At 60.1% G+C, this 55762-nt stretch carries 56 protein-coding genes and 1 pseudogene (2 of these 57 cut by a window edge); 36 read left to right on the top strand and 21 right to left on the bottom strand.

Features of this window, described 5'->3' with window-relative positions; all coding sequences use genetic code 11:
• Nucleotides 1-702 carry the 3' portion of a phosphotransferase enzyme family protein gene (locus ACWGZX_RS23845; protein WP_452625689.1) on the top strand. 315 nt of this gene lie to the left of the window's left edge, so the window shows 702 of its 1017 coding nt (coding positions 316-1017); its start codon lies off the left edge, out of view; its stop codon occupies nucleotides 700-702.
• Between the two features lie 120 nt (nucleotides 703-822).
• Here the strand turns inward: ACWGZX_RS23845 and hpaC are convergent, their stop codons facing one another.
• Complete coding sequence (gene hpaC / locus ACWGZX_RS23840; protein ID WP_452625688.1) at nucleotides 823-1335, bottom strand: 4-hydroxyphenylacetate 3-monooxygenase, reductase component; 513 nt, start codon at nucleotides 1333-1335, stop codon at nucleotides 823-825.
• Nucleotides 1336-1593: 258 nt separating this feature from the next.
• On the opposite strand from hpaC, the gene ACWGZX_RS23835 reads away from it, so the two are divergent.
• Entirely contained in the window at nucleotides 1594-2223 is a 630-nt protein-coding gene (locus ACWGZX_RS23835; RefSeq protein WP_007945336.1) for a response regulator transcription factor, read from the top strand.
• 181 nt (nucleotides 2224-2404) lie between these two features.
• On the opposite strand, the gene feaR (ACWGZX_RS23830) is transcribed toward ACWGZX_RS23835, so the two are convergent.
• The 9 genes from feaR (ACWGZX_RS23830) to ACWGZX_RS23790 form a co-directional block, all read right to left on the bottom strand.
• On the bottom strand, nucleotides 2405-3322 hold the full coding sequence (gene feaR, locus ACWGZX_RS23830) for a transcriptional regulator FeaR (protein ID WP_452625687.1): 918 nt from the start codon (nucleotides 3320-3322) through the stop codon (nucleotides 2405-2407).
• A gap of 153 nt (nucleotides 3323-3475) precedes the next feature.
• Nucleotides 3476-4426 carry a PDR/VanB family oxidoreductase gene (locus ACWGZX_RS23825; protein WP_452625686.1) on the bottom strand — a complete coding sequence of 317 codons (951 nt, stop codon included), beginning with the start codon at nucleotides 4424-4426 and terminating at the stop codon, nucleotides 3476-3478.
• 188 nt (nucleotides 4427-4614) lie between these two features.
• The gene (locus ACWGZX_RS23820; protein WP_452625685.1) at nucleotides 4615-5355 is read right to left on the bottom strand and encodes an SDR family NAD(P)-dependent oxidoreductase; all 741 of its coding nucleotides are present in this window, start codon (nucleotides 5353-5355) and stop codon (nucleotides 4615-4617) included.
• Nucleotides 5356-5366: 11 nt separating this feature from the next.
• Nucleotides 5367-5867 (bottom strand): aromatic-ring-hydroxylating dioxygenase subunit beta, encoded by a 501-nt coding sequence (locus ACWGZX_RS23815; protein WP_452625684.1) that lies wholly within the window; start codon nucleotides 5865-5867, stop codon nucleotides 5367-5369.
• Entirely contained in the window at nucleotides 5864-7147 is a 1284-nt protein-coding gene (locus tag ACWGZX_RS23810; RefSeq protein ID WP_452625683.1) for an aromatic ring-hydroxylating oxygenase subunit alpha, read from the bottom strand. The genes ACWGZX_RS23815 and ACWGZX_RS23810 overlap by 4 nt, the downstream gene beginning before the upstream one ends.
• 23 nt (nucleotides 7148-7170) lie before the next feature.
• Nucleotides 7171-8319, bottom strand: a complete 1149-nt coding sequence (locus ACWGZX_RS23805) for an amidase (RefSeq protein WP_452625682.1) — start codon at nucleotides 8317-8319, stop codon at nucleotides 7171-7173.
• Nucleotides 8316-8786 (bottom strand): nuclear transport factor 2 family protein, encoded by a 471-nt coding sequence (locus ACWGZX_RS23800; RefSeq protein WP_452625681.1) that lies wholly within the window; start codon nucleotides 8784-8786, stop codon nucleotides 8316-8318. Before ACWGZX_RS23800 ends, ACWGZX_RS23805 begins: the two co-directional genes overlap by 4 nt.
• Nucleotides 8787-8789: 3 nt before the next feature.
• The gene (locus ACWGZX_RS23795; RefSeq protein WP_007945348.1) at nucleotides 8790-9161 is read right to left on the bottom strand and encodes a hypothetical protein; all 372 of its coding nucleotides are present in this window, start codon (nucleotides 9159-9161) and stop codon (nucleotides 8790-8792) included.
• Nucleotides 9162-9189: 28 nt separating this feature from the next.
• On the bottom strand, nucleotides 9190-10353 hold the full coding sequence (locus ACWGZX_RS23790) for an acyl-CoA dehydrogenase family protein (RefSeq protein ID WP_452625680.1): 1164 nt from the start codon (nucleotides 10351-10353) through the stop codon (nucleotides 9190-9192).
• Between the two features lie 241 nt (nucleotides 10354-10594).
• Here ACWGZX_RS23790 and ACWGZX_RS23785 point away from each other — a divergent pair, with 241 nt between their 5' ends.
• A complete protein-coding gene (locus tag ACWGZX_RS23785) occupies nucleotides 10595-12076 on the top strand; it encodes a PAS domain S-box protein (protein WP_452625679.1) in 1482 nt (493 codons plus the stop codon).
• A gap of 83 nt (nucleotides 12077-12159) precedes the next feature.
• Here the strand turns inward: ACWGZX_RS23785 and ACWGZX_RS23780 are convergent, their stop codons facing one another.
• Both ACWGZX_RS23780 and relB read right to left on the bottom strand, forming a co-directional pair.
• Complete coding sequence (locus ACWGZX_RS23780) at nucleotides 12160-12429, bottom strand: type II toxin-antitoxin system RelE/ParE family toxin (protein ID WP_083376335.1); 270 nt, start codon at nucleotides 12427-12429, stop codon at nucleotides 12160-12162.
• Nucleotides 12419-12610 (bottom strand): type II toxin-antitoxin system RelB family antitoxin, encoded by a 192-nt coding sequence (relB, locus tag ACWGZX_RS23775; protein ID WP_452625678.1) that lies wholly within the window; start codon nucleotides 12608-12610, stop codon nucleotides 12419-12421. Before relB ends, ACWGZX_RS23780 begins: the two co-directional genes overlap by 11 nt.
• A 555-nt stretch (nucleotides 12611-13165) precedes the next feature.
• Between relB and ACWGZX_RS23770 the strand changes: the two genes are divergently transcribed.
• The 9 genes and pseudogenes from ACWGZX_RS23770 to ACWGZX_RS23730 all read left to right on the top strand — a co-directional run bounded on the left by ACWGZX_RS23770 (nucleotide 13166) and on the right by ACWGZX_RS23730 (nucleotide 20286).
• Nucleotides 13166-13558: a DUF6124 family protein gene (locus ACWGZX_RS23770; RefSeq protein WP_452625677.1), complete on the top strand. Its 393-nt coding sequence runs from the start codon at nucleotides 13166-13168 to the stop codon at nucleotides 13556-13558.
• A 49-nt stretch (nucleotides 13559-13607) separates the two neighbouring features.
• A pseudogene (locus ACWGZX_RS23765) lies at nucleotides 13608-13763 on the top strand (ATP-binding protein); the annotation flags it as partial.
• 339 nt (nucleotides 13764-14102) lie between these two features.
• Entirely contained in the window at nucleotides 14103-15251 is a 1149-nt protein-coding gene (locus ACWGZX_RS23760; RefSeq protein ID WP_452625676.1) for an amine dehydrogenase large subunit, read from the top strand.
• 13 nt (nucleotides 15252-15264) lie between these two features.
• Nucleotides 15265-15804, top strand: a complete 540-nt coding sequence (locus tag ACWGZX_RS23755; protein WP_452625675.1) for a MauE/DoxX family redox-associated membrane protein — start codon at nucleotides 15265-15267, stop codon at nucleotides 15802-15804.
• A gap of 3 nt (nucleotides 15805-15807) precedes the next feature.
• Nucleotides 15808-16428 (top strand): methylamine dehydrogenase accessory protein MauD, encoded by a 621-nt coding sequence (gene mauD, locus ACWGZX_RS23750; protein WP_452625674.1) that lies wholly within the window; start codon nucleotides 15808-15810, stop codon nucleotides 16426-16428.
• A 19-nt stretch (nucleotides 16429-16447) separates the two neighbouring features.
• Complete coding sequence (locus ACWGZX_RS23745; RefSeq protein WP_452625673.1) at nucleotides 16448-16969, top strand: methylamine dehydrogenase light chain; 522 nt, start codon at nucleotides 16448-16450, stop codon at nucleotides 16967-16969.
• Nucleotides 16970-17045: 76 nt separating this feature from the next.
• Nucleotides 17046-17567 carry a cytochrome C gene (locus tag ACWGZX_RS23740; RefSeq protein WP_452625672.1) on the top strand — a complete coding sequence of 174 codons (522 nt, stop codon included), beginning with the start codon at nucleotides 17046-17048 and terminating at the stop codon, nucleotides 17565-17567.
• Nucleotides 17568-17743: 176 nt separating this feature from the next.
• Complete coding sequence (locus ACWGZX_RS23735) at nucleotides 17744-18325, top strand: hypothetical protein (RefSeq protein ID WP_452625671.1); 582 nt, start codon at nucleotides 17744-17746, stop codon at nucleotides 18323-18325.
• A 284-nt stretch (nucleotides 18326-18609) separates the two neighbouring features.
• Nucleotides 18610-20286, top strand: coding sequence for an MFS transporter (locus tag ACWGZX_RS23730; protein WP_452625670.1), 1677 nt, complete (start codon nucleotides 18610-18612; stop codon nucleotides 20284-20286).
• A 45-nt stretch (nucleotides 20287-20331) separates the two neighbouring features.
• Here the strand turns inward: ACWGZX_RS23730 and ACWGZX_RS23725 are convergent, their stop codons facing one another.
• Nucleotides 20332-21345, bottom strand: a complete 1014-nt coding sequence (locus ACWGZX_RS23725) for a GlxA family transcriptional regulator (protein ID WP_452625669.1) — start codon at nucleotides 21343-21345, stop codon at nucleotides 20332-20334.
• 234 nt (nucleotides 21346-21579) lie between these two features.
• On the opposite strand from ACWGZX_RS23725, the gene tynA reads away from it, so the two are divergent.
• Nucleotides 21580-23868 carry a primary-amine oxidase gene (gene tynA / locus ACWGZX_RS23720; RefSeq protein ID WP_452625668.1) on the top strand — a complete coding sequence of 763 codons (2289 nt, stop codon included), beginning with the start codon at nucleotides 21580-21582 and terminating at the stop codon, nucleotides 23866-23868.
• 156 nt (nucleotides 23869-24024) lie between these two features.
• Here tynA and ACWGZX_RS23715 read toward each other — a convergent pair whose 3' ends face one another.
• Both ACWGZX_RS23715 and ACWGZX_RS23710 read right to left on the bottom strand, forming a co-directional pair.
• A complete protein-coding gene (locus ACWGZX_RS23715) occupies nucleotides 24025-24333 on the bottom strand; it encodes a cupredoxin domain-containing protein (RefSeq protein ID WP_452625667.1) in 309 nt (102 codons plus the stop codon).
• Nucleotides 24334-24347: 14 nt separating this feature from the next.
• The gene (locus tag ACWGZX_RS23710) at nucleotides 24348-25316 is read right to left on the bottom strand and encodes a metallophosphoesterase family protein (RefSeq protein WP_452625666.1); all 969 of its coding nucleotides are present in this window, start codon (nucleotides 25314-25316) and stop codon (nucleotides 24348-24350) included.
• 287 nt (nucleotides 25317-25603) lie between these two features.
• Here ACWGZX_RS23710 and ACWGZX_RS23705 point away from each other — a divergent pair, with 287 nt between their 5' ends.
• Together ACWGZX_RS23705 and ACWGZX_RS23700 are read left to right on the top strand one after the other, a co-directional pair.
• Nucleotides 25604-26116 (top strand): sigma-70 family RNA polymerase sigma factor, encoded by a 513-nt coding sequence (locus ACWGZX_RS23705; protein WP_452625665.1) that lies wholly within the window; start codon nucleotides 25604-25606, stop codon nucleotides 26114-26116.
• Nucleotides 26109-26846, top strand: a complete 738-nt coding sequence (locus tag ACWGZX_RS23700; protein WP_452625664.1) for an anti-sigma factor family protein — start codon at nucleotides 26109-26111, stop codon at nucleotides 26844-26846. Before ACWGZX_RS23705 ends, ACWGZX_RS23700 begins: the two co-directional genes overlap by 8 nt.
• Nucleotides 26847-26924: 78 nt before the next feature.
• Here ACWGZX_RS23700 and feaR (ACWGZX_RS23695) read toward each other — a convergent pair whose 3' ends face one another.
• From feaR (ACWGZX_RS23695) to paaY, 3 genes are all read right to left on the bottom strand, one after another.
• A complete protein-coding gene (gene feaR, locus ACWGZX_RS23695) occupies nucleotides 26925-27839 on the bottom strand; it encodes a transcriptional regulator FeaR (protein ID WP_452625663.1) in 915 nt (304 codons plus the stop codon).
• Between the two features lie 85 nt (nucleotides 27840-27924).
• The gene (gene paaX, locus ACWGZX_RS23690; RefSeq protein WP_150778157.1) at nucleotides 27925-28848 is read right to left on the bottom strand and encodes a phenylacetic acid degradation operon negative regulatory protein PaaX; all 924 of its coding nucleotides are present in this window, start codon (nucleotides 28846-28848) and stop codon (nucleotides 27925-27927) included.
• 205 nt (nucleotides 28849-29053) lie between these two features.
• The gene (paaY, locus tag ACWGZX_RS23685; protein WP_452625662.1) at nucleotides 29054-29650 is read right to left on the bottom strand and encodes a phenylacetic acid degradation protein PaaY; all 597 of its coding nucleotides are present in this window, start codon (nucleotides 29648-29650) and stop codon (nucleotides 29054-29056) included.
• Between the two features lie 372 nt (nucleotides 29651-30022).
• Here paaY and paaF point away from each other — a divergent pair, with 372 nt between their 5' ends.
• The 17 genes from paaF (at nucleotide 30023) to ACWGZX_RS23600 (ending at nucleotide 47844) form a co-directional block, all read left to right on the top strand.
• Entirely contained in the window at nucleotides 30023-30796 is a 774-nt protein-coding gene (paaF, locus tag ACWGZX_RS23680) for a 2,3-dehydroadipyl-CoA hydratase PaaF (protein WP_452625661.1), read from the top strand.
• Nucleotides 30797-30849: 53 nt separating this feature from the next.
• Nucleotides 30850-31641, top strand: coding sequence for a 2-(1,2-epoxy-1,2-dihydrophenyl)acetyl-CoA isomerase PaaG (gene paaG, locus ACWGZX_RS23675; protein WP_452629058.1), 792 nt, complete (start codon nucleotides 30850-30852; stop codon nucleotides 31639-31641).
• Between the two features lie 3 nt (nucleotides 31642-31644).
• On the top strand, nucleotides 31645-33162 hold the full coding sequence (gene paaH, locus ACWGZX_RS23670; RefSeq protein WP_452625660.1) for a 3-hydroxyacyl-CoA dehydrogenase PaaH: 1518 nt from the start codon (nucleotides 31645-31647) through the stop codon (nucleotides 33160-33162).
• Nucleotides 33155-33604, top strand: coding sequence for a hydroxyphenylacetyl-CoA thioesterase PaaI (gene paaI, locus ACWGZX_RS23665; protein ID WP_452625659.1), 450 nt, complete (start codon nucleotides 33155-33157; stop codon nucleotides 33602-33604). The genes paaH and paaI overlap by 8 nt, the downstream gene beginning before the upstream one ends.
• Nucleotides 33597-34808 carry a 3-oxoadipyl-CoA thiolase gene (pcaF, locus tag ACWGZX_RS23660; RefSeq protein WP_452625658.1) on the top strand — a complete coding sequence of 404 codons (1212 nt, stop codon included), beginning with the start codon at nucleotides 33597-33599 and terminating at the stop codon, nucleotides 34806-34808. Before paaI ends, pcaF begins: the two co-directional genes overlap by 8 nt.
• Nucleotides 34809-34907: 99 nt before the next feature.
• Nucleotides 34908-36233 carry a phenylacetate--CoA ligase PaaK gene (gene paaK / locus ACWGZX_RS23655; RefSeq protein WP_452625657.1) on the top strand — a complete coding sequence of 442 codons (1326 nt, stop codon included), beginning with the start codon at nucleotides 34908-34910 and terminating at the stop codon, nucleotides 36231-36233.
• Nucleotides 36234-37336: 1103 nt separating this feature from the next.
• Nucleotides 37337-38326: a 1,2-phenylacetyl-CoA epoxidase subunit PaaA gene (gene paaA / locus ACWGZX_RS23650; RefSeq protein ID WP_452625656.1), complete on the top strand. Its 990-nt coding sequence runs from the start codon at nucleotides 37337-37339 to the stop codon at nucleotides 38324-38326.
• 27 nt (nucleotides 38327-38353) lie between these two features.
• Nucleotides 38354-38635 carry a 1,2-phenylacetyl-CoA epoxidase subunit PaaB gene (paaB, locus tag ACWGZX_RS23645; protein WP_007943393.1) on the top strand — a complete coding sequence of 94 codons (282 nt, stop codon included), beginning with the start codon at nucleotides 38354-38356 and terminating at the stop codon, nucleotides 38633-38635.
• 8 nt (nucleotides 38636-38643) lie between these two features.
• On the top strand, nucleotides 38644-39405 hold the full coding sequence (gene paaC / locus ACWGZX_RS23640) for a 1,2-phenylacetyl-CoA epoxidase subunit PaaC (RefSeq protein ID WP_452625655.1): 762 nt from the start codon (nucleotides 38644-38646) through the stop codon (nucleotides 39403-39405).
• On the top strand, nucleotides 39392-39925 hold the full coding sequence (paaD, locus tag ACWGZX_RS23635; protein ID WP_223514449.1) for a 1,2-phenylacetyl-CoA epoxidase subunit PaaD: 534 nt from the start codon (nucleotides 39392-39394) through the stop codon (nucleotides 39923-39925). Before paaC ends, paaD begins: the two co-directional genes overlap by 14 nt.
• Before the next feature lie 33 nt (nucleotides 39926-39958).
• Nucleotides 39959-41035, top strand: a complete 1077-nt coding sequence (gene paaE, locus ACWGZX_RS23630) for a 1,2-phenylacetyl-CoA epoxidase subunit PaaE (RefSeq protein ID WP_452625654.1) — start codon at nucleotides 39959-39961, stop codon at nucleotides 41033-41035.
• Between the two features lie 148 nt (nucleotides 41036-41183).
• Nucleotides 41184-41492, top strand: coding sequence for a DUF485 domain-containing protein (locus ACWGZX_RS23625; RefSeq protein WP_452625653.1), 309 nt, complete (start codon nucleotides 41184-41186; stop codon nucleotides 41490-41492).
• Nucleotides 41489-43135 carry a cation acetate symporter gene (locus ACWGZX_RS23620; protein ID WP_452625652.1) on the top strand — a complete coding sequence of 549 codons (1647 nt, stop codon included), beginning with the start codon at nucleotides 41489-41491 and terminating at the stop codon, nucleotides 43133-43135. Before ACWGZX_RS23625 ends, ACWGZX_RS23620 begins: the two co-directional genes overlap by 4 nt.
• Before the next feature lie 34 nt (nucleotides 43136-43169).
• Nucleotides 43170-44423 (top strand): OprD family porin, encoded by a 1254-nt coding sequence (locus ACWGZX_RS23615; protein ID WP_452625651.1) that lies wholly within the window; start codon nucleotides 43170-43172, stop codon nucleotides 44421-44423.
• Between the two features lie 73 nt (nucleotides 44424-44496).
• Complete coding sequence (gene paaZ / locus ACWGZX_RS23610; RefSeq protein WP_452625650.1) at nucleotides 44497-46551, top strand: phenylacetic acid degradation bifunctional protein PaaZ; 2055 nt, start codon at nucleotides 44497-44499, stop codon at nucleotides 46549-46551.
• A 166-nt stretch (nucleotides 46552-46717) separates the two neighbouring features.
• Complete coding sequence (locus ACWGZX_RS23605; protein WP_452624858.1) at nucleotides 46718-47014, top strand: transposase; 297 nt, start codon at nucleotides 46718-46720, stop codon at nucleotides 47012-47014.
• Nucleotides 47011-47844 (top strand): IS3 family transposase, encoded by an 834-nt coding sequence (locus ACWGZX_RS23600; protein ID WP_452624859.1) that lies wholly within the window; start codon nucleotides 47011-47013, stop codon nucleotides 47842-47844. The genes ACWGZX_RS23605 and ACWGZX_RS23600 overlap by 4 nt, the downstream gene beginning before the upstream one ends.
• 83 nt (nucleotides 47845-47927) lie before the next feature.
• On the opposite strand, the gene ACWGZX_RS23595 is transcribed toward ACWGZX_RS23600, so the two are convergent.
• From ACWGZX_RS23595 to ACWGZX_RS23585, 3 genes are read right to left on the bottom strand one after another with little or no spacing between them, the layout of a single operon-like run.
• On the bottom strand, nucleotides 47928-48815 hold the full coding sequence (locus ACWGZX_RS23595; protein ID WP_452625649.1) for a helix-turn-helix transcriptional regulator: 888 nt from the start codon (nucleotides 48813-48815) through the stop codon (nucleotides 47928-47930).
• Nucleotides 48812-50230 (bottom strand): aminotransferase, encoded by a 1419-nt coding sequence (locus ACWGZX_RS23590; protein ID WP_452625648.1) that lies wholly within the window; start codon nucleotides 50228-50230, stop codon nucleotides 48812-48814. Before ACWGZX_RS23590 ends, ACWGZX_RS23595 begins: the two co-directional genes overlap by 4 nt.
• 30 nt (nucleotides 50231-50260) lie before the next feature.
• Entirely contained in the window at nucleotides 50261-51367 is a 1107-nt protein-coding gene (locus ACWGZX_RS23585; protein ID WP_452625647.1) for a polyamine ABC transporter substrate-binding protein, read from the bottom strand.
• A 228-nt stretch (nucleotides 51368-51595) separates the two neighbouring features.
• Between ACWGZX_RS23585 and ACWGZX_RS23580 the strand changes: the two genes are divergently transcribed.
• The 4 genes from ACWGZX_RS23580 to ACWGZX_RS23565 all read left to right on the top strand — a co-directional run.
• A complete protein-coding gene (locus ACWGZX_RS23580) occupies nucleotides 51596-52375 on the top strand; it encodes an enoyl-CoA hydratase-related protein (protein ID WP_452625646.1) in 780 nt (259 codons plus the stop codon).
• The gene (locus ACWGZX_RS23575; RefSeq protein ID WP_452625645.1) at nucleotides 52375-53556 is read left to right on the top strand and encodes an acetyl-CoA C-acyltransferase family protein; all 1182 of its coding nucleotides are present in this window, start codon (nucleotides 52375-52377) and stop codon (nucleotides 53554-53556) included. Before ACWGZX_RS23580 ends, ACWGZX_RS23575 begins: the two co-directional genes overlap by 1 nt.
• A gap of 162 nt (nucleotides 53557-53718) precedes the next feature.
• Entirely contained in the window at nucleotides 53719-54888 is a 1170-nt protein-coding gene (locus tag ACWGZX_RS23570; protein WP_452625644.1) for an aromatic ring-hydroxylating oxygenase subunit alpha, read from the top strand.
• A 150-nt stretch (nucleotides 54889-55038) separates the two neighbouring features.
• Nucleotides 55039-55762: the 5' portion of a choline dehydrogenase gene (locus ACWGZX_RS23565; RefSeq protein WP_452625643.1), read on the top strand. Its footprint extends 938 nt past the window's final position; only the first 724 of its 1662 coding nucleotides appear in the window; the start codon lies at nucleotides 55039-55041; its stop codon lies off the right edge, out of view.

Raw genomic sequence — 55762 nt, 5'->3', positions numbered from 1 at the left:
GACATCGGCGAACCGCGCCATGTCGACATGCTCGCCTGGCTGCCGGGCGCGACGGCGGGCACCTCCGAAGCCGGGGTGCAGGCGGATACTGAAATCGATTTTCTGTTTGCCGAAGCGGGGGCGATTGCCGCACGTATTCACTTGCACGCGGCGGATTGGCAGCAGCCGGACGAGTTTGTACGGCATGCCTGGGATGAGGACGATTTGATCGGCGCCAATCCGTTCTGGGGGCGGTTCTGGGACCTGGAACAACTCAGCGACGATCAACGCGAACTGTTGCAAACGGCCCGTCGTCGTGCGCGCAGTGACTTGCGTCGATACGGTCGACACCTGGGCAACTTCGGCATGATCCACGCTGATTTGGTGCCAGAAAACCTGCTGATCGAAGGCGCGAACCTGCGCTTGATCGACTTCGATGACGCCGGGTTCGGCTGGCACATGTTCGAACTGGCGACCGCGCTGTACTTCTGCCTGGACGACCCGCGTTATGAGCAGATCAAAGCGGCGCTGCTGGACGGGTACAACGCGGTCAAACCGCTAACCAACGCGGACCGGCAGATGCTGGCGCTGTTTCTGATGCTGCGTGGCACCACGTACCTGGGCTGGATTCATACCCGAAAAGGCACACCGACCGCGATTGAAATGGCACCGATGTTGATTGAGCGGGCTTGCCAGTTGGCGAGGGAATATCTGCAAGAGTAATGTTGTCTGTTACACCGCCATCGCGGACAAGCCTCGCTCCTACAGTTGACCGCGTCCATCTGGACAACTCGGTCAACTGTGGGAGCGCGGCTTGCCCGCGATGAACGATAACGCGGTGCTTCAGCAATGCGCGCCCGCATGCTCAAGCCGATGAAACAACCGGTTGAAATACACCAGACTATCCCTCTCCGCTCGCACACCGACATTCGACAACTCAACAAACATCACCGAATGCGACCCGACTTCCTTGCACTCGGTGATCCGCCCTTCCAGTTGCACCAGTGCATCGCGCAGCAACGGCACGCCGGTGTCGCCTTCGTCCCACAGATCCCAGGCAAAACGTTCGGCCATCGACACTTTGGTCATGCCGGCGAAGTGGCGGGCCAGCTCTTCCTGTTCGCCGCACAGCACGTTGACGCACAAATGGCCGTTGGTGCGGAATACATCGTGGGTGGCGCTGTTGCGATTCACACAGACCAGCACGGTGGGTGGCGAGTCAGTGACCGAGCACACGGCGCTGGCAGTGATGCCGCATTGTCCGCCGGGGCCGTTGGTGGTGATGATGTTCACCGCAGCAGGCAGCTGCGCCATGGCGTTGCGAAAGTCGATTTGCTGCTGGCTCAGGTCGGCCATGTCGGTGCCCCTTCCTTCAGGAGGACCGTCGTTGTGCGGCCCTTGGTTATGGAACAAGACTAAGGCCCGGCGCTGCCCACAACCATTCTGACGATCCCCATGATGAGGTGGGCTTTCCGCTAGTCGACTAGGTGGTTTCTTTATCGTCAGGGCGCTTCGCAGTGGGTATCCTGCTTTGAGGCGCCAACATAGGCGCAAGTCCGCCGCAACGTGCACGCGTGCGATAACAATAAATAGAATTTCTCGTGGCAGTCCCTGATGGAAACCCGCAAACCGATTGTTTATATCGTTGATGACGACAAAGACCTGCGAACCTCGCTCGCCTGGCTTCTGGAGTCGGTCAGTGTGCAGGCGCAATGCTTTGCCGGCGCTGAAGAGTTCCTGAGCCAATACGACCCCAAGCAGCCGGCGTGTCTGGTGCTGGACGTGCGCATGCCGGAAACCAGCGGTTTTCAGTTGCAGGAAATCCTCAACCAGCGCGGCAGCACCCTGCCGACGATTTTTGTCTCGGCCCATGGCGACATTCCGATGTCGGTCACGGCGATGAAGAACGGTGCGCTGGATTTCGTCGAGAAGCCCTACAACCCGCAGCAGATGATCGACCGCATTCAGGCGGCGCTGAAGACCGCCGTGCATGCCCAGGCCGATCAGCAGCAACGTCAGAACCTGCAAGGCAAGCTCGCGCTGCTGACCAGCCGGGAACGGGAAGTGTTGATGCTGGTGATCGATGGCAAGGCCAGCAAGGTCATCGCCCGCGAGCTGAACATCAGCGTGAAAACCGTTGATGTGCACCGGACCAAGATCAAGGAAAAGATGGGCGTGAGCAGCATTGCCATGCTGGTGCGCGAGGTGTTGCATTTGCCGGTGGATGAGCCTGCTCGGCACTGAGTCTTAATCTTCGGCGGTCTTCAGGCCGCCTTCGCGGGCAAGCCCGCTCCTACAGGGTACCGCGTCCGTCCGGACAACTCGGTCAACTGTAGGAGCGGGCTTGCCCGCGAAGGGGCCATCACATTCAACATCGAGGCGCCTGACACTCCGTCTTCGCGAGCAGGCTCGCTCCCACACGCGGTCAGTGGCTATAACGCTTGCGATATTCACCCGGCGACACGCCGAAGCGTGATTTGAACGCCGAGGAAAAGTAGCTGGAGTCCGAGAAGCCCCAGGCGTAGCACAGGGCCGAGAGCTTCTGCTCGACATCGGAGCGGCGCAGGTTTTCGGCGCAGAAATCCAGGCGACGATGCTTGATGTATTGCGCCACCACCAGGCCGCGCTTGGAAAATATCCGGTACAGACCGCGCACCGACATTCCCACTTCCCGGGCAATCAGCTCAGGGCACAGTTCTTCGGCACTGATGTGCTCGTCGATGTAGGCGATGGTTTTGCGAAATTGTCGCTCGTGGGCATCTACGCTGGCGTCGCGCGCGCTGATCCCCGGCAATAACAGACTGACCAAGGCGTCGAGCACGGCTTCGCTTTCCTGCATGTCCAGCCCTTCCTGGCGCTGGGTCTCCAGCACCATGCGGTTGGCCAGCGCGGCCAGCGGTGTGCTGGCCGAAATGCGCGTGGCGCAGTTGACGGCGTTGAAATGCGAACCGCGCTCCACCACCTGGCGTGGCACGATCAGCGACAGCTGCCGGGAATCATCGTTATAGGTCATGTCGCTGGGACGGCTGGCGTCGATCAGGGCGATGTCGCCACAGCCCAACAGGGCGCGGTTGTCGCCCTGTTCGAGTTGCGAGCTGCCGCGCAGCTGGAACACCGCGTAGTAATGGCCGGCGCTGCTGGTGCTGACGTCTTTGCTGGTGCGATACAAATGCACATGGGCCATGTCGACCACGCTGAGGTTGATCGCGCCGCTGCGAAACTCCGCCAGCCCACCGTAAAAATTCGCGTCCAGTGCGCGGGCGTCGAAACGCCCACAGGCCTGATTGACCTGGCTTAACCAACTTTCGAATGCATCGTTGCGCACCGCCGAAGTAGTACTCATGACCGCAGGGCCTCACATCAGTTTTATTGTTATTTTTCGACCGCTTCGCCGAGCAGTTCGATTAATTCCGGGTACGTGACCGTCGCCTCCTTAGACGGTCGTGGGGCGCCGATTTAATCGACTACCACGCAATGTTTCCAGGGGTTTTGCCGGTTAAAGGTCCAATACCAGACGAGCGGAAAGCGCCCGCGAAACGCAGGCGCAAATTTGCTTGTTGCCGGCCTTCTCTTTGCTCGACAAACAGTTGTCGCGGTGTTCCGGAACCCCGTCCAGCACCTCGACGATGCAGGTGCCGCAGATACCTTCGCGGCACTCGGTGTCGATGTCGCAGCCGTGGGCCTGTAGCACGTCGACCAGGCTGGTATTGGCCGGCACCTGAAGCACCACACCGGAGCTGGACAGTTGCACTTCAAAACCACCGCTAGGGCCGGCATTCGCGGCGGGATCGGCCTGAAAATGCTCCAGGTGAATCGCATCTTCACTACGGCTGCGGGCGGCCACTTCCACCACTTTGTTCATAAACGGCGCGGGGCCGCAGGTGTAGACGTGGGCGGCGCTGCCGGCCTGGTTCAGGCTTTGGGTCAATGCCGCATCCATGTCACCCGGCTCGACGCCGTAATGGAACTGCACATGATCGGCAAAGGTGGTGGCCAACAGCTCGGAAAATGCCGCGTATTCCGGCGAGCGGGCAAAGTAATGCAAGCGATACGGCTGGCCACTTTCCTCCAGTCGATAGGCCATGCTCAGCAGCGGCGTGACGCCAATGCCGGCGGCGAACAGCACATGTTCGGTGGCGGTCGGGTCGAGGCGGAACAGGTTGCGCGGAGCCCCCATTTCCAGCTCCATGCCCTCTTCCACCTGCTCGTGCAGCGCCAGCGAGCCACCGCGCGACTGCGCTTCTTTCTTCACCGCCACCAGATAGGCGCGGCGGTCCTGCGGCGGACTGCACAGCGAATATTGTCGGGTCACCCCGGTCGGCCCGGTCAGGTCGACATGCGCCCCCGGTTCATAACTGTCGAGCGGCTGACCGTCACTGCGCACGAGGCGAAAGGAACGGATATCCAGCGCTTCGTCGACGATCCTTTCGATCCTCATCTTCATCATTGCATCACCTGAAATACGGTTGATTTTTTGTTATCACGGCACCCGTGGGCGCCCTGTTCTTAACGTGGCGAACAACACCCTGTAGGAGCTGGCTTGCCAGCGAAGGCGACCTTGAGACTTGCATCGCCAAAGAGGACGCCTTCGCTGGCAAGCCAGCTCCTACAGGGTGTCGTTCGCCATGAACTTGCTTAGCGCATGAACAAGCCGCCGTTGATGTCCCAGCACGCGCCGGTAACCGAAGCAGCGTGTTCGGCGATCAGCAGCAACACGCTGTCGGCGATGTACTCCGGGGCGCCGAGGGTGCCGGCCGGGATCATCTTCAGAATCTGCTCCAGTCGCTCCGGGGCCACGGTTTCGCGCACGATCGGCAAGTCCAGCGGACCCGGCGAGATGCTGTTGACCGTCACACCTTGTGGCGCCAGTTCACGGGCGAAGACCTTGGTCAGCGTCGCCACTCCACCCTTGGCCGCCGCGTAATGCGCGCCAGTGGCGGTGCCGCCGTTCTGGCCGGCGAGCGAGGCGATGTTGACGATGCGACCAAAGCCGCGCTCGGCAAAGTGCGCGCCGAACACCTGACACGCAACAAAAGTGCCGCGCAGGTTGATCGCCATCGACTCGTCGAATTCTTCCGGGGTGATGTCCATCAGCGCGGCCACTTTCGATTGACCGGCGTTGTTCACCAGAATGTCAGTACCGCCCCAACGCTCGATGAGCAGGTCGCGGGCACGGACAAAATCGGCCTTGTTACGCACATCCAGCTCGATGGCGACGGCAGTCGCGCCGCTGCCATCGAGTTCCGCCGTCAACTGTTGCACGCCGTCGAGGCGCACATCGGCCAGGGCCACGCGATAGCCCGCCGCGTGCAAGCGACGGGCGATGCATTCGCCGAGACCGCGTGAAGCGCCGGTCACCAGGGCTACTCGATTCATGGTGTTGGCCCTCACAACAGGAAGCCGAGCGCGCTCAGGCTGTCGGTGGAGTTGATCAGGCGCACAACTTTGCGTTCCAGTTTCGCCACACCGTCGACAAAGCGAATGCGATGGTTGAGGTCGGCCACGAACGGCGTGTGCACGCCGCGTTTGTAGGCATACAGCACCTGCGCGGAATTGACTTCAACGGAGTCGCCGGCAGCTTCCACCAGACGGAAACGCGAGACCGTGCGGATGGTTTTTGCCGCGTCCACCGCCGACGGCGAATAGCCGGCGGTCAGGCGCTCGATGCGCAAGTCACGCATGCGCGCATCGTCGTAGGCGTAGTTGAGCGTGGCTTCAAAGTCTTCGGTGTCCGGGTCGATCGGCACGATGTACTTGCCGCTCTCGCTCCACAAGGTCGCCCATTCGGCGTAGTTCTTGTGGTCGAGCAGTTCGGCTTCGCGCCAGATGAATTCGATGGCCTGGGCCAACGGGCCGGAAAAACCGTTCAGGGTGTCGTGATTGCTCATTGGCTCATCATCCTTTTCCACATGTCATAAGCACCGCGCATGCCGCCTTCGTCGGTGGCGTGGGACACCTTGTCGCCGTTCTCGGCGGTGATTTCGCGATTGAGGCCGCGGTTGACCAGGATTGGCGCGTCGACGCCGGCGTACGAGCCACGCTGCACACGGTCCCAGGCCTCGGCATCATCCGGGCTGCCGAAACCGAACGGGCCCTGGAAGTGTTCGTGAATGCGCATGCGTTCGCGGTTGGCGATTTCCGGGCCGCCGTCCATGCCGAGGGCGACATGGCGGATCTCGGTTTCGGTGACCGAGACCGGGCGCAACACGCGGAAGAACGACATCGACATCGCCACGTTCGGGAACAGGTTCAGGTTGAAACCGGCGCCGTGCAGCGAACGCACGATGCGGCGCACTTGATCCGCCGGCATGGTTTTCGACAGTTCTTCGGTGACGTGGGCGAAGCGCTCTTGCAGCTGTTCAGTGCCGTCGTCGTGATCGAGATCGACGTGCTCCGGCACCATCACCATCACGCTGTGGCCGTTGCCCAGCGAGTGGGTGACCGCTTGTTCGTCGGTCATGAACGAGAGCATTTCCGAGGTTTCTTCATCCACCGACGACATGAACGACTTGTGCACGATCGGGAAGTGATAACCGTCGGTGGTGTTTTCCAGCTGGATCTTCCAGTTGCCCTTGAAGCTGAACTTGTGTTCGCCCTGGGTCTTGATCGGGTAGCCGGCGCCCTGTTTCATGAACAGGTCCATCCAGTGCTTGGCGCCACCGAGGAAATCTTCCAGCGGTTCGATCTCATCGTTGTAGCTGGCGAACACCATGCCGGCGTAGCTCTCGACGCGCAGGCTGGTCAGTGGCAGCTCAGACTTTTCCAGAATGCCTTCGTAACCGTCCGGGTATGGCAGCGCACGCAGTTTGCCGTCCAGGCCATACGACCAGCTGTGGTACGGGCAGGTGAAACCGGTGGCGTTGCCTTTGTGCTTCTCGCACACGGTGGCGCCACGGTGGCGGCAGCGGTTTTCCAGGACGTTGATGTTGTTCTTCTTGTCGCGAACAACAATCACCGGGCGACGGCCGATGGTGGCGGTCTTGAAATCGCCGGAATTGCGCACTTCGCTTTCGTGGGCAACCCACACCCAGGTGCGGTAGAAAATCTTGTCCAGTTCGGCTTCAAAGAGGGCCGGATCATTGTACAGCGAGACGTCGACACGGTCGTGACTGACCAGTTCGTCGGGGCTTTTCGATGATGCGATCAGCCGGTATTCATGAGTGCTCATGCGGTTCTCCTCATGGCGTGTTCTTATGATTTCGATTTAGAGCCAGACCGTTCACCGGCCATGCTCTGTTGCAGCTGCGCACCGAAGGCGCAAACCAATTCGTCCTGTCCTTTACGGCCGACAATCTGCAGGCCGACCTTCAGCCCGCCGCAATCCAGTTCCACCGGTACCGTCAGTGCCGGATGGCCGCTGAGGTTGAAAGGCCGTACCAGCGGGGTCATGCCGGCCACGGCTTTGCTCGCGCTGCGGGCTTCGACCAGCGTCGGCGGCAGGCTCGGCATCGTCGGCAACAGCAGCACTGCGAACTGTTCGAGCGCGGCGTCCACTTGCTGACTGAAACGCGCGCGGACTTTCTCCGCTTGCGCCAGATCAGCAGCGCTGGTGCGGCTGGCGGCCAGCAGACGTTGCTCGACATCCGCACCGATCAAGCCTTTGCCGGTGAGGTGGCCGAACGCAGTCCAGTTTTCAAAATTGATCACGGTCAAACCGGCGGCGAACGCCGCTTCGAATTCGCTCAGGTGCAGATTGCTACGGCGCCAACCGGCGCGGTCGGCGGCAGCGCCGAGGCTCGCTTGCAAATGCGGATCGCAGTCGACTTCGAGGAAGCCGACAGAGGCATTGCTCGACGGCAAACCTTGAACCTGAAAACCAGGGCAGATCACTTGCATCGCGGCGATCAGGTCCGCCATGTCGGCGGCAAACGGCCCGACGCAATCGAGGCTGGACTCAGCCGGATGCGCGCCGACCCGACTGACGCGACCGTAAGTTGGTTTCAACCCGGCAATGCCGCAGCATGCTGCAGGCACCCGCACCGAGCCACCGGTGTCGGTGCCGATGGCAATGTCCGTCAAGCCGGCCGCAACAGCTGCCGCCGAGCCGCTGGAGGAACCACCCGGTACGCGATCCGGCGCTTGCGGGTTGATCGGTGTGCCGGTCCAGTCGTTGATGCCGGTGACGCCAAACGCCAACTCGTGCATGTTGGTCTTGCCAACTATCTGCCAGCCAGCGTCGAGAATCGCGTCGACTACGTCGGCGTTGCGGGTCGCCGGCGCGGCATCGGCAAACGCACGGCTGCCCGAACGGGTCGCATGCCCGGCAATGTCGATGGAGTCTTTGATCGCGACCCGTTTGCCGCTGCCACCGATCAAGAATTCGCTGATAAACGTGCTCATGCGCCCAATCCCGTGTTGAACAAGCGTTGCGTGCGGAAATGCGCAATCAGCCAGACGCCGTCGACACAGCGGAAATCGATGTTCAGGCGCGTGCCGAACAATTCGCTGCGGCCATCGGCGTAGGTGGAAATCTGCTGCATGATCCAATGCCCTTGGGCCGTGCTGCCATCGACCGTGATCGACTCGCTGGTGAGGTAATGCAGGTTCAGGCGAAAGTGCTCCGAGGGTGGCAAATAACCGCCGACGAACGCCGCCACCGCATCACGTCCGTGATGCTGGCCGAAGGTCTGCGCGGTCTGGCTGCCGACGCCTTCCCAGATCGCATCGACGCAGAACAGCTCCGCCAGTTCGCGGACATAGGTCGGCGCCCTCGGCACATCGCACAGGTCCATGTAGCGCGCCATCAAGCGGCGCACCCGGCTCTCCCCTTCCAGCGTTGCAAGCCGCTGCAGCAAGGCCTCGTTCATGGTTTAAACCTTGGCTGCGTCAGGAATGGTCAGCGGGCGACCGATGCGCGCTTCGACCTTGGCGTAGCGCCACAGGCTGTACTCGTTCACCGGCGTGGTGCGGAACAGGTTGCAGGCATCGATCACCGATTGGTGGCAGTCGACGTCGGCCATGATGTAGACAGTCCACGGCGAAGTGGTGGAAGGGCCGACCATCAAGCGGTCATCGTCCATCGCGCCGAGTACGGTGATGCCGGGCATGGCGCCCAGCGAGCCCATCATCTGGCTGAAGCCTTTCCACACGCTCAGGCCTTCGCCGGTCGGCAGGTCGAAAAAGTTCTGGGTGATGCCGATGCAAAAAACGACGCGCAGTGGCTCTTGAGTGGTCTGGGTCATGGGGTTTGATCCTTGAAAAATAGTGGGTTCAGATGTAACCAGGGAATGGCGGTACGCCGAGGAACACCGAACCGGCGCCGTCGTACAGGCCTTCGCTGAGGAATGCGTGCTGGGTGACCACCATCGAATCGCGCAGGTAACGCTGCAGCGGGTGGCGCAGGTAAATCGCGGTGGTGCCAGCGAGGCTGTAAGCGCTCTGCACCACGGCCGCACCGGCCTGGGACACGTGAATCGCGGACAGGCGCAACAGGCTGGTTTGCTCAGGCGTGACCGGGTTGCCAGCGAGAATCGAGTTCCACACCTGCTCGGTTGCGTTGTAGAAGAAGCCACGGGCGGCGGCCAGTTGCGCTTCGGCCTTGGCGATTTCAATGCGCACGTAAGCGCGATCGGCCATTTTCGGCGCGCCGGTGATGCCGCTGCCGGCGGCCATGCGCCTCACTTCATCAAGGGCAGCGCGGGCCAGACCGAGGTTGACCACGGCCAGCACTTGCGCGGCGTAGGCAATCGACGGGTAGCGGAACAGCGGCTCATCGATGGTCGCGGCACCGCCACGAATGAAGGTCCAGCGCTCTTCGACGTGTTTGTCGGTGACGCGCAGGTCGTGGCTGCCAGTGCCTTTGAGGCCGACCACGTCCCAGTTTTCGACAATGTCGACCTGATCCGCGCGGAACACGGCGGTGCGCGGTTTGCCACCGGCCGCGCCGATACCAACACCGAGCAGGTCGGCGCCCTTGCAGCCGCTGGCGAATTTCCAGGTGCCGTTGACCTGCCAGCCGCCATCGACTGCCTCAGCAGGCTGCAACGGGAACAGGCCGCCGGCGAACACCAGATCCGGGCTGTCGGCGTAGATTTCAGCCAGGGTTTCTGGCGGCAATGCAGCGAGATAAACGCCGGCGCTGCCGAAGCTGGCGACCCAGCCGGCGGAACCGTCGGCTTCGGAGATGCGTTCGATCATTTGCAGGAAAAGCGCTGGCGCCAGCGCATCACCGCCGAAGCATTTCGGCGTGGCGGCGCGATAGATGCCCACCTGTTTGAAGCGTTCGATCATGTCCCGTGGTACGTGGGAACCGTCGTCGAATTCATCGCGACGTTGGCGCACTTCATCCAGCACCCGCTGAAATTCCTGGCGGTGGACGCTGGTGTCGTCGACGCCTGGCAGAGGGTCTTTCTGCGCGGTAGCTGAACGCAGCATGGGCTTGATCTCCGTTGACTTGTTATTAGACGGAGCCTGCCTCGGGGCGTGGCGACCGTTGATGGGTTCAGTGTAAAAACCGCATCCGCTCGCCACTATTGGGGCGTGTAGCCCCCCGACTAAAGAAAACCCCTAGCCCGCCCCCGGTTACCTCTGAGCGCATCGCCAGGCGCAAGCCGGTATAAAACGCCATACTTCGACTTCATCTGTAGTCGACCCCTCTGCCGCCAAGGGCTGCGCGATGTATCTGCCAAAACCGAACGACTTCTACGCCCTGATCGAAGCCATGCCGTTGTGCATCATTCTTCACGACGCCCACAGCAAGGAGATTCTGTGGGCCAACGCCGCCGCCCTGACAGCGCTGGGTTTTACCCTGGAAGAACTCACGCCGCTCAAAGCCCCGGACATGACCCGCAATGCGCCGCAGTACCGGCGCTCGGTCGGCCTGCGGTGGCTGGAAGGCGCGGCGCGCACCGGTCAGCGCGCCATCGAGTGGTGTTATCGCTCCAAGCAAGGCGTGGAAATCCTCTCGGAAGCAGTGGCGACACTGGTGCACCTGGACGGTCGCGATGTGTTGATGGTGCAGTTCCGCGACATCTCCAAGGAAGACAAGGTCAAGCGTGACCTCAAGCGCTTCGAAAGCCGCCTCAAAGCCTTTATGCAGGACCTGGCCGAAGGCGTTGCGGTGCTTGGGCCGCAAGGCGACATCCGCTTTATAAGTGAGTCCGCCGCGCAACTGCTCAACAGCGAAGATCAGCCTTTGATTGGCGAAAACTTCCTCCACTGGTGCGACGAGACGTCACGCCAGCGCCTGCTGCAACAGTTGTCCTGCGAGCAGCCGGAACACGCGCCGTTCAGCGTTCACTATCACTTGCAGCGGCGAGACGGTGAATGGCGCTGGCACCACGCGACGTGTCGCTACATCGAAATTGAAGACGACCTGGTCGGCTACTTGCTGCTGTTTCGCGATGTCACCGAACAGGTGCGCGCCGAAGAAGCCCGACGGGTCAGCGAACAAAAACTGGAATACCTGGCGCGCTACAACGCCATGGGCGAAATGGCCGTGGCGATTGCCCATGAACTGAGTCAGCCGCTGGCAGCCACACGCAATTTCATCGAAGGCGCGGTGATTCGCCTGGGCAAGGATCAAAACAACGAGCAAGGCGTGGCCTGGGGTTTGCAGAACGCCGTGCGGCAAATCGAGCACGCGTCACTGATCATCAAAAGCGTGCGCGAATACGTGGTCAAGCTGGAGCAATCCGAAGAGCTGATCGACCTCAATGAACTGCTGCGCGAAACCCGATACTTCATCAGCCTGCGTGCCGATCCGAGCCTTATAAAAGTCGAAATCGTCACCAGCCCTGAACCGCTGCTGATCAGTTGCGAGAAGGTACTGATCGGCCAGGTCATCCTTAACCTGGCCTTTAATGCCATCGAAGAGATGAGTGATTTGCCGACGGATCGACGCGTTCTGCGTATTCACGCGAGCCGTGATGATCAGGTTGCCTTGGTGCGGGTTGAAGATCGCGGGCGCGGGATTCAGGCGCTGGAGCAGGACAAGCTGTTTGACGGGTTTTTCTCCTCCAAGGTCAGCGGCAACGGCATTGGCCTGGCGCTGTGCAAAAACATCATCGGTCGCCATCGCGGGGATATCTGGGCGCAAAACCTGGAGCCTTGTGGTGCTGTGTTCAGCTTCTCACTTCCCCTCGCAAATCCACAGTAAACAACCCTTTCGCCAAGTAATGACCTGTGGCGAGGGGGTTGGAAAACTTGCGCAGGGACCCAGCAATCAGACCTGATTGGGAGTCAGGGGTATTCCTGCCTGGCATGCAAAACGGTCACGATCTCGATTCGATCTGTCACCCGGTAGACCACCAAGTAATTGGGGTGCACAACAATTTCCCGCGTGCCGGGCACACGACCAAATCGATAGAGGTAGGGATGTTGCGGCAAGGCCGTAGTAGCAGCCTCAATGGCTTGGTACAGCTCGCTGGCCGCTACAACGTGGCGATCGCCAATATAATCAAGGATTTGCCAGAGTTCAGCCCGCGCTTCGGGCCGCCACTCAACCAGCATCGCGCTTATTGCGCTTGGATTCGATCAGGGCTCGCATATCAGCCATTACCTGATCGTGAGGGACATTCGGGCGTGGATCATCGAGTGAAGCCTGCACTTTGGCACGGAACCAACGGTCGTAGCTGGCGGCCTGTTCTTCGGTTTCGAACTCGGAAACGATGGGGGAAAGTTCGGCGCTCATAGTGACCTCCGTGATCAATAGATAGCAGTCTAATCGGTCTGTGACTTGCTGTCGTGGCTGTAGGGATGAAGTGCACCTCTGCAAGGCAAGCACCAAGCGCTCAATCTCTCTACCCGACGGCAGAAACAACACTAAACCTCTCGCTTCCGACAGCCAACCCTAAAAAAATGTCGGACGTTTCCTCGATTTTCTGAGAGCTTTCACGTGTTTAATAAAACGTGTTTAAAGACACTCGGTGTTACGTCCCGAAGGCTACAAGACCTTGCGCCGTTACCTACGGTTCAGACAGAATCCGCCGGCTTGTGCGCCTGGACCCCGGCCTCTATTGTTTCCCTGCCACTGCCCATCAGTGGTCGGGTTTAGTAGCCCGTGGTTTGTCGGTAATGTGCATAAGCGCCATTCAGTCAGGTTTTTTCCTGCGCTCAATGGTGGTTGTGCGCAGGGCGCCCTAGGGCGCGCCGGTATTGCTGACTCCCCGGTCTACTAACCTGCGTACAGCCGCCACCCTTCTTTTAGTAGAGAAGCGATAGCGGCTCCAATTCGGAGCAGCAAACTATGTTCAAAGTAACACCTAATCCGCCGGACACCGATTCACCGGATACTGATCCGCCAGACACCGATCCAGTATCCCCATACGAATCCCTCGATTCAAAAAAACTCCACGACGCCGCTGAGCGCGCGCTCAACTTCTACCTCAACCCGGCGGCGCTCATGAACAACACCCCTCGTAAACCCAGCACCATTTATATGATTGCCCCAGACGTCGACCATGAAACCTTGCTGGTTCAAACATGTGAAAACCTGGCGTCAGCCAGTGTCATGGCCAGCAATGTGGCGGCGTTGGTAGAGGGCACCCATCGCAGTACCGTGCTGGCGCTGCAGCAGGTCATCATGCTGGGGGAGCTGGCGGTGAATCGGATGCTGGATAACTTCGTTCCACCAAAGTAATTAGCACGACACGTTGGCGGTGGAGCTTGCTCCTCGCCAACGGTTGATCGTTAAATTCTTCTCCTCCAAGGTCAGCGCCAACGGCATTGGCCTGGCGCTGTGCAAAAACATCATCGGCCGCCATCGCGGGGATATCCGGGCGCAAAACCTGGAGACTTGTGGCGCTGTTTTTACCTTCTCCCTTCCCCTCGCTACTCCCGCCTAAGCACCCGCAGACCTGTAGCAGCTGCCGAAGGCTGCGTCCGGCTGCGTAGCAGTCGTAAAACCAGTACGCGCGGAGTGTCAGAAGGACCGTTTCAGCAGGGTTTACGACTGCTACGCAGCCGAACGCAGCCTTCGGCAGCTGCTACAGGGGCGTGTTCGCCGACGTCATTTGAATCGCGTTTATCGGTGGGTGCAGCCCGTTTCCCTCGACTGGCACAGACACACAAACACTTGGCAGCCACAGCAATTCTCGGCGTTTCCCGGCGAGGCAGAATCGAATTGTAAAAATCTGCCCAAGCACCCGCGATCTGCGTGAATAACAATTCAGGGAGTTCCCCTAATGCGAACCAACAGGATCAACGTACAGTCAGCGCTAGGTCTGAGCCTGCTTGTACTCGGTTTGACCAGCGCCCGTGCGGACCTGCCGGCTGACACCATCGGCCAGACCGTTTTGGCCTTTCCGCCGGAAGCCCATCGGGCGTTTATCGTCGACGTCGAATTCGAAAGCTTCGTGGCGGGCCGTGTCACCGTGGTCGACCCCGACAAAAAACGCATCCTCGGCATGGTGCCGACCGGTTTCGCCGCACCGTCAACGCTCAGCCGCGATAAAAAGACCCTCTACAGCGCCGACATTTTCTACTCGCGCGGCACTCGCGGCACGGTTACCGACGTGCTGACCGCGTGGGACACTTCGACTCTGGCGCCGGCCTGGGAAGTCGTGATTCCACCCAAGCGCGCCGAGTCGCTGACCCAACGCTACGGCTTGAATACCAGTGGCGATGACCGTTTCGTCTACGTCTACAACTTCACGCCATCGACCTCGGTGACCGTGGTCGACACGCAAGCCAAGTCCGTCGCCGCCGAACTGGCGATTCCGGGTTGCGTGCTCAACTACCCGATCGGCAACCGCCGCTTCGCCTCGCTGTGTGGCGATGGCAGCTTGCAGGTGATCACGCTGAACGATCAGGGCCAGGAAACCGCGCGCAGCCGCACGCCGTTCTTCGACCCGAACGCCGAAAAGCTCGTCGAGCGCGCGGTGAACGTTGGCGATACGTACTACTTCACCACCACCACCGGCACCGTTCGCCCGGTGGATTTTTCTAGCGACGCGCCGAAGATCCTGCCGTCGTGGTCGTTGACCACCGACGAGGAAAAGAAAGCCGGCTGGGCGCCGGGTGGCTGGCAGCTGATGGCCGTGGCGCCGAAGCTCGACCGCTTGTACGTGCTGATGCACGACGGACATGAACCGTTGAAGTGGGAAGACCCGAGCCCGCTGATCTGGGCGTATGACCTCAAGACCCACAAAAAAGTGGCGACCCTGGAAGCGCCAGCGCCGGTGTGGAGCCTGCAAGCAACGGGCGACGACAAGCCGCTGTTGCTGGGCGCCGATGTCGAGGGCGGCTTGCAGATTTTTGATCTCAAGACCAACAAGCTCACTGGCAGCATGCCGAAAGTCGCCAAAACCGCGACTCAGGTCATGAGCTACTAAACGAGGTTCGGCCATGCACTTAGATCCGATCTTCATCATTGCCAGCGCCCTCACCATTGCGGTGTTGCTGGCCAGTGCCGCGACGCACAAGGTGCGCGCGCCGGCACGTTTTGCCAAACAGTTGGCGGACTACCAACTGTTGCCTGGCGCGTTGGTCCGCCCGGTCGCTCGTGTGATTCCAGCGGTAGAGCTGGTGATCGCGTTCGCGTTGCTGGTGCCGGTCAGCCGGTATTGGGCAGCGTTGACGGCGGCCAGCCTGATCGCGCTGTACGCCGCGGCCATTGGCATCAACCTGTGGCGCGGTCGCCGCGACATCGACTGCGGCTGTGCCGGCCCGGACCAGGCGCAACCGTTGCGCCCGATCCTGTTGCTGCGCAACAGCGTGCTGGTGGGCGTGGCGCTGTTGGCCAGCGTGCTGCCGATGGCCCGCGACCTGGGTTTTTTTGATGGCTTCGTCACCGTTGCCGCCAGCGCCGTAGCGCTGCTTCTGTACGCCGCAGCCGATGGCTTGCTGGCGAACTCCCCTCTTCTGCTCAAACTGATTGGTAGGTGATCAATGGAAGGCTTAATTGTTTCCAACGTTTTGCTCTGGATTTTGCTGGCGGCCGTGGCGTTTGCCGTCATGGGCCTGGTGCGTCAGATTGGTGTCTTGCATGGCCGCCTGGCTCCGGCCGGGGCGCTGATGATGGACAAAGGCGTGGCGGTCAACGAAGCCGCACCGCAAGTCACCGCCTCCGACCGTAACGGTCGCCCGGTGAACTTCGGTTATGCCGGCGAAAAGAACCAACTGCTGTTCTTCCTCTCGCCGACCTGCCCGATCTGCAAATCGCTGTTGCCTGCGATCAAATCCATCGCCAAGGAACAGGCAGATCGCCTGGACGTGGTGTTCATCAGCGACGGCGACATGGACGCCCAACAGAAGCTGATCCGCGAACACAAACTGGAAGACGCGACCTACGTGGTCGGACCGGAAGTCGGTATGACCTATCAGATCGGCAAGCTGCCCTACGCCGCTCTGATCGACAAAACCGGCACCTTGCGCGCCAAAGGCCTGGTCAATTCCCGCGAGCACCTGGACAGCCTGTTCGAAGTCGAGCACCTGAAAAAGTCCACGCTGCAGGAATACCTCAACAGCCAGCCGCATGCACACGACCACAGCCACGGCCATAGCCATTGATTAAGGCAGGGAGATTTTTATGAAACTGCTGGATATGTTGTTCGAGCGCTCGACCCGTCGAGTCGCCGACACCACCTCACGCCGCAAACTGCTGTCGCGCATGGGTTCCTTGATGGTCGCCGGTGCCGCACTGCCGCTGCTGTTGCCACTGGACCGCACCAGCAAAGCCCTGGCCGCCGACAACCCGAAAGCCGGTGACCCGGGTGATCCGAACAGCTGCGATTACTGGCGTTATTGCTCCATCGACGGCTTTCTGTGCAGCTGCTGCGGTGGTTCCGTGACGTCCTGCCCACCGGGCACCGAAGCCTCGCAAGTCACCTGGATCGGCACCTGCCGCAACCCGGCCGACGGCAAGGACTACATCATTTCCTATAACGACTGCTGCGGTAAGCAGAGCTGCGCCCAGTGCGCCTGCACCCGTAACGACAGTGAAGAACCGGCTTATCGCCCGTTCAACAACAACGATGTGAACTGGTGCCTGGCCGCCAAATCGCACATCTATCACTGCACCGTTTCGATCATCCGTGGCGTCGCCGTTTAACGCGCATTGCCGCCGGTTGCTCACGCAGTCGGCGGATTTTTTTGTGCCCAATGCGATTCCTGTAGAGGTGCTTGTCATGCGTAGGTTGCTATTTCTCGGTCTGGTTTGCGTCGTTGCCGCCCCGCTCGCCTATGCCCGGGCCATTCCCGACCCGACGCAGCGGCATGCGCCGGGCAATGAAGAACTGCAAAAACCCATCGCCCAGGCCGGTTACAGCGTTGGCGTGAACTACCAGCTGCAATGCGCCGGCTGCCATTTGGGCAACGGCATGGGCTCGGCAGCCAATGACACGCCTCGGCTCACAGGGTTTGTCGGCAACTTCCTCAAGGTCCCCGGCGGCCGCGAATTTCTGGTGCGTGTACCCGGCATGTCGCAATCGGCGCTGAACAACGCGCAGTTGGCTGACCTGCTTAACTGGTTGATGCGCGACGGCGGCCTGGCCGGTAAAAGCACGCCTGCCGATTACCAGCCTTACAGCGCTGAAGAAGTGGCTGAATTGCGTCACGTGGCTATGCTCAATTTACCGGGTACTCGGGCAGAGTTGATCAAGGCAATGCGTGCACAAGGAATCGCGATTGAAGACGGCATGAGTGACTGATTCGGCCAGGCACCGCAAGGGTACCTTACTGTAAACGAGTGTCATTTCTGCCATTATCTACGCTATTTTTTCTGAGAGGCTTCAGGCACCTACCAGTCTTCTAGACTCATCGAAACAGGGGGAGCCACGCTCCGCGTGCGTTTCTATACGCTGATTAAAAACAAGGAAACATAACCTTGAAAGCTTCGATAATCATCGTCGCGGGCAGCGTGCTGTTTTCGATGGCAGCTTCAGCCACCGGGATTATTCCGGTCTTCGACCTGGATTTCACAAGAGCAGCGGATCAAACGCTGAAAAAACTCAACATCAACGATGGTTGCATTATTGATGCCCCGGACCCCATCACGTTCACCTACTGCCGGGAAGGCTCGACAACGCTCTGGAAGTATCAGGTGCTGGACCTGCAACAACAGGCAGCGATCCGCACGGTTACCCCGCAGCCCCAGATGGGTTATGGACAAATCAGCATTCTGGAACTCAATAGCGCGGCCTGTGCTCACGAAACCCGGGCCGAGGCTAAACCCGCCATTACTTGCATGGCCGTACTCGGTCTGGTCGCGCTGTTTCTGCTGATTGGCTTGCGATACACCTACAGGGTCCACCGCCAATACCACAGCAAAAGTTCAGCGTCCTCGATTCCTCCATGGCAGCCAATGGCCGAGCATGTGCCTGAACACCATGACATGGCAAAGGCATTGGCCGCGTTTGGTGTCGCTACTGTGATGATGATGGTTTATGCCAGCTTCTGCGTTTTTTAAGGCTCGCCACTGAACACGCAAAATCCGAACGTTTTCGGTTTTCTGCGGGGCACTTGTTTGTCGGCCACCCGCGGCGTTTCATCGACTTGAGATTGAAGCGTGATGGCGAGTGGATATCTGCGCGAAGGTGATTATGCTTCAACTATCCCGGCACACCTGCGAGGCCGTCAGCTGCTTCCCTGATTCGTGCAATTTGCAATCCGATGACATCAGCCCCAGGGCCTGGGTGCGGCAACTGATGAGAGGTACTCCGGCCTATAACAAGAGCAAAACGGAGATCACTCATGGCCGTAATCGACACCACAACCACGGGTAGCACGCCCAACCGCGGGATAACCAAGGAAGAGCGCAAGGTTATTTTCGCCTCGTCCCTGGGCACCGTATTCGAATGGTACGACTTCTACCTTTACGGTTCCCTCGCCGCCATCATCGCCAAGCACTTCTTCGCGGGCGTCAACGAGACCACGGCGTTCATCTTCGCCCTGCTCGCCTTCGCCGCAGGGTTCGCCGTACGGCCTTTCGGCGCCATCGTGTTTGGCCGGTTGGGTGACATGATCGGGCGCAAGCACACCTTCCTCATCACCATTGTCATCATGGGTTTCTCCACCGCCGTCGTCGGCTTTCTACCCGGCTACGAAACCATCGGCGTGGCGGCGCCGGTCATCCTGATCAGCCTGCGCCTGCTGCAAGGCCTGGCCCTGGGTGGTGAATACGGCGGCGCGGCGACGTACGTGGCCGAACATGCACCGCCAGGCAAGCGCGGTTACTTCACCTCGTGGATCCAGACCACCGCGACCCTCGGTCTGTTTTTGTCGCTGCTGGTGATCCTCGCCTGCCGCACCTTGCTCGGCACGGAAGCGTTCGAGGCCTGGGGCTGGCGGATTCCGTTCCTGCTGTCGATCCTGCTGCTGATCGTCTCGGTGTACATCCGCCTGCAACTCAGCGAGTCGCCGGTGTTCAAGAAAATGAAGGAGGAAGGCAAAGCCTCCAAGGCGCCACTGACCGAGTCCTTCGCCCGCTGGGGCAACCTGAAAATCGTGATCATGGCCTTGCTCGGCGGTACGGCCGGCCAGGCGGTGGTCTGGTACACCGGGCAGTTCTATGCGCTGTTTTTTCTGTTGCAAACACTCAAGATCGACCCGCAAACCGCCAACCTGTTGATTGCCGGTTCGCTGCTGATTGGCACACCGTTCTTCGTCATATTCGGCAGCCTGTCCGACCGCATCGGCCGCAAGGGCATCATCATGGCCGGCTGCATCCTCGCGGCGCTGACCTACTTCCCGATCTTCCATGCGTTGACCCAGTACGGTAACCCCGACGTGTTCGTGGCACAGGAGAAGAACCCGGTCACGGTGATCGCCGATCCCGGCCAGTGCTCGTTCCAGTTCGACCCGGTGGGCAAGGCCAGATTCACCAGCTCCTGCGACCTCGCCAAGAGCGTGCTGGCGAAGAAAGCGATCCCTTACAAAAACGAGAAGGCCGAACCGGGCACCATCGCTCAGGTTCGCATCGGCGACAAGGTGATTCAGAGCTTCGAGGGCACCAGTCTGCCGGCCGCTGAATTCAAAACCAGCAACGACGCCTTCATCGCGACCCTCGGCACCGCCCTCAAGGAGGCCGGCTACCCCGAGAAGGCCGACCCGGCGAAGACCAACTACCCGATGGTGTTGCTACTGCTGACCATCCTCGTGATCTACGTGACCATGGTCTACGGGCCTATTGCCGCGTGGCTGGTCGAACTGTTTCCGGCGCGCATCCGCTACACCTCGATGTCGCTGCCGTATCACATCGGCAATGGCTGGTTCGGCGGGTTTCTGCCGACGGTGGCCTTCGCCATGGTCGCGGCCACGGGGGACATCTATTACGGGCTGTGGTACCCGATCGTGATCGCGGTGATGACGGCGATTCTGGGTACGTTCTTCCTGCCGGAAACCAAGGACCGGGAGATTCGTCACACTTGAAATGGGCAGCCGCCCTCTCCTGCCGTGGGAGAGGGCATGGCTGTTTTATTTGACGAGCCGGGTTTCCTTGGACGGCCGGTAGCCGAAATACGAGCTATAGCATTTGCTGAAATGGCTCGGCGATACAAAACCGCAGGCCACCAGCACGTCCACTTGAGACAGCTCGGTGTGCTGCAGGAGTCGACGCGCTTCGGTGATGCGCAGTTCCAGGTAATAGCGCTGCGGCGTGGTGCCCAGTTGCTCCTTGAACAGGCGTTCGAGTTGGCGACGTGAACGCCCTGCGTAGACGGCCAGCTGTTCCAGCTCCAGCGGCTCTTCGAGGTTGGCGTCCATCAGCTTGACCACCTCGCGCAATGGCGCACTCACACAGATATTTTCCGCCGGTTTGATGCGCCGGTAGCGAGACTCTTCAAAAGCCAGAATGTCCTCGATACCCTCGACGAGGGCTTTATCGTGCAGCCCTTTTATCCAGTCCAGTGCCATATGGAAGGCCCCCGCAGGACTGGACGCCGTGAGCCGGTCGCGGTCAATCACATAGGGCTCGCTGGTGACATGCGCCGCTTTGGAAATCTCTGCCAGTGCGGGCCGATGCTCCGGGTGAATGGCGCATCGATAGCCATCCAGCAGGCCAGCGCTGCCCAGAAACCATGCGCCATTCCACAGTCCGGCCAGAGTGATGCCCCGCTCTGCCGCCGTTCTCAACAGATGGATGAACTCATCGGCGGCCTTCAGTTCTGTGCGGTAGCCGCCACACACGACCAACAGGTCCAGTTGCTGAATCGCCGACGCATCGAAGCGTGCGTCCGGCCGGATCACCAGGCCCAGGTCACTGACGACCTCGCCGTCGTTCAAGCCAAACGTTCGGGAAGCGAACAGTCCGGGACGCAGCAGATTCGCGGTGACAATCGTGTCCAGTGCTTGCGTGAACGCAGGCAGCGAGAAGTGTTCGAGCAGCAAAAAACCCGTCCGCGTTACCGGCGCAGGCTTGTCAGCAGGCTCGTTTAGATAGCGGAGGTTTTTACCCTTCATCCCTCCGCTGAATTGCCGTCGTTCGATCAATGTCCGACCCACTCGATTACGTTAACTACAAAAGTCAAAACCAGCGGGTTCATTATGCGACAGATCAGGCGAGCTGAAAGCCGGTCGACGCCAAGTTGTTTATTTGTGGATTAACCTTGGGCAGCGATCATTTAGGCACGCAGCAACAGGAATCTGGCAGGAATTCACAAGAAGCCTTTCATTGGCTGTAGCAAAGTGTGGTGTGCTGTCACCGGTTTCCCAAGGAACTCAGAAATGTTCACGTCCATTGCCTCGTTAAAAAGAAAACCTCTCGCCCGACTTTCGCTGGCCATCACCTTGGGCGCCTGCGGTTTGCCGGGCTGGATGTCCACCGCACAGGCCCATGGCGGGGCCGCCGAAATGGTGCCTTTGCAGTCGACCCTTGAGGAATTCGGGGCCACAGTCAAATGGGACAGTTACGCCAACCTGTTCGTCATTGCCAAGGACGGGGTTTACCTCAAGGTCAAACCGGACAGCAAAGTCGCCATGCTCAATGGCAAGCCCATGAAGCTGGCGGTCCCGGTGGTGTTCAAACACAAAACCGCCTACATGCCGAAGGACTTCATCAATCAGGTGTTCCAGTCCGGCCTGGACAAAACCTTTGTCGTCGAAACCCGCCCTAACCCGCTCAACCCGTTGAGCGCGGACGAAATCAAGGCAGCGGTGGATATCGTCAAGCAGTCCGAGCACTACCAACCCGGCTTTCGATTCACCGAAGTCTCGGTCAATGAACCGCCCAAGGATCAGGTCTGGAATTTCGTCTTCACCGGCCAGAACGTCACTCAGACGCGCCAGGCCAACATCGTGGTGCTGGATGGCAAGCACGTGATCGAAGCTCTGGTCGACCTCGACGCCAAGGCGCTCAAGTCCTGGAAGCCTATCGAAGGTGCGCACGGGATGGTCCTGCTGGACGATTTCGCCACTGTGCAATCGGCTGTGGAAACCAGCCCGGAATATGCACAGGCCCTGGCCAAGCGCGGCATCACCGATGTGAAGAAAGTCGTTGCCACACCGCTGACCGTCGGTTATTTCGACGGCAAGGACGGACTGGAGCAGGACAAACGGCTGCTGAAAATCGTCAGTTACCTCAATACCGGTGATGGCAACTACTGGGCGCACCCGATTGAGGGCCTGGTGGCGATTGTCGACCTTGAGCAAAAGAAGCTGATCAAGATCGAAGACGAAGCCCTGATCCCGGTGCCGATGAAACCGACGCCGTATGACGGCCGTCACCGCAAGGGCGTGCAGGTCAAGCCGCTGGAAATCATCGAACCGGAAGGGAAAAACTACACCATCACCGGCAACAGCATTCACTGGCAGAACTGGGACTTTCATGTTCGCCTCGATTCGCGGGTCGGCCCGATCCTGTCCACCGTCACGTATGACGACAAGGGCAAGAAACGCAAAATCATGTACGAAGGCTCGCTGGGCGGGATGATCGTGCCTTACGGCGACCCTGACGCCGGCTGGTACTTCAAGGCTTACCTGGACTCAGGTGAGTACGGCATGGGTACCCTGACCTCGCCGATTGCCCGCGGCAAAGACGCCCCGGAAAACGCCGTGCTGCTCGACGCCACGATTGCCGACTACACCGGCGCGCCGACTTCGATTCCTCGGGCCATGGCGGTGTTCGAACGCTACGCTGGCCCGGAATACAAACACCAGGAAATGGGCCAGCCCAACCTCAGCACCGAGCGGCGTGAGCTGGTGGTGCGGTGGATCAGCACCGTCGGCAACTACGATTACATCGTCGATTGGGTCTTCCAGCAAAACGGCACCATCGGCATCGATGCCGGCGCCACCGGTATCGAAGCGGTCAAAGGCGTGCAGTCCAAAACCATGCACGAAGCCACGGCCAAGGAAGACACGCGCTACGGCACCTTGCTGGACCACAACATCGTCGGCACCACGCACCAGCACATCTACAACTTCCGCCTGGACATGGACGTCGACGGTGAAACCAACTCGCTGGTTGAAGTGAACCCGGTGGTGCTGCCAAATGACCGTGGCGGCCCGCGCACCAGCACGATGCAGACCGAGCACAACGTGGTCAGCACCGAACAGCAAGGCGCACAGAAATTCGATCCTTCGACCGTTCGCCTGATGACCAACTTCAGCAAGGAAAACAAAGTCGGCAACCCGGTTTCCTATCAGCTGATTCCGTATGCCGGCGGCACGCATCCGGTGGCCAAGGGCGCCAACTTTGGCAAGGATGAATGGCTCTATCACCGCCTCAGCTTCATGGACAAGCAACTGTGGGTGACGCGCTATAACCCGGAGGAAAAGTACCCGGAAGGCAAATACCCGAACCGTTCGGACAAAGACTCGGGGCTTGGGCAGTTCACCGCGGATAACCAGTCCATCGAAAACTCCGACGACGTGGTCTGGCTGACCACCGGCACCACGCATATCGCGCGGGCCGAGGAATGGCCGATCATGCCGACCGAATGGGTGCATGTGCTGTTGAAGCCATGGAACTTCTTTGATGAGACGCCGACGCTGAACCTCAGCGCCCCCAAATAAACACACGCCCCCTGTAGGAGCATGGCTTGCCCGCGATGGCGGTGTGTCAGATGACTGTGATGTCGACTGACACTCCGCCATCGCCGGCAAGCCGGTCTCACTCCTACAAGGGGTCTGGGTTTCTTCAGATGGATGTATCGTAGGTTTCTTGTGGCATCACTGGCTGACCACAATCTTCCCGATCATCTGTGGATGCAGCGCACAAAAATACTCGAACTCCCCCGGTGTGTTGAACACCCAGGAAAAGCTGTCATTGGTATCCAGCGCCCCAGAGCGAAATACTTTGTGGGTTTCCGCCACCGTGTGCGGAATCTGGTCGTCGTTCACCCACGTCACTTTGGTGCCCACGGCCACGTTCAAATCCTTGGGCCCGAACATGAACTCCCTGATATCGATTTTCACCTCCTGAGCCCACACCGGCATCGATAGCATCAGACAAGCCACGGCTAACAGTCGCTTTTTCATCCAGACACCCTCCCCTAAACCAGTGTCGAATCGATCAGCGCCAGCGGATGATCACCCTGAGTCGCTCGCACATCGGTAATCCCCAGATAGTTGCGCAGTTGATCAGCCGCCACCGTCATCGGCCCCGGTGCAGGTGCCGCACCCGGTGCGGGCTGTGGATAAGCGGTGCCGCGAGCGGTGTGGAAGGTGATATTGCCTTCGACTTTCTGGATGACCTGGTGGATATGCCCGTTCAACACCGTCACCGAACCGTACTTGCGCAGCATGGCAATCGCCTGGTCGCCATCCTCGGTGCCCCAGCCCCACGGCTGATAAACCGTCCACAACGGAATATGGGTAAACACCACGATTGGCGTGCTGCTGGTCACGGCGCGCAAATCATCGGCCAGCCAGGCCAGTTGATCGGTGCCCAGGGTCGCTTCGTGGCCCGCCTGGAAATTGAAGACATTCACCAGTGCAACAAAATGCACGCCGTGGTCATCGAAGCTGTACCAGCCATTGCCTTTGGTGCCCTCGCCGTAACGCTCCAGGTAGAGTTTACCGCCGCCCTCGTCGAGGGTGTCGTGCTCGCCCGGGACGTAGTGCACGGTGGATGGCAGGCCTTTGAGCAGTTGTGCGGCCGTATCAAATTCCTCGGGTTTGGACAGGTGGGTGATATCGCCGGTATGCAGGATCAGCGACGGCCGTTTTGGCAGCGCGATGACCTTGTCGATGGCCACCTGCAACGTCTTCACAGGTTCCGGGTTGGCCTCCTTGTTGAAGCCGATGTGCGAGTCGCTGATCTGCACGAAGTGGAAGGTGCTGGCCAGTGCCTTGGGGTCGGAGACGTTGCCCGCCGCATCCAGGGCAAAGGCCCGGGGAATGCCGCCGCTCAGGGCCCAGAGGACCCCCGCCCCGGCCCACGCCGAGCATTTAAGGAGCGTTCGACGGTCAGGGTTCAGCGGGCCGTCGGTGCGACGTGGGTGTTTTGATTGAATGTCCATCGGATTTCCCTCGCTGGCGAACTACAGTGATGGTGCTGACACGAGATACAACCAACCAGGACAGGGTTTTATTCCACGACATTGAATCGCCTGTAGCAGCTGTCGAGGCACGAGGCTGCGTTGGGCTGCGTAGCGGCCCCCGAAGGGCGGTCCTGCGGACACGCAACGCAGCCTCATGCCTCGGCAGCTGCTACGGGGGATTGAGTTGTGCATTGGAAAAGTTGTTTTTTCCGGGAATAAAATGCGGAGCTGCGCGGTTATAGAGGTGGGACAGTGCGGGAACCACTATGAAGCGATTTGAGGAACTGTTTGCGCCCCATCTGGACGCGGCCTACAACCTCGCGCGCTGGCTCACGGGCAACGACAGCGCCGCACGCGATGTCGTTCAGGAAAGCGCCCTGCGCGCCTTCAGATTTTTACACCGCTTCGCCGACGGCAACGCCAAGGCCTGGTTTCTAACTATCGTACGCAACGAAAGCTACACCTGGCTCAAGGCCTCGGCCGGGCACCATTGGGTTGCTATCGGCGACGAGCTGTCCGAAGAGGACGCCGCGCTGAGCCACAGCCAGACCCCGGAGCTGCTGGCCATTCACATGGAAAATGCGGCGCTCATCCAGCAAGCCCTGCGTACTCTGCCGCCGGCGTTTCGTGAGGTGATTGTTCTGAAAGAACTCGAAGACCTGCCCTACAAGGACATTGCCCTGGTGGTCGACATTCCCATCGGCACCGTCATGTCGAGGCTGGCCCGGGCGCGCGCCATGCTCAAGCTCGAACTACTGAAGTTGTACGATCATGAATGAACTCGACTGCACCGCCTGCCAGACTTTGATGCATGGCTATCTGGACAAGGAACTGGATCCTGCGACGGCTGCGACGGTGGCCGGGCATTTGGCCGGGTGCGCCGAGTGCGCGCGGCTGCATGATCAGGCGAGGCTGCTGATGCTCAGCGTGAAACGCCAGGCGTCGTATTACGCAGCTCCGGCGTCGTTGACGGCCAGTGTGCTCGCCACTGTTGCCCCCCCCTCAAGCATTATCGAGCGCTGGCGAACATGGTTCGCCCCGGCTTTTTCAGCGGCGGCACTGGGCTTGGCGGTGGTGCTTTATGTGGCAACGCCTGCCAGCGAGCAGCCATTGGTGGACGAAGCGGTCTCCAGTCACGTCCGCTCGTTAATGGCCGAGCATTTGAACGATGTGGTGTCGTCCGACCGCCACACCGTGAAGCCTTGGTTCACCGGCAAACTCGACTTCGCGCCACCGGTAATCGATTACTCGGCACAAGGGTTTGTGCTGTTGGGTGGGCGGTTGGATTATCTGCAGCATCAGGCCACGGCGGCCCTGAGTTATGGGCGGGCCAAGCACATTATCAACGTGTTTATCTTGCCCGCGCCGGAGGCGGATAAGCCGCAACAGAGCCAGACGATTCGTGGCTTTAACGTGGTGTCCTGGCAAGCGAATCACATGCGGTTTGTGCTGGTTTCCGATCTGGAGAAAAGCGAGCTGGAGGCGTTCAGCCAATTACTCAAGCCGTAGAACGTACAAAACCTTGTAGGAGTGAGACCGGCTTGCCGGTCTCACTCCTACAAGGTTACGTGTGCATTCAGTCAGATCTCAAGCGTGCTGCTTGCGGTATTCGCCCGGCGCTATGCCAAACCGTGATTTGAATGCGGTGGAAAAGTAGCTCGAATCGGAAAAACCCCAGGAGTAACCCAGCACCGACAGCTTCTGTTCGGTGCGCGATTGGCGCAGGGACTCGGCGCACAAGTCCAGTCGGCGATTCTTGATGTATTTCGCCACCACCAAACCCTTCTTGGCAAAGATCCGGTACAGCCCCCGAACCGACATGCCGACTTCCCGCGCCAGCCATTCCGGGCACAGTTCTTCGGAGCGAATGTGCGTGTCGATGCATTCCAGCGTCTTGCGAAAGATGCGCTCATGCGAGTCATTGCTGTCTTCGGCTTGACTGATGGCCGGGCGCAGCAGGCTGACAATCGCTTCCAGCGTCGCCTCGCTTTCCGGCAGGCTCAGAGTGTTTTGCTGTGCGGCGTCGAGAATCAGGCGGTGAGAGAGCACTGCCATCGGCGACGTCGCGACGATGCGGTGACCGCACTTGACCTGGTTGAAGCGCAAGGATTGCTCAATCAGCGGTGAGGGCAGAATCAGCGACAACTGACGGGAGTTTTCACTGTAGGTGAAGTCGCTGGGGCGCGAGGCGTCGATCAGGGTGATGTCACCGGCGCAGAGCAACACTTTGTTGTCGCCCTGGGCCATGCCCGCCGTGCCGTCGAGCTGGAACACCGCAAAATATTTGCCGTCCTCACCCGCCGCGACTTGCGCAGGCGTGCGGTACAGCCGCGCCTGGCAGGCGTCGACAAAACTGAGTTTCAGCGCACCGCTGCGGTGTTCCCGGATCTGCCCGGAAAACCCGGCGCCCAGGGTTTGCCCATTGAAGGCGCCACAAATCTGGTTGATCTGATGGATCCACTGATCAAATCCATCACGGCGCTGTGCATTTGCAGAAATCATGTTGGGCCTCATGCAGGCTTATTTTTATTATCTACACCAATTCCCAGGTTCTCCCTAACCACTTCACTCCCACAACAATGGCGAATTACTTCAACCCGCCAAACCGTCGATAGAAACTTTCACCCACGTCCGGCAGCGGACCGTCGGCGGTTTCCAGCGCACTGTTCAACCATTCCTCGGCTTTGGCGTAGATCAGCCGATAAATGTTGCGGCACAACTGGCGCGCTGCCCGACCTTCCCAATCGCCGGGCAGTAACTCGTCCGGCAGTTGCGGGTCGCGCAGCAGCAGTTTGCGGTATTCATGAATAAGCAGGACCCGTGCCAGGAAGCAGTCGCACGGTTGCAGGTTCTCTTGCTCGCGAAGCGCTTGCCAGAGCGGTCGGAACAACTGGATGAACTCGCTGTAATGGGTCGCCAGTTCTTCGATGTTCCAGCTTTCTTTCACCTGCAAACGCAGCGCCTTGGACGCCAGGACGTCCTGCGCCGTGGTTTCGAAGACGATGGTCTCTTCCTGGGCGCCGAGGTCGAGCAAGGTCGCGTTGAGATCGGTACGGTCGCTACGTGGACATGCCAACACCGCGGGCGAAATCGCACCAAAACCTTGCCATTCCAGTTCTTCGCGCACTTGTTTGCGCTTGTCCTGCGTCAGCTGCGTGAGCATCACCAGGCACCAGGAACCGTCCCACGCGGGCACGGTGGAGCTGTAGACGCGCTTGAACGCCTTGTCGAAACGCCGGCGACCGGTGCCAGTCAGGCTGTAATAGCTGCGACGCCCGACTTTCTCGGCGGTCAGCCAGCCTTCCTTGGTCAGGCGGAAAATCGACGTGCGGATCAGCCGCTCATTGATACCGATGGGCTCGAGCAATTGAATCAGGCTACCCAGCCAGACAGTTCCGCCGTGGGGTTCGATGGCATCGCCATACAGCGTGATGATCAGCGAACTGGCGCGGATCGGCGTCTGCTCCTGGAAGCGGGTAATCAGTTGGTTCAAGGGTGTCAGGGACGACATGGGCGTACCGGGCTGAAAAAAGAAAAGGAATATACCGAATGCGCGCAGTCCTGTGGGAGTGAGCCTTTGTGGTGATGGGGCTTGCCGGAATGCCGCATCACCCCGTTGGGTTGCGCAGCAGCCCCTAAATCTTGTGAACGCTGCGCACTCAAACGGGGGCAAGCCCCCTCGCCACAAAGGCCCGCTCCCACAAGGGGATGGGTGTTCACAGGGTGCTGCCTTTGGGGCGAATGCCGCTGTCACTGATACGTGGGCGATCCGCTTCCGGCTCGGTCAGTGGCTCGCAGACTTGCATCTGTTCAAGGCAACGCTTGGCCAGTTGCTGATACTCGCGGGTGCCCGCTTGCTTCCACGACACTTCTTCATCGCTGAGGCCGCGCTTGATGCTGGCCGGCGCGCCCATCACCAGTGACTGTTCGGGGCATTCGAACCCTGCTTTGACGAAGGCCGCCGCCGACACGAATGAGCGCGGGCCAATGCGTGCGTTGTCCATCACCACGGCGTTCATGCCCACCAGCGCGTCGGCGCCGATTCGGCAACCGTGCAACACCGCGCCATGCCCGATGTGGCCATTGCGCTCGACCACTGTGTCGCTGTCCGGGAAACCGTGCATTACGCAGGTGTCCTGCAGATTGGCGCCCTCCTCCAGCACGATCCGGCCGAAGTCCCCGCGCAAACTCGCCAGCGGCCCGACGTAGCAATGCGGGCCGACGATCACGTCGCCGATTAGCACCGCAGACGGATGAACATAAGCAGTGGGATCAACCACCGGGGTCAAGCCATCGAGGCTGTAGCAGGTCATGGGACATTCCTTTAAGCGCAGTGCCGGGTGTGTTCGCAAAGCGATGCCGATATTGACTAATTTTGTATCACATCGCTTTTACCAGCACAAAGATTAAAACTCCGTATCACTTAGTCACGCCCTTGATGAAAGACGGCTTAACGGGTCTGCATTTGCCGTTCAAGCCAATAAAATCGGCAATTATCCGCAAATCAGACTTCGCAAAACACGGACCAACAGCGATCAACCACTCATCAATAAGACACGTTAAATGCGTTTTACTATTGTATTTGCGTATCACGTTGTAGGTATACTCAGGCAAAACCGGCCTACCCCGCCGATCCAATAATGAGCCGGCATTGCAGCTGAGCACCCACCGTGAGGGCATCCGCCATGCCTCTAACCCTTGCTGTCGAGATCATCGAGCCAGGCGTTCGCCTGATTACCCTGCAACGCCCGCAGGCGTTGAATGCCCTGACCACCGAATTGCTCGGTGAATTGGCCGATGAACTGAACGCCGCACAAGCCGATCCCGCTACCCGCGTCGTGGTCATGACCGGCAGCCGCAAAGCCTTTGCGGCCGGCGCCGACATCAAGGAAATGGCCGAGCACGATCTGGTCGGCATCCTCGATGACCCGCGCCAGGCGTCGTGGCAAACCATCACCCGCTTCAACAAACCGCTGATCGCCGCCGTTAATGGCTTCGCCTTAGGCGGTGGCTGCGAATTGGCGATGCACGCCGACATCATCATTGCCGGTGAAGATGCCCGTTTCGGTCAGCCGGAAATCAACCTCGGGATCATGCCCGGCGCCGGTGGCACCCAACGCCTGCTGCGCGCCGTCGGCAAATCCATGGCCATGCAAATGGTCCTGACCGGTGAACCGATCGACGCCCGCCAGGCGCAGCGCGCCGGTCTGGTCAGCGAAGTAACCCAGCCGGAATTCACCGTCGAACGCGCCTTACAGATCGCCCGCAGCATTGCTGGCAAAGCACCACTGGCCGTGCGTCTGGCCAAGGAAGCGCTGCTCAAGGCCATGGACACTGACCTCGCCAGCGGCCTGCGTTTCGAGCGCCACGCCTTCACCGTGCTGGCCGGCACCCGCGACCGCGATGAAGGCATTCAAGCTTTCCAGGAAAAACGCACGCCGACCTTCACTGGCCAGTAACCACCCCGCCCTTTCAAAAAAAAGCGAACGACCTCCCAGAGAGCGCCATGACCATGAATTTCGAACACATCCTGTTTTCCATCGAAGCCGGCGTCGCCCTGCTCAGCCTCAATCGTCCGGATCAGCTGAATAGCTTCAACGCGCAGATGCACGGTGAAGTGAAGGAAGCCCTGAAACAGGTCCGGCAAAATCCGGATGTGCGTGTATTGCTGCTGACCGGGGAAGGTCGCGGCTTCTGCGCCGGGCAAGATCTCAGCGATCGCAATGTGGCGCCGGGCAGCGCCGTGCCGGATCTGGGCGAGTCCATCGAGAAGTTCTACAACCCGCTGATCCGCCAGTTGCGCGACCTGCCGCTGCCGGTGATCTGCGCGGTCAACGGCGTGGCCGCCGGCGCTGGCGCCAACATTCCGCTGGCCTGCGACCTGGTGCTGGCAGCGCGTTCGGCGAGCTTCATTCAAGCCTTCTGCAAAATCGGCCTGATCCCCGATTCCGGCGGCACCTGGACCTTGCCGCGCCTGGTCGGCATGGCCCGCGCCAAGGCATTGGCCTTGCTCGGCAACCGCTTGAGCGCTGAACAAGCCGAGCAATGGGGCTTGATCTACCGCTGCGTGGAAGACGCCGAACTGCGCGATGAAGCGCTGAAACTCGCCCGACACCTCGCCACGCAACCGACCTACGGTCTGGCACTGATCAAGCGCAGCCTGAACGCCAGCCTGAGCAACACTTTTGATGAGCAGCTGGAGCTGGAAAAAGACCTGCAACGCCTGGCCGGGCGCAGCGAGGATTACCGTGAAGGCGTCGGCGCCTTCATGGAAAAACGCAGCCCAAGCTTCAAGGGGCGCTGAGTCATGACTGCACTGAACATTAATGCTCGCATCGCGGTGATCGGCGCCGGTGCCATGGGCGCCGGAATTGCACAGGTCGCGGCACAGGCTGGCCACACCGTGCTGCTGCTGGACAATCGCCCCGGCGCGGCGGCGCAAGCCATCGAGGGCATTGCCCGACAACTGGGCAAACGCGTCGACAACGGCAAGCTCTCGGCCGAATCGCGCTCGTCCACCCTCGCCCGCTTGCTGGCCGTGGAAGCCATCGAAGCGCTGGCGGATTGCGAACTGGTGATCGAAGCCATTGTCGAGAACCTTGAGGTCAAACGCGCCCTCTTCCGCCAACTGGAAGAGATCTGCGGTGTGCGCTGCATTCTGGCCAGCAACACCTCGTCGCTGTCGATCACCAGCATCGCCGCGCAACTGAATCACCCGCAACGGCTGCTCGGCCTGCACTTCTTCAACCCGGCGCCGGTCATGGCGCTGGTGGAAATCGTCTCGGGACTGGCCAGCGATCCGGTCTTGGCCGCGTGCCTGTACGACACCGCCAAGGCCTGGGGCAAAAAACCGGTACACACCCGTTCGACACCGGGCTTCATCGTCAACCGTGTGGCCCGGCCGTTCTACGCCGAAAGCCTGCGCCTGCTTCAGGAAGGCGCTGCCGACTGCCCGACACTGGATGCGCTGATGCGCGATGCCGGTGGCTTTGCGATGGGCGCTTTCGAACTGACCGACTTGATTGGCCACGATGTGAACTATGCGGTGACCTGTTCGGTGTTCGACGCCTATTACGGCGACACGCGCTTCTTGCCTTCATTGATCCAGAAAGAACTGGTGGACGCCGGGCGTCTGGGGCGCAAAAGCGGCCAGGGCTTTTACAGCTACGCCGAAGGTGCCGTGCGGCCGCAGCCGACCACCCTCAGCAGCGAACAGACCGTTGAAACCTGTGTGGTCGAAGGTGATCTTGGGATCGCCAACGCGCTGATCCCACGCCTGCATGAACACAAGGTCGAGGTCATTCAGCGCGACGGCCAAGGCCTGCTGCGAGTCGGTGACGCGGTACTGGCGCTGAGCGACGGGCGCATGGCCTGTCAACGCGCCAAGGAAGACGGGTTGCGCAATCTGATCCTGCTTGACCTCGCATTCGATTACAGCAAGGCCAGCCGCATCGCGATCAGCTACGCAGCCGGCATAGAGCCATCCGCGCTCGATCACGGCATCGCGCTGCTGCAACGGGCCGGATTCACCGTCAGCGCACTCAGCGACAGCCCGGCCCTCGCCGTTTTGCGCACCGTTGCCATGCTCGCCAACGAAGCCGCCGACGCCGTGCTGCAAGGCGTGGCGTCGGCCGCCGACATCGATCTGGCGATGCGCGCCGGGGTCAACTACCCGCAAGGTCCACTGGCCTGGGCAGATGCCATCGGTCTTTCGCACGTGCTCAACGTGCTGGAAAACCTGCAAGCCAGTTACGGCGAAGAACGCTATCGGCCGTCATTGCTGTTGCGCCGCCGCGTCGCCGAAGGGAGAACTTTTCATGACTAACCACGAAGCGATGAACCTGGCCAGCGACTGCGCAAAATCCCTGTTCGACCGCGACACCGCCAGCCAGGCGATGGGCATGCGCCTGCTCTCGGCGGCACCTGGCTGTGCCTGCGTCGGCATGAACGTGCGCGCCGACATGATCCAGGGCCACGGCACTTGCCACGGCGGCTACCTGTTTGCCCTCGCCGACTCGGCGTTTGCCTTTGCCTGCAACAGCTACAACGAAGCCACGGTGGCCATCGGTTGCAGCATCGACTACATCGCCCCGGCACACCTGGGCGACACCTTGACAGCCGATTGCACCGAGCAAAGCCGCTCCGGTCGCACCGGCAACTACGACGTTCGTATTGAAAACCAACTGGGCCGGCTCATCGCGCTGTTCCATGGCAAATCCTACAAAGTGCGCGGCGCAGTACTGCCGCAGGAGAACCCAAATGAATGACGCCTTGATCATCGACGCGGTGCGGACCCCGATTGGTCGCTACGCCGGTGCCTTGAGTAGCGTGCGCGCCGACGACCTCGGCGCGGTGCCGCTGCGCGAACTGCTGCGCCGCCACCCGCAGGTCGACTGGACTGCCGTGGATGACGTGATTTATGGCTGCGCCAACCAGGCCGGCGAAGACAACCGCAACGTCGCGCGCATGTCGGCGCTGTTGGCCGGATTGCCGGTCAGCGTGCCCGGCACCACGCTCAACCGTTTGTGCGGTTCCGGGCTGGATGCCATCGGCACCGCAGCACGCGCCATTCGCTGCGGCGAGGCCGGGCTGATGCTGGTGGGTGGCGTCGAATCGATGTCCCGCGCGCCGCTGGTGATGGGCAAGGCCGAGCAGGCGTTTTCCCGTGACGCACAGATCTACGACACCACCATCGGCTGGCGCTTCGTCAATCCGCTGATGAAGAAAGCCTACGGCATCGACTCCATGCCGGAGACGGCAGAGAACGTCGCCGAGCAGTTCAACATCTCCCGCGCCGACCAGGACGCCTTTGCCCTGCGCAGCCAGCAACGTGCCGGCGCGGCCCAGGCCAGCGGGCGTTTGGCTAAAGAAATCGTCGCGGTGGAAATCCCCCAGCGCAAAGGCCCGGCCAAAGTCGTCGAACACGATGAACACCCGCGTGGCGATACCACGCTGGATCAACTGCAAAAGCTCGGCACACCGTTCCGTGAAGGCGGCAGCATCACCGCCGGCAACGCCTCCGGGGTCAACGACGGTGCCTGTGCGCTGCTGCTGGCCAGCCCCGAAGTTGCCAAACGCCACGGCCTGAAGGCGCGCGGCCGGGTGGTCGCCATGGCTACTGCCGGTGTCGAGCCGCGCATCATGGGCATCGGCCCGGTGCCAGCGACCCGCAAGGTGCTGGAACTGGCCAACCTGAGCCTGGCCGACATGGACGTGATCGAACTCAACGAAGCCTTCGCCGCGCAAGGCCTGGCCGTACTGCGCGAGCTGGGTCTGAGCGATACCGATCCACGGGTCAACCCTAACGGCGGCGCAATTGCCCTCGGTCATCCGCTGGGCATGAGCGGCGCACGGCTGGTGACCACCGCCCTGCATGAACTGGAAGAACGTCAAGGCCGCTACGCCCTGTGCACCATGTGCATCGGCGTTGGCCAAGGCATCGCGCTGATCATTGAGCGCTTATCCGACTAAAGAATCGCGATTCCCGAGGAGCCGAGAGGTATCCTTGGGGCATGCACTCAAAGCCCCGCCGTAGCGGGGCCGGAACACAACAATAATTCGAGTGAAGTTATGAACATGCCAATTGCCAAAGCCGTGCTTGATCCTGTGCTGGACCCGCTGGAAACCGCCAGCATCGACGAACTGCGTCAACACCAGCTGGATCGCCTGCGCTGGAGCCTGAACCACGCTTACAACAATGTGCCGCTGTACCGTCAGCGCTTCGATGCCCTGGGCGTGCACCCGGACGACATCAAATCGCTGGAAGACCTGGCGAAGTTTCCGTTCACCACCAAATCCGACCTGCGCGATAACTATCCCTATGGCATGTTTGCCGTGCCGATGAACGAGGTGGTGCGCCTGCACGCCTCCAGCGGCACTACCGGCAAACCGACCGTCGTCGGTTACACCCAGAACGACATCGACACTTGGGCCAACGTAGTCGCCCGCTCGATTCGCGCGGCCGGCGGTCGTCGCGGTGACAAAGTGCATATTTCCTATGGCTACGGCCTGTTCACTGGCGGCCTCGGCGCCCACTACGGCGCTGAACGCCTGGGTTGCACGGTGATTCCGATGTCTGGCGGCCAGACCGAGAAACAGGTGCAACTGATCAAGGATTTCCAGCCGGACATCATCATGGTCACACCGTCCTACATGCTCAACATCGCCGATGAAATCGAGCGCCAGGGCATCGACCCGCACAAACTGGCCCTGCGCCTGGGCATCTTCGGCGCCGAGCCCTGGACCGGCGAACTGCGCAGCGCCATCGAGAACCGCCTGGGCATCACCGCGCTGGATATCTATGGTCTGTCGGAAATCATGGGACCGGGCGTCGCCATGGAATGCGCTGAAACCAAGGACGGCCCGACGATCTGGGAAGACCACTTCTACCCGGAAATCATCGACCCGATCACCGGCGAAGTGCTGCCGGACGGCCAGATGGGCGAACTGGTGTTCACCTCCCTGAGCAAAGAAGCCTTGCCGATGATCCGCTACCGCACCCGCGACCTGACGCGCCTGCTGCCGGGGACTGCGCGGCCGATGCGACGGATCGACAAGATCACCGGGCGCAGCGATGACATGCTGATCATTCGTGGGGTTAACGTGTTCCCGACGCAGATCGAGGAGCAGGTTCTGAAAATAAAACAACTTTCAGAATCTTATGAGATCCATCTGTATCGCAATGGCAACCTGGACAGTGTGGATGTGCATGTGGAGCTCAAGGCCGAACATCAGCATTTGAGCGATGAACAGCAGAAGGCTGTTTGTGGCGAGTTGAGTCGGCATATCAAGACGTATATCGGGATCAGTTCGCGGGTTGTTTTGCAGCCAATGCATTCGATCAAGCGCTCTGAGGGCAAGGCTTGTCACGTGATGGACAAGCGCCCGAAAGCATGACTGCTGCACCTTTATGGCCCCGCTTATGCGGGGTTTTTTTTTGGGCTGTACGCTCACCCCTGTGTGCGAACCTGTTCGCGAAGACGGCCTGACAGCCAATCTCACGTATGTACCCGGCCTCCTGTAGGAGCTGGCTTGTCGGATCGCCGCATCGCAGCGAAGGCGGCCTGGCAGCCGACCATTTCCTATCGGGTGTACATATCCATTGCTGCGGTAACGGCTACTGGCGGTTTCGCTCTTACAGCGAGTCCCTTTTCCAAACGCCGAAAAGGAACCAAAAGGCTTTGCCCCTCCATTCGGTGCCTCGCCCAGGCTCGGCATGCCCTCACTCCGGCATTGCTCCGGGGGCCCGCCGCCATCGGCCATCCATGGCCGGGGGCGGCTACCGCGGCATCCATGCCGCGGTGCCCCCTACGCAACGCCTGCGTTCGGCCTCTGGGAAAGGGGCAACAGATCAAGATCAAAAGCCGAAGCAACAGCAACGGCAACGGCAAGATCAACAGCTTCACGAGCAAGCTCGCTCCCACATTAGGTGGGCAAGTACATCCCGGAGATTGGTCGGCGTTCAGGCCGCCTTCGCTGCGATGCGGCGATCCGACAAGCCAGCTCCTACAGTAGATCGGCGTACGGCTTTTGCTTCTCACCACTCATCAGGCCGAGCGTTAGCTCGCCTGCAGCTTTTGATCTTGATCCACCCGCCCCCTCGGGAGGCTGAGTGGAGGTGTTCATCCGGGGAGTGGCGCGCAGCGCCGTTCGACGCAGTCGAACACGCTGCATGTAGGTCGTCGCGAAGCAGACCGGAGGGCAGTGTCCCCGGATGGATACCGGAGCGAAGGAACGCCGAGCTTTAGCGAGGGGCCGGACGCTCGGGGCGAGCCTTTTTGGTTCCTTTTGTGGCGTTTGACAAAAGGGACTCGCTGTAAGAGCGAAACCGTCAGCGGCCGTTACCGCAGAAACGGATATGCCCCCCCAAAAAAAACAACCACTCATCCCAAAGCGATACAAAAACACATACGACACCATATTTTATGTTTGATATTAAATTCTGTATCGCTTATAAAGTTCTCCATGCCATCAAACAGATTCACGGCGGGAGACCCCCCATGTACGCACAGCTCGTAGAAACCGGCGTAAAGCGCATCAAAGACCTGTCGGAGATGTCCGAACAGGAACGCGCCTTCCAGGAAAAAATCGATTCAGAAATCAAGATCGAAGCCAAAAACTGGATGCCTGATGCCTATCGCCAGACCCTGATCCGGCAGATCTCCCAGCACGCCCACTCGGAAATCGTCGGCATGCTGCCCGAAGGCAACTGGGTCACCCGCGCGCCAACGCTTAAACGCAAACTGCAATTGATGGCCAAGATTCAAGACGAAGCCGGCCACGGCCTGTACCTCTACAGCGCCATGGAAACCCTGGGTGCCGACCGCGATGAAGAGATCGCCAAGCTGCACAGCGGTAAGGCCAAGTATTCGAGCATCTTCAATTACCCGACGCTGAACTGGGCCGACATGGGCGCGGTGGGCTGGCTGGTGGACGGTGCCGCCATCGTCAATCAGGTGGTGTTGCAGCGCACCTCGTATGGCCCCTACTCCCGGGCCATGGTGCGGATCTGCAAGGAAGAAAGTTTTCACCAGCGCCAGGGCTACGAAATCCTCCTGACCATGATGCGTCACGGTAATCAGGCGCAAAAAGACATGGTCCAGGACGCGATCAACCGCCTGTGGTGGCCGTCGCTGATGATGTTTGGCCCAAGTGACGAACACTCGCCAAACAGCGCCCAGTCCATGGCCTGGAAAATCAAGCGCCAGAGCAACGACGAACTGCGCCAGCGCTTCATCGACCAGACCATCCCGCAACTGGAACTCTTGGGCTGCACCTGCCCTGACCCGGACCTGATGTGGAACGCCGAAACCGGCCACTACGACTTCGGCGAGATCCAGTGGAGCGAATTCTACGAAGTGCTCAAGGGCAACGGCCCATGCAACCAGGAACGCGTCGCCACCCGCCGCAAGGCGATTGAAGACGGTGCCTGGGTTCGCGAAGCCGCCGTCGCCCACGCTCGCAAACAACAGAACAAGAACGCCGCCTGATCGGCCACCTGATGTGGAGTCATTGAAATGTCTGAATGGACCCTTTTTGAAGTCTTCGTGCGCAGCAAGCACGGCCTCAACCACAAGCACGTCGGCAGCGTGCACGCCGCCGACACCACCATGGCCATCGAGAATGCGCGCGAGTTGTACACCCGGCGCAGTGAAGGCGTGAGCCTGTGGGTCGTGCCGTCGGCGCTGATCACCGCTTCGTCGCCGGATGAAAAAGACCCGCTGTTCGATCCGTCGGACGACAAGGTCTACCGCCACGCCAGCTTCTACGAGCTGCCGGCCGAAGTCGGGCACATGTGAGGTCGACCATGAATAACCAGACTGATCTGATCGAATACCTGCTGCGACTCGGCGACAGCGCCCTGATCCAGGGCCAGCGCCTGTGCCAATGGTGTGGCAAGGCCCCTGCACTGGAAGAAGAACTGGCGCTGATGAACGTCGGCCTCGACCTGGTGGGCCAGGCGCGCAACTGGCTGGATTACGCCGCCGAACTGCTGAACGACGGCCGCAATGCCGATGACCTGGCGTTCCGCCGTGACGAGCGCGCCTACCGCAACCTGTTGCTGGTGGAACAACCGAACGGCGATTACGCGGTGACCATCCTCAAGCAGTTCCTCTATGACGCCTGGCATCTACAAGTGCTCAGCGGCCTCAGCCAATCCAGTGACGAGCGCATCGCCGGGATTGCCGCCAAAGCCGTGAAGGAAGTGACCTATCACCTGCGCCGCTCCGGCGAGTGGGTAGAGCGTCTGGGAGACGGCACCGAGGAAAGCCACAAGCGCATGCTCGCGGCCATTCCTGAAGTTTGGCGCTTCACTGTTGAACTGATCGCAGCCGATGACAGCGAGCAACGCCTGTGCGCCGCCGGCATCACCCCGGACACCGCGCAAGTAGCCGCTGCCTGGCAAGCCAAGGTCAACGCGATTTTTGCCAGCGCCACCCTGCCCGTGCCGGCCGCGCCCAGCTATTTCTACCTGAATGCACGCAAGGGGCTGCACACCGAACACCTCGGCATTCTGCTGGCCGAAATGCAGTTCCTGCCACGAGCGTACCCCGATGCGACCTGGTGAGCTGATCGCCAGCGACCTCGGTGCCCGGCCGGCGCAACCGACCGATCTGGCCGCCGCGTGGGCGACCCTGGCGCAGGTCATGGACCCGGAAGTGCCGGTGGTCAGCGTTGTCGACCTCGGTATCGTGCGCGATCTCGACTGGCAGGCCGGGCACTTGCACGTGGTGGTCACGCCGACCTACTCCGGCTGCCCCGCCACCGAAGTGATCGAAAGCGATATCCGCGAAGCCCTGGAACTGGCCGGGTTCAAAGCCCCGCAACTGGAACGCAAATTGACCCCGGCCTGGACCACGGACTGGATCAGCGCCAGCGGTCGTGAACGCTTGCGCGCCTACGGCATCGCTCCGCCCGAGGGCAGCACCAGTAAGCGCAGCCTGCTCGGCGAAAGCCCGGTGATCGTCTGCCCGCAGTGCGGCAGCGCCCACACCGAAGTGCTCAGCGAGTTCGGTTCCACCGCGTGCAAAGCGTTGTACCGCTGCGTCGATTGCCGGGAACCGTTCGACTATTTCAAGTGCATCTGAGCGGCAATCGGCCGTCCCAGCTGGAGAACAACAATGAGTAAATTTCACAGCCTGACCATCAAGGACGTGCGCACCGAGACCCGTGATGCGGTGTCCATCGCCTTCGAGATTCCGCAGCACCTGCAAGACAGTTTTCACTTCACCCAAGGCCAGCACCTGGTGATGCGCACGCAGCTGGATGGCGAAGAAGTGCGCCGTTCCTACTCGATCTGCACCGGGGTCAACGACGGTGAACTGCGCGTCGCTATCAAGCGTGTGGCTGGCGGGCGATTTTCGGCGTTTGCCAACGAGCAATTGAAAGCCGGACAGAGCCTGGAAGTCATGCCGCCCGCCGGACACTTCTGCGTCGAGCTCGATCCGGCTCGCCATGGCAACTACCTGGCGGTCGCGGCCGGCAGCGGCATCACGCCGATCCTGTCGATCATCAAGACCACCCTGGAAACCGAACCGCACAGCCGCGTTACCCTGCTGTACGGCAACCGTTCCAGTTCCGGTGCGTTGTTCCGCGAACAGCTGGAAGACCTGAAAAACCGCTACCTGCAGCGCCTGAACCTGATCTTCGTGTTCAGCCGCGAGCAGCAGGACGTTGACTTGTACAACGGCCGAATCAACGCCGAGAAATGCGAGCAACTGTTCTCCCGCTGGCTCGACGTCAAAGCCCTCGATGCGGCCTTCATTTGCGGCCCGCAGGAGATGACGGAAACCGTGCGTGACAGCCTCAAAGCCAAGGGCATGGCGCCGGAGCGCATCCATTTCGAACTGTTTGCTGTCGCCGGTAGCCAGCAAAAACGCGAAGCCCGCGAGGCGGCCCGGCAAATCGATGCGGCGGTCAGCCAGATCACTGTCATCAGCGACGGTCGCGCCCTAGCGTTCGACCTGCCGCGCAACAGCCAGAGCATCCTCGACGCCGGCAATGCCCAAGGCGCCGAACTGCCTTACTCATGCAAGGCCGGCGTGTGCTCGACCTGCAAGTGCAAGGTCATCGAAGGCGAAGTGGAAATGGACAGCAACCACGCCCTGGAAGACTACGAAGTGGCCGCCGGCTACGTGCTGTCGTGCCAGGCATATCCGATCAGCAACAAAGTGGTGCTGGATTTCGACCAGCTCTAATCCAACACCACCCCTGTAGGAGCTGGCTTGCCAGCGAAGAGGCCCTTGAAATCACCGTTGATGTTCAGGCCGCCTTCGCTGGCAAGCCAGCTCCTACAGGGGAGTAACACCGTTTTACCCCACAACAAAAACAACAAAGGACGCCACCATGAGCCCCCAAGACGTAGAACTCATCCGCCAGAACCCGGATTTCATCCAGTTGGTACGCCGCAAACAGAACCTGTATTGGTCGCTGTCGCTGATCATGCTGGTGATCTATTTCGGCTTCGTTTTGCTGGTGGCATTTTCCCCCGCCACCCTCGGCCAATCCCTGAGCGGCGGCGTGACCACCGTGGGCATGCTGGTGGGTGTGGTGATCGTGATGCTGGCCTTCGCCCTGACCGGTTTCTACGTCTATCGCGCCAACAACGTGATCGATCCGCTCAACAAAAAACTGAAACAGGAGTGCGCCCGATGAGCCGTCTTCACGCGTTATTCCTGCTGCCTCTGGCCTTTGTCGCTGACTTTGCGGCAGCGGCCGACGGCGCGTCCCGTCCGCTGAACTGGAACGCGATCGGCATGTTCCTGGTGTTTGTGCTGTTCACCCTCGGCGTGACGCGCTGGGCCGCGTTGCGCACCCGTTCCGCCAGCGATTTTTATACTGCGGGTGGTGGCATGACCGGTTTCCAGAACGGCCTGGCGATTGCCGGCGACATGATTTCCGCGGCGTCCTTCCTTGGCATTTCCGCGATGATGTTCCTCAATGGCTATGACGGTTTGCTGTACGCACTGGGCGTGTTGGCGGGCTGGCCGATCATTCTGTTCTTGATTGCCGAACGCTTGCGCAATCTGGGCAAATACACCTTCGCCGACGTGGTCTCCTATCGCCTGGAACAAACCCCGGTGCGCCTGACCTCGGCCTTCGGCACCCTCACGGTGGCCCTGATGTACCTCGTGGCGCAGATGGTCGGTGCCGGCAAGCTGATCGAGCTGCTGTTCGGCATCGATTACCTCTACGCGGTGATGCTGGTGGGCGTATTGATGGTGTTTTACGTCACCTTCGGCGGCATGCTCGCCACCACGTGGGTACAGATCATCAAGGCCGTCATGCTGCTGTTCGGCACCACGTTCATGGCTTTCATGGTGCTCAAGCATTTCGATTTCAGCACCGAAGCGATGTTCGCCGGCGCCACAGCTGTGCACGCCAAGGGCAACGCAATCATGGCCCCCGGTGGCTTACTGTCGAATCCCATCGATGCGATCTCGTTGGGACTGGGCATGATGTTCGGCACCGCCGGCCTGCCGCATATCCTCATGCGTTTCTTCACCGTCAGTGATGCCAAGGAAGCGCGCAAAAGCGTGTTCTACGCCACGGGTTTTATCGGCTACTTCTACTTGCTGCTGATCATCGTCGGCTTTGGCGCGATCGTCATGGTCGGCACCGACCCGGCGTTCCGCGATGCCAGCGGCGCGATCATCGGCGGCGGCAACATGATTGCCGTGCACCTGGCTCAGGCCGTGGGTGGCAACCTGTTCCTCGGCTTCATCTCTGCGGTCGCCTTCGCCACCATTCTGGCGGTGGTTGCGGGATTGGCGTTGTCCGGCGCTTCGGCGGTGTCCCACGACTTGTATGCCTGTGTGATGCGCAAAGGTCAGGCCACTGAGCAGCAGGAAATCCGCGTCTCGCGAATCGCCACGCTGTGCATCGGCGTCCTGGCAATCATCCTCGGCCTGTTGTTCGAATCGCAGAACATTGCCTTCCTCTCCGGCCTGGTGCTGGCCATCGCCGCGTCGGTGAATTTCCCGGTGCTGTTCCTCTCGATGTACTGGAAAGGCCTGACCACCCGTGGCGCAGTGACCGGCAGCCTGACGGGGTTGATCTCGGCGATTGTCCTGCTGGTGCTGAGCCCGGCGGTGTGGGTCAACGTGTTGCATCACGACAAGGCCCTGTTCCCTTACTCCAACCCGGCGTTGTTCTCCATGAGCCTGGCTTTTGTAAGCGCCTGGGTGTTTTCCGTCACCGATACCTCACCCCGTGCAGCCCTTGAGCGCGGCCGTTATCTGGCGCAGTTCATCCGTTCGATGACCGGCATCGGTGCCTCTGGCGCCAGCAAGCACTAATTAACGATCGATCTGATGTCAGGGAACAAAAATAATGAAGCCCGCGCGTACAGCATCCTGTGAATCACTGTTTTCGATAGTCGCCGCATTGAGTCTGCCCATGGTTGCCCCGAGCGCCATGGCTGACTTCATCGACGACAGCAAGGCCCGTATTGAAATGCGTAACTTCTACATCAATCGCGATTTCCGTCAGGTCAACGCGCCGCAATCCAAGGCCGAGGAATGGGCGCAGGGCTTCACCGGGCGCATCGAGTCCGGGTACACCGACGGGACCTTCGGCTTCGGTCTGGATGCACTCGGGGAGTTGGGGTTGAAACTCGACTCCAGTCCGGATCGTCGTGGCACCGGGCTGCTGCCCTTTGGGCCGACCAGCCATGAGCCGGCGGACGAGTACAGCGAATTGGGGCTGACCGGCAAGCTGCGTGTCTCCAAAAGCGTGTTGAAGCTCGGCACCCTGCAACCCTTGCTGCCCGTAGTGACTTACAACGACACCCGCCTGCTGGGTTCGACCTTTGCCGGCGGCTTGCTGACCAGTCAGGAAATCAACGGCCTGACCGTCAATACCGGGCGCCTGACCAAGGTCAATCTGCGGGACTCTTCCAACAACCAGGACGTCGGCTACCTTGCCGCCAGCAGTGATTACTTCAATTTCGCCGGTGGCAGCTACGCCTTCAACCCGCAACTGAGCCTGAGCTATTACTACGGCGAGCTCGATCAGATTTATCGCCAGCAGTTCGCCGGCCTGGTGCATACCCAGCCCCTGGGCAACGGTTTCAACCTGCGCAGCGACATCCGCTACTTCGACAGCCGCGGCGATGGCGCCGAGCGTGCCGGACGAATCGACAACCGTAATTTCAACAGCATTTTCAGCGTGTCCCATGGCGCCCACAAGGTCAGTGCCGCGTACCAACAGTTGTCCGGCGACAGCGCGTTTCCGTTCCTCAACGGCGGCGATCCGTACGTGGTCAACCTGGTGACCTTCAATACCTTCACCCGCGCCGATGAAGACTCCTGGCAACTGCGTTACGACTATGACTTCGTGGCCCTAGGCGTTCCCGGCCTGACCTTCATGACCCGCTACACCGACGGCGACCACGTCAAAGCCGGCAACGTCGACAACGGCCGCGAATGGGAACGCGACACCGATATCAGTTACGTCATCCAGAGCGGCGTACTCAAGGACGTCAGCATTCGCTGGCGCAACGTGACCTTCCGCTCCGGCAATGGCTTGACCACCGACCTTGATGAGAATCGGCTGATTGTCGGTTACACCTTGGCGCTTTGGTAACCCCTGACTCGTGCGGTTGCGGCCGCACCCATTTTTTTCATACCCAACTTTCACACCATGCGGAGCAATCGTGATGCCTCACGCCCCTACCCTGCAAAGTTTCATCGCCGGTCACTGGATCGGCCAACAAGGTGCCCAAGTGCTGCGCAGCGCCATCGACGGCCATGAGATTGCGCGCACCCACGAAGAGCGTCCGGACTTCGCCGAAGCCATCGAACACGGTCGCCGTCAAGGCATCAGTGGCTTGATGGCGCTGGACTTCCAGCAACGCGCCCAGCGTCTCAAGGCACTGGCCTTGTACCTGAGCGAACGCAAGGAACAGCTCTACGCGATCTCCCACCACAGCGGCGCGACCCGTGCTGACAGCTGGATCGACATCGAAGGCGGCAACAGTACCCTGTTCACTTACGCCAGCCTCGGTTCGCGGGAATTGCCATCGGGCAACATCGTCCACGAAGGCCCGGCGATGCAGCTGAGCAAACTCGGCACCTTCGCCGGCACGCACATTCTGGTGCCACGCGGTGGCCTGGCCGTGCACATCAACGCCTTCAACTTCCCGATCTGGGGCATGTTGGAAAAGTTTGCCCCGAGCTTTCTCGCCGGCATGCCGTGCATCGTCAAACCGGCCAGCGCTACCAGCTACCTGACCGAAGCCGTGGTGCGCCTGATGGACGAATCCGGTTTGCTGCCAGCGGGCAGCTTGCAGCTGATCATCGGCAGCACCGGTGACTTGCTCGACCGTCTGCAAGGCCAGGACGTGGTGACCTTCACCGGATCCGCCGACACCGCCGCCAAACTGCGGGTCAACCCGAACCTGATTCGTAATTCGGTGCCGTTCAACGCCGAAGCCGACTCGCTGAACTGCGCAATCCTCGCCCCGGACGTGACCCCTGATGACGAAGAGTTCGAGCTGTTCATCAAGGAAGTCGCCCGCGAGATGACCACCAAGGCCGGGCAGAAATGCACCGCCATACGCCGCGCGATTGTGCCGGCCAAACACATCGACGCGGTCGCTACCCGCCTGCGTGATCGCCTGAAGAAAGTCGTGGTCGGCGACCCGTCGGTGGAAGGCGTACGCATGGGCGCGCTGGCCTCCCACGATCAGCAAAAAGACGTCGCCGAGCGTCTGGAAAGCCTGTTGCAGAGCAGCGACATGCTGTTCGGTGCTCGCGATGGTTTCGAGCCGCGTGGTGAAAACGTCAGCCAGGGCGCATTCTTTGCGCCGACCCTGCTGCAAGCCCGCGACCCGCATGCCGAAGGTGGCGCGCACGACATCGAAGCGTTCGGCCCGGTCAGCACCCTGATGGCTTACGACGATCTCGACGAAGCGCTGGTACTGGCGGCTCGCGGCAAAGGCAGCCTGGTGGCGAGCTTGATCACCAAGGATCCACAGATCGCCGCCAAAGCGATCCCGGTGGCCGCGGCCTGGCACGGCCGTTTGCTGGTGCTGGATCGCGAGTCCGCTGCCGAATCCACCGGCCATGGCTCGCCACTGCCGCAACTCAAGCACGGCGGCCCGGGGCGTGCCGGTGGCGGCGAAGAACTCGGCGGCTTGCGTGCAGTGAAACACTACCTGCAACGCGCGGCCGTACAAGGCTCGCCGACCATGCTGGCGGCGGTTACCGGTGAATATGTGCGTGGCGCCAAGGTCATCGAAACCGAGGTCCATCCGTTCCGTCGGTTCTTCCAGGATTTGCAGATCGGTGAATCGCTGCTGACGCACCGTCGCACCGTGACCGAAGCCGATCTGGTGAACTTCGGTTGCCTGTCCGGCGATCACTTCTACATGCACTTCGACGACATCGCCGCCAAGGAATCGCAATTCGGCAAACGTATTGCCCACGGTTACTTCGTGCTGTCGGCGGCGGCTGGGTTGTTTGTATCGCCTGCGCCGGGGCCGGTGCTGGCCAACTACGGTCTCGATACCTTGCGTTTCATCAACCCGGTAGGCATCGGTGACACAATTCAGGCGCGGTTGACCTGCAAACGCAAAATCGACCAAGGGAAGAAGAGCCCGCAAGGCATTTCGCAAGGAGTGGTGGCGTGGGATGTGGAAGTCACTAACCAACTGGGAGAACTGGTGGCCAGTTACGACATTTTGACCTTGGTCGTTAAACGCGAGGACTGACCACGATTTTTGCAGTCACCCCATATCCACTGTGGGAGCGAGCCTGCTCGCGAAGAGGGAGTGTCAGTCGACTTCAATGGTGTCTGACACACCGCTTTCGCGGGCAAGCTGTTGTGGCTCAATGTTTTTGGACCATGATGTAGGAGTATCGACCTAAGGAAGCATCATGGGATATCGGGTTGTTAGTCCTGAGGAAAAAGCGGAGGCCATTCGTTTGGTTGTGGAGATGAAATGCTCCATTCATAAAGCCTGTGAGCTTACAGGCGTGGGGCCCACAGCTCTACGCCGATGGGTTTTGCACTGGCGCCGGGAGCATGCGGGGATTTTGCAGGCCTCCCGGCCCCAAGATCAGCAGATGATCGAGTCGTTGCAGGCAAAATTGGCCCTGCTTGAGGCCGAGAATCATGTCTTAAAAAAGCAATTGCCCTCTCATCTGAAAGTTCTGTTCAACCGAACCAAGTGATTGATGGCGTTAGAGGAGCAATGTCGATTCGACGTATGTGCTCGGTCCTGGGTTTGGCTCGCAGTAGCTTTTACGCGAAGCGTAAGCCTGCGTTGCCGCGTGTTATCGAGAAGGACCTGGAGCTGAAAATTCGTGCGGTACATAAGGAGCATCGCGAAGCACTGGGTGCGCGCGGGTTGTCCAAGGAGCTGAGAAAAGGTGGTGTTTTCATTGGGCGTCACCGAATGCGCTCCTTGATAAATACTTTGGAACTCGCCAGACGTCGACCGCGTTATGCCCACTATCGCCGCGCCACCAAGCCCGGAGTCACGGCACCAAACATACTTGATCGTCGTTTTAATCCAGTCCAGCCGGACACGCTATGGGCGGGTGATATCACCTACATCAAAGTGAGGGATAGCTGGTTGTATTTGGCGGTAGTGATGGATCTTTTTTCACGCAGAATTGTGGGATGGGCCTGTTCCAGGACGGCTGACACGGACTTGTCCATCAAAGCCCTTAAGCTGGCAGTTGCGCTGCGTCGTCCGATGCCGCAGCTGTTGTTCCACTCAGACCAAGGCTGCCAGTACACCTCTGACCGCTTCGCGACATGCCTGGAAGAAAGCCGGATCGTGCATAGCGTAAGCCGGCGTGGAAACTGCTGGGACAATGCGGTGGTCGAGCGTTATTTCAGAACATTGAAGCATGACTGGATGCCGGAGAGCGGCTACCAGAACCATTTCGAAGCGGAGAAGGATGTGATCGATTTTGTGTCGCATTACAACCATCGTCGTTGCCACACCGCTTCGAATAACCTGCCGCCGGCTCTCTTTGAGCAGCAGGCGGCCTAAAAACTCCTACAGAGTGGTCCAAAAAAACTGGACCCCAACAAGCCCGCTCCTACAGGGTTCATTCGTTAGCTGAAGATCCGCGATCAGTGCTGGCGCAACCACTCGATAAACAGCGCAAACAGTTCCGATTGCGACCCGACATTCAGTTTCAGATACAGATTCTTGCGGTGCATGCGCACCGTTTCCGGCGAGATGCTCATCTGGCTGGCCGTGGACTTCACGGAATGCCCCCTGAGCACCATGTGCGCCACTTCCCGCTCGCGCTCGGTCAGCACGTCGCAGCCAAAGTTTTCGAAGGCGGACTGCACGCGCTGCTTCAGATCGTCACTTTCAATGACTGCGCTATGTGCCAGGCCGCGTCGGCCAAACTCGCTGATGAACTCCCGGACCAATGGCTCAACCGCGCGCAACAGGTTCAGTTGTTCCGCCCGCAGGCTTTCCCCGCCAAACCCCTGAAACAGGCTCACCGACACCTGGCTGTCATGGCCGGTATCGATCAGGTAAAAACTGTCCTCCGAACACCCGGTCTTCAAGTAATAAGTCTTGTAGTACTCGCTGTCGAAGAAGTTGTCCGGGGCGATTTCCTCCAGGTGATAAAACCCTTCGGCCAAGCCCTGCTCCACCGCCAGGCAAAACGGGTCAAGCAAGTAGCCACCGGAAAAATAGCGGTCGATGATCGAGTCCCGATACTCCTCCGGTATACCGCGCTGGTACAGCAGCTGCGGCGCACGGTCCTTGTGTTCGAGGCTGATCATCACCGACTCGATGGACACCAGATGCCCGAACGCCGACGCCAGGTATTGCAGCGCATCAGGCGCGTTGACATGGGCGAATGCGTCGCGCATGTCGCCGTGCCATTTATGCAAGGCCCCGAAGGGCAATGCGATCAACGTATCGTCGTTGGGTTTGCTCATGCCCCGCAGTCTAGCGGGAGAACCGACGCCGGGTAACCGCCGATTGACCGAACTCATTGCCCGAAGTACTGGCCGCTTTTCTCAAGCTCGGCCGCCACTTCAAGAATGCACACCCGCAGGATCTCGACGATTTCATCGACCTGGGCGCACGTCAGGATCAGCGGCGGCGACATCACGTTGAGGTGCATGATCGGCCGCACCAGCAAACCTCGGGCCTGGGCCCGAGAGTGAATCATCTCGCCAATGTTGACCTCATCGGCGAACAACGCTTTGGTGCGTTTGTCGGCCACGAACTCCACACACGCCATGAACTTCTGGCAGCGCACATCGCCCACCAGCGGCAAGTCGCTGAGGGTCGCCAGCCGTTCTTCGAGATACGCACCGACCACGTCGACATGCTCCAGCAGCTGTTCGCGCTCGATGATCTCGATGTTTTTCAGCGCCGCCGTGCAGCACACCGGGTGGCCGCTGTAGGTGAAGCCGTGGGTAAAGCAGCGCCCCTTGCCCGGTTCGGCGATGACTTTCCAGATACGGTCGGAAAAGATGCACGCTCCCAGCGGCAAATACGCCGAAGTCAGGCCTTTGGCCGTCGTGATGATGTCGGGCTGCACATCAAACAAATCATAAGAAGCGAAGAACTTGCCCAGTCGCCCGAACGAGGTCACCACCTCATCGGCGACAAACAGAATGTCGTAGCGCTGGCAGACTTCCCACATGCGTTTCAGGTAACCCTTGGGCGGAATGATCACCCCGCCGGAACCCATGATCGGCTCGGCAAAGAACCCCGCGACCTTGTCCGCACCGATGGCCAGGATCTTGTCTTCGAACTCCTGGACCAGAAACTCGAGAAACTGTGCCTCGTCCATTCCGTCCGGTGCCCGGTACGGATTGGGGTTGGAGACGTGGTGAATCCTGTCGTTAGCGTAATCGAATTCCGGCACGCGGTCGGCGGCCTTGTTGCCGATCGACATCGTCAGGGTGGTGGAGCCGTGATACGCGTTAAAACGAGCAATGACGTGCTTCTTTTCCGGTTTGCCACGGCAGTTCTGGTAGTACTGAATCAGCCGGTATGCGGTGTCCACGGCGGTTGAGCCGCCGGTGGTCAGGAACACGTGATCGAGATCGCCGGGGGCCAGGCTGGCGAGCTTTTCGCACAACTGTATGGCGACGTTGTTGGACATGTCGGAAAACGGATTCGAATAAGCCAACTGGCGCACCTGATCGGCAATCGCCAGCGCCATTTCTTCGCGGCCCAAGCCGATGTTGGTGCACCACATGCCGCCGACCGCATCGAGAAAACGGTTGCCCTGAGCGTCGTAAATGTAGGCGCCGTCACCGGCCACAATGTTCAGCGCCCCCTGTTCGGCGTGCTCGTCGAACATGTGATAGCCGTGCATGTAGTGGGCCTTGTCGGCCTTGATCAAACGAGCGTCATCAACCGCCGGCAGTACTTTCAACGTTGGAGTAGCCATACAAAAACCTCAAACCGAAGGGTTAAACGATCAGATCCCGCTCTTCACCGTGCTCCAGACGCGGGTGATGGCGCGCATCTCTTTGGCGTCCTGAGTCTTTTGCGGAAACAGCCGCTGGCGGGTTTCTTCATCGGGGTAAATCGCCGGATTGCTGCGCACATCGGCATTCAACAATGGCGTGGCCGCCGCGTTGCTGTTGGCGTAATGGATGTAGTCGGTCACGTCGGCCATCACTTGTGGCTGCATCAAGTACTCAAGGAATTTGTGCGCGTTGGCCACGTGAGGGGCATCGGCGGGGATGTACATGTTGTCGAACCAGATCAGCGAACCTTCCTTGGGAATGAAATAGGCCAGTTTGATCTTCAACTTGGCCTCTTCGGCGCGGGCCATGGCCGTTGCGTAGTCGCCCGACCAGGTCATGGCCATGCACACATCGCCATTGGGCAGACTGGTCAGGTAGTTCACCGAGTCGAATTTCTTGATGTACGGCCGAACGGACAGCAACAAGTCCTGCGCGGCTTTCAAGTCTTCAGGCGAAGCGCTTCTCGGGTCTCGTCCCAGGTACTTCAAGGCCAGTGGAATGACTTCGGTGGGCGCATCGACCAGGGTTACGCCGCAATCGGCGAAACGCGAGACGATTTTCGGGTCGAAAATCATCGCCAGCGAGCCAATCGGCGCGTCCGGCATACGCTCCTTGATCTTGTCGACGTTGTAGGTGATGCCGTTGCTGCCCCAGGTGTACGGCGCGGAGTACAGGGTTCCGGCATCAAAGCCCTGCAAGTCCTGCAAGATTTTCGGATCCAGATTGGTCCAGCCCGGCAGCAACTTCTTGTCCAGTGGCTGGAACACTTTGGCTTTGATCAAAGGCGGCACAAGGGAGGCATTCAACACCACCAGATCGTAACCGGAGTGCCCGGTCAGCAACTTCGCCTGGACGGTTTCGTAAGCATCAAAGGTGTCGTAAATCACCTTGATGCCCGAGGCTTTCTCAAAGTCGGCAAGGGTTTTTTCGCCGATATAGTCCGCCCAGTTATAAAGCCGCAGCGTATTACTGTCGCTCACGTCGGTGGCGGCTTGAACATTCAGTGTCAGCGGAACTAGCAACAGACTGGAAATCACCAGGAGGGCCTTGCGCATAGCAAATTCACCTTATCAAGCGAAGTCGGTTCTGGACGACCGGTTGCCCCCACTATTGAGCGATTGGGCCAACGGCACCATACCCCGAATGGGTGTGTGAGCCATTTGGCGGCCAGCGCTGCGGCAAAACATGGCAAAAAGCAGCAGTTTCGTTGACTCGTTTTGTCATAGCTCCCATGCCGGCCGGGCGCTTAGAGTGGCTGCCAAACAAAACAGGCGGGGCATTCCATGAGCGAGCTGATCAAACAAGATCGAAACGAAGGCGTTTTGACGCTCACGCTTGACCGCCCCGACAAGCTCAACGCGCTGAATAACAGCCTGTATACGCAGTTGGCTGATCTGCTGCTGGCGGCGGACGAAGACGACGGCATCGGCGTGATCGTGCTGACGGGCGGCACCACCTGTTTTACCAGTGGCAATGATCTGGCAGATTTTCTCGAACATCCGCCGACGCATCTGGACAGCCCAGCGTTTCGCCTGATGAACGTTGTCATTCACTTGCAGACACCGTTGATCGCCGCCGTGTGCGGAGCAGCCATCGGCATTGGCACCACTCTGCTGCTGCATTGCGATCAGGTGCTGGTGACGCAAAACGCCAAGCTGCGCGTGCCGTTTGTGAATCTGGGCCTGTGCCCGGAATTCGGCGCGAGCCTGTTGTTGCCGCGCCTGCTCGGCCACGCCCGTACCGCCCGTCTGCTGCTGTGGGGCGACAGCCTCGATGGCGCCGCGGCGGTTGCGTGTGGACTGGCCAACGAACTGTTCGACGACGGGCAACAATGTCTCGACGCCGCACAGCACTTGGCCCGACGGCTGTTGGCGTTACCGCAGGATTCCGTGCGTCAGACCCGGCAGTTGCTCAAACAGGCGGCGTTGCCGGAGTTAAAAGCCACTATTCGTCAGGAAAACCTGTTGTTCATCGAGCGCCTCAAAACACCTGAAGCGCAAACAGCGTTGACCGCCCTCCTTATTCGCAGTACAGAAAAGCATTCACCAAGAGGAAAGCCGTAATGAACACCCCGGATATTTTTGTTGTCAGCGCCGCACGTACCGCCATTGGCACCTTTGGTGGTTCGCTCAAAGACGTTCCGCTGGTCGACCTGGCGACCACGGCTGTCAAGGCCGCCCTGCAACGCTCCGGCGTAGACCCGGCGCAAGTTGGCCATCTGGTGATGGGCAGCGTGATCCCGACCGAAACCCGCGATGCGTACATCTCCCGGGTCGCCGCGATGAACGCCGGCATCCCGAAAGAGACCCCAGCCTACAACGTCAACCGCCTGTGCGGTTCCGGCCTGCAAGCGATCATCAATGCCGCGCAGACACTGATGCTGGGCGATGCCGACATCGCCATCGGTGCTGGTGCCGAATCCATGAGCAGTGGCCCGTACCTGATGCCTGCCGCCCGTTGGGGTGCGCGTATGGGCAACGTCCAGGCCATCGACTACATGCTGGGCATCCTGCATGACCCGTTCCATGGCATCCACATGGGCATCACCGCCGAGAACGTCGCCGCACGCAACGGCATCACCCGCGAGATGCAAGACGCCCTGGCCCTGGAAGATCAGAAGCGCGCCGCGTTCGCGATTGCCAATGGCTACTTCAGCGAGCAAATCGTCGGGGTGGAAATCCGTGATCGCAAGGAAACCAAGCTGTTCAGCGTCGACGAGCACCCACGCGCCACCTCCCTGGAACAACTGGCGGGCATGAAGCCAGCGTTCAAGAAAGACGGCACAGTGACGGCGGGCAATGCATCCGGCCTGAACGACGGCGCCGCTGCACTGGTCATGGCCACCGGCGCCGCCGTGCAAGCCAACAACCTGCGCCCGATGGCCCGTCTGGTCAGCTACGCGCACGCCGGTGTTGAACCGGAACTGATGGGGCTCGGCCCGATTCCTGCCACACGCCTGGCACTCAAGCGTGCCGGCCTGACCGTCGCCGACATGGACGTGATCGAAGCCAACATCGCCTTCGCCGCCCAAGCCTGTGCGGTCAGCCAGGAACTCGACCTCGACCCGGCCAAGGTCAACCCGAACGGTTCGGGTATCTCCCTCGGTCACCCGGTCGGCGCGACTGGCGCGATCATCGCCACCAAAGCCATCCACGAACTGCATCGCACCAACGGCCGTTATGCGCTGGTGACCATGTGCATCGGTGGTGGTCAGGGGATTGCAGCGATTTTCGAACGCGTTTAAGTGTCAACGCGATGCCCGGTGCAATGCCGGGCATCGCAGCCGCTTGATGATTTCTTTCATCAACTGGTCGCAATCCATCAATACCGCCCCTTCCTCGCGCCCTAGATTAACTCCCAGAGCCAGTTGCCGTGCCGTGCGGCCAGCCCCTGTGGAGATCGCCCCATGCAAAACTTCCAAGCCCGCAAACAGCAAAGCCCCGTCGAGGGTTGGGATCATCAGGACCCGGAAGAAGCCTTCACCCTGCCCTCGCGTTATTTCTACGACGAAACCCTGTTCAAGGCCGAACGCGACAACATTTTCATGCACGCCTGGCACGTTGCCGGACATGTGAGTGAGTTCGCCGAGCCGGGCCAGTACGTGGTGACGGATCTGTTCGATCAGAGTGTGGTGGTGGCGAAGAACCGTCAGGGACAGATCCACGCGTTCCATAACGTTTGCCAGCATCGCGGCAACCGCTTGCTCGAAGAGCGTCGCGGCACCACTGGCGGCGTGGTGCGCTGCGCCTATCACTCGTGGTGTTATGAAATGGACGGCAGCCTGCGCAGCGCACCTCGTTGCGAAAAAATGAAGAACTTCGAGTTGCAGCAGTTCAACATCCCGCAAATCCGCACCGAAGAAATGGGCGGCTTCATTTACTTCAACCTCGACCCGGCGGCACCGTCGTTGCGCGATCTGTTCCCCGGCGCCAATGAGGAAATGCACCGGGTGTTTCCGGACCTCGCCAACATGCGCCTGATCGAGGAGCAGGACGTGATCGTGCCGGCCAACTGGAAGGTGATCATGGACAACTCCATCGAGGGTTATCACTTCAAGCTGTCCGGGCCGTGCCACATCGACCTGGCCAAGTTGATCGACTTCAAAGGCTATCAGTTGACCAAACGCGACAACTGGTGGACCTACATCGCCCCGGCCAACCTCTCGGTGACCGAAGCCTATGGCGTGCCGTTAAAACCCGACGTCAACCCGGACGAATGCTTTTTCAACATCGGCATGTGGCCGAACAACACCTTCTACACCTTCCCGTTCTCGGAGTTTCTGGGCTCGTTCATCATGATTCCGCTGGACGCCGAGCGCTCGCTGCTGCGTTTTGGCTACTACACCAACAATGCAGAAACTGCTGTGGTCAGCGAATCCTGCATGAAATGGATGAACGAAGACCTGGGACCGGAAGACATCGCGCTGAACATCTCGGTGCAAAAAGGCCTGCATTCGCTGGGCTACGACCAGGGCCGGTACATGATCGATGCCCAACGCAGCAATGAAAGCGAGCATTTGGTGCATCACTTTCATCGGTTGGTGTTCAACGGCATACACGGCCCATCCGCCGTCTGAGCCAACACACACCCCCTGTAGGAGCCGAGCTTGCTCGCGATGGCGGAGTGTCAGTTGACACATGTGTTGCCTGCTACACCGCCATCGCGAGCAAGCTCGGCTCCTACAGGGGTTGTGTTGTGATCTTTTATTGAGGGAGTACAACGAACCATGGCCGATCATGCGTTTGATTACCTGATTGTGGGCGCAGGGTCTGCGGGCTGCGTGTTGGCCAACCGCCTGGGTGAAGACCCGAGCGTGCGGATTCTGCTGCTTGAAGCCGGCCCGGCGGACAAAAACTGGACCATCGACATGCCCTCCGCCGTCGGCATCGTGGTCGGCGGTACGCGCTACAACTGGAGCTATACCTCGCAGCCAGAACCGTATCTGGACGACCGCCAAATCGGCACGCCCCGAGGCCGGACGCTGGGCGGTTCATCGTCGATCAACGGCATGGTGTACATCCGTGGCCATGCCCGGGATTACGACGGTTGGGCCGAACAAGGCTGCGACGGCTGGAGCTATCAGCAGGTGCTGCCGTACTTCAAACGCGCGCAAACCCATGCCGACGGTGCAGACGATTACCGAGGGGCGTCGGGGCATCTGCACGTCACGCCGGGCGATACCGGAACGCCGTTGTGTGCGGCGTTTCTCGCGGCGGGCGCGGAAGCCGGGTATGGCCTGAGCAACGATTTGAATGGCTATCGTCAGGAGGCCTTCGGGCCGGTGGATCGCACCACGCGCAACGGACGACGCTGGAGCACATCGCGGGGTTATCTGAGCGAGGCTCTGGCGCGCGGCAATGTGCGGGTGGTCACCGACGCGCTGGCATTGCGCATTTTGTTCGATGGTAAACGCGCCATCGGGGTTGAGTACGAACAGAGCGGTAAGACTC

The organism is Pseudomonas sp. CLCA07 (assembly GCF_053615335.1).
Note: the sequence above shows the minus strand (reverse complement) of the source record. Positions and strands in the feature narration are given on the sequence as shown.

Excerpts from the sequence above, each read along its gene's own strand:
- ACWGZX_RS23810 (WP_452625683.1), bottom strand. The coding sequence starts at position 7,147 with ATGAGCACTCATGAATACCGGCTGATCGCATCATCGAAAAGCCCCGAC.
- ACWGZX_RS23605 (WP_452624858.1), top strand. The coding sequence starts at position 46,718 with ATGGGATATCGGGTTGTTAGTCCTGAGGAAAAAGCGGAGGCCATTCGT.
- ACWGZX_RS23590 (WP_452625648.1), bottom strand. The coding sequence starts at position 50,230 with ATGGCTACTCCAACGTTGAAAGTACTGCCGGCGGTTGATGACGCTCGT.
- ACWGZX_RS23825 (WP_452625686.1), bottom strand. The coding sequence starts at position 4,426 with ATGATGAAGATGAGGATCGAAAGGATCGTCGACGAAGCGCTGGATATC.
- paaF (WP_452625661.1), top strand. The coding sequence starts at position 30,023 with ATGCCTCTAACCCTTGCTGTCGAGATCATCGAGCCAGGCGTTCGCCTG.
- ACWGZX_RS23790 (WP_452625680.1), bottom strand. The coding sequence starts at position 10,353 with ATGCTGCGTTCAGCTACCGCGCAGAAAGACCCTCTGCCAGGCGTCGAC.
- ACWGZX_RS23705 (WP_452625665.1), top strand. The coding sequence starts at position 25,604 with ATGAAGCGATTTGAGGAACTGTTTGCGCCCCATCTGGACGCGGCCTAC.
- ACWGZX_RS23715 (WP_452625667.1), bottom strand. The coding sequence starts at position 24,333 with ATGAAAAAGCGACTGTTAGCCGTGGCTTGTCTGATGCTATCGATGCCG.
- feaR (WP_452625687.1), bottom strand. The coding sequence starts at position 3,322 with ATGAGTACTACTTCGGCGGTGCGCAACGATGCATTCGAAAGTTGGTTA.
- ACWGZX_RS23575 (WP_452625645.1), top strand. The coding sequence starts at position 52,375 with ATGAACACCCCGGATATTTTTGTTGTCAGCGCCGCACGTACCGCCATT.
- ACWGZX_RS23620 (WP_452625652.1), top strand. The coding sequence starts at position 41,489 with ATGAGCCGTCTTCACGCGTTATTCCTGCTGCCTCTGGCCTTTGTCGCT.
- paaK (WP_452625657.1), top strand. The coding sequence starts at position 34,908 with ATGAACATGCCAATTGCCAAAGCCGTGCTTGATCCTGTGCTGGACCCG.
- ACWGZX_RS23745 (WP_452625673.1), top strand. The coding sequence starts at position 16,448 with ATGAAACTGCTGGATATGTTGTTCGAGCGCTCGACCCGTCGAGTCGCC.
- ACWGZX_RS23760 (WP_452625676.1), top strand. The coding sequence starts at position 14,103 with ATGCGAACCAACAGGATCAACGTACAGTCAGCGCTAGGTCTGAGCCTG.
- ACWGZX_RS23805 (WP_452625682.1), bottom strand. The coding sequence starts at position 8,319 with ATGAGCACGTTTATCAGCGAATTCTTGATCGGTGGCAGCGGCAAACGG.
- paaY (WP_452625662.1), bottom strand. The coding sequence starts at position 29,650 with ATGACCTGCTACAGCCTCGATGGCTTGACCCCGGTGGTTGATCCCACT.
- ACWGZX_RS23835 (WP_007945336.1), top strand. The coding sequence starts at position 1,594 with ATGGAAACCCGCAAACCGATTGTTTATATCGTTGATGACGACAAAGAC.
- ACWGZX_RS23795 (WP_007945348.1), bottom strand. The coding sequence starts at position 9,161 with ATGACCCAGACCACTCAAGAGCCACTGCGCGTCGTTTTTTGCATCGGC.
- ACWGZX_RS23570 (WP_452625644.1), top strand. The coding sequence starts at position 53,719 with ATGCAAAACTTCCAAGCCCGCAAACAGCAAAGCCCCGTCGAGGGTTGG.
- paaE (WP_452625654.1), top strand. The coding sequence starts at position 39,959 with ATGAGTAAATTTCACAGCCTGACCATCAAGGACGTGCGCACCGAGACC.
- ACWGZX_RS23580 (WP_452625646.1), top strand. The coding sequence starts at position 51,596 with ATGAGCGAGCTGATCAAACAAGATCGAAACGAAGGCGTTTTGACGCTC.
- ACWGZX_RS23740 (WP_452625672.1), top strand. The coding sequence starts at position 17,046 with ATGCGTAGGTTGCTATTTCTCGGTCTGGTTTGCGTCGTTGCCGCCCCG.
- ACWGZX_RS23595 (WP_452625649.1), bottom strand. The coding sequence starts at position 48,815 with ATGAGTTCGGTCAATCGGCGGTTACCCGGCGTCGGTTCTCCCGCTAGA.
- ACWGZX_RS23585 (WP_452625647.1), bottom strand. The coding sequence starts at position 51,367 with ATGCGCAAGGCCCTCCTGGTGATTTCCAGTCTGTTGCTAGTTCCGCTG.
- ACWGZX_RS23755 (WP_452625675.1), top strand. The coding sequence starts at position 15,265 with ATGCACTTAGATCCGATCTTCATCATTGCCAGCGCCCTCACCATTGCG.
- paaH (WP_452625660.1), top strand. The coding sequence starts at position 31,645 with ATGACTGCACTGAACATTAATGCTCGCATCGCGGTGATCGGCGCCGGT.
- relB (WP_452625678.1), bottom strand. The coding sequence starts at position 12,610 with ATGAGCGCCGAACTTTCCCCCATCGTTTCCGAGTTCGAAACCGAAGAA.
- tynA (WP_452625668.1), top strand. The coding sequence starts at position 21,580 with ATGTTCACGTCCATTGCCTCGTTAAAAAGAAAACCTCTCGCCCGACTT.
- pcaF (WP_452625658.1), top strand. The coding sequence starts at position 33,597 with ATGAATGACGCCTTGATCATCGACGCGGTGCGGACCCCGATTGGTCGC.
- ACWGZX_RS23700 (WP_452625664.1), top strand. The coding sequence starts at position 26,109 with ATGAATGAACTCGACTGCACCGCCTGCCAGACTTTGATGCATGGCTAT.
- paaG (WP_452629058.1), top strand. The coding sequence starts at position 30,850 with ATGAATTTCGAACACATCCTGTTTTCCATCGAAGCCGGCGTCGCCCTG.
- mauD (WP_452625674.1), top strand. The coding sequence starts at position 15,808 with ATGGAAGGCTTAATTGTTTCCAACGTTTTGCTCTGGATTTTGCTGGCG.
- paaZ (WP_452625650.1), top strand. The coding sequence starts at position 44,497 with ATGCCTCACGCCCCTACCCTGCAAAGTTTCATCGCCGGTCACTGGATC.
- ACWGZX_RS23780 (WP_083376335.1), bottom strand. The coding sequence starts at position 12,429 with ATGCTGGTTGAGTGGCGGCCCGAAGCGCGGGCTGAACTCTGGCAAATC.
- paaC (WP_452625655.1), top strand. The coding sequence starts at position 38,644 with ATGAATAACCAGACTGATCTGATCGAATACCTGCTGCGACTCGGCGAC.
- ACWGZX_RS23625 (WP_452625653.1), top strand. The coding sequence starts at position 41,184 with ATGAGCCCCCAAGACGTAGAACTCATCCGCCAGAACCCGGATTTCATC.
- paaX (WP_150778157.1), bottom strand. The coding sequence starts at position 28,848 with ATGTCGTCCCTGACACCCTTGAACCAACTGATTACCCGCTTCCAGGAG.
- ACWGZX_RS23730 (WP_452625670.1), top strand. The coding sequence starts at position 18,610 with ATGGCCGTAATCGACACCACAACCACGGGTAGCACGCCCAACCGCGGG.
- ACWGZX_RS23770 (WP_452625677.1), top strand. The coding sequence starts at position 13,166 with ATGTTCAAAGTAACACCTAATCCGCCGGACACCGATTCACCGGATACT.
- paaD (WP_223514449.1), top strand. The coding sequence starts at position 39,392 with ATGCGACCTGGTGAGCTGATCGCCAGCGACCTCGGTGCCCGGCCGGCG.
- ACWGZX_RS23800 (WP_452625681.1), bottom strand. The coding sequence starts at position 8,786 with ATGAACGAGGCCTTGCTGCAGCGGCTTGCAACGCTGGAAGGGGAGAGC.
- paaB (WP_007943393.1), top strand. The coding sequence starts at position 38,354 with ATGTCTGAATGGACCCTTTTTGAAGTCTTCGTGCGCAGCAAGCACGGC.
- ACWGZX_RS23710 (WP_452625666.1), bottom strand. The coding sequence starts at position 25,316 with ATGGACATTCAATCAAAACACCCACGTCGCACCGACGGCCCGCTGAAC.
- feaR (WP_452625663.1), bottom strand. The coding sequence starts at position 27,839 with ATGATTTCTGCAAATGCACAGCGCCGTGATGGATTTGATCAGTGGATC.
- hpaC (WP_452625688.1), bottom strand. The coding sequence starts at position 1,335 with ATGGCCGACCTGAGCCAGCAGCAAATCGACTTTCGCAACGCCATGGCG.
- ACWGZX_RS23785 (WP_452625679.1), top strand. The coding sequence starts at position 10,595 with ATGTATCTGCCAAAACCGAACGACTTCTACGCCCTGATCGAAGCCATG.
- ACWGZX_RS23815 (WP_452625684.1), bottom strand. The coding sequence starts at position 5,867 with ATGAGCAATCACGACACCCTGAACGGTTTTTCCGGCCCGTTGGCCCAG.
- paaA (WP_452625656.1), top strand. The coding sequence starts at position 37,337 with ATGTACGCACAGCTCGTAGAAACCGGCGTAAAGCGCATCAAAGACCTG.
- paaI (WP_452625659.1), top strand. The coding sequence starts at position 33,155 with ATGACTAACCACGAAGCGATGAACCTGGCCAGCGACTGCGCAAAATCC.
- ACWGZX_RS23820 (WP_452625685.1), bottom strand. The coding sequence starts at position 5,355 with ATGAATCGAGTAGCCCTGGTGACCGGCGCTTCACGCGGTCTCGGCGAA.
- ACWGZX_RS23615 (WP_452625651.1), top strand. The coding sequence starts at position 43,170 with ATGAAGCCCGCGCGTACAGCATCCTGTGAATCACTGTTTTCGATAGTC.